At 68.8% G+C, this 53,842-nt stretch carries 55 protein-coding genes and 2 riboswitches; of the genes, 27 read left to right on the forward strand and 28 right to left on the reverse strand.

Translation table 11 applies throughout. The features are described 5' to 3' along the window. A partial coding sequence (locus Q0P60_RS18345) for a hypothetical protein (protein ID WP_294996892.1) occupies positions 1–521 on the forward strand: 521 nt, incomplete at its 5' end. Between the two features lie 97 nt (positions 522–618). Here the strand turns inward: Q0P60_RS18345 and Q0P60_RS18350 are convergent. Then, a complete protein-coding gene (locus tag Q0P60_RS18350) occupies positions 619–1,395 on the reverse strand; it encodes an SDR family oxidoreductase (RefSeq protein WP_294996894.1) in 777 nt (258 codons plus the stop codon). Positions 1,396–1,506: 111 nt separating this feature from the next. Between Q0P60_RS18350 and Q0P60_RS18355 the strand changes: the two genes are divergently transcribed. Beyond that, positions 1,507–1,719: a hypothetical protein gene (locus Q0P60_RS18355; RefSeq protein ID WP_294996896.1), complete on the forward strand. Its 213-nt coding sequence runs from the start codon at positions 1,507–1,509 to the stop codon at positions 1,717–1,719. A 123-nt stretch (positions 1,720–1,842) separates the two neighbouring features. On the opposite strand, the gene sppA is transcribed toward Q0P60_RS18355, so the two are convergent. The 4 genes from sppA to Q0P60_RS18375 all read right to left on the reverse strand — a co-directional run bounded on the left by sppA (position 1,843) and on the right by Q0P60_RS18375 (position 7,021). Then, a complete protein-coding gene (gene sppA, locus Q0P60_RS18360) occupies positions 1,843–3,765 on the reverse strand; it encodes a signal peptide peptidase SppA (protein ID WP_294996897.1) in 1,923 nt (640 codons plus the stop codon). A gap of 115 nt (positions 3,766–3,880) precedes the next feature. Then, positions 3,881–5,245, reverse strand: a complete 1,365-nt coding sequence (locus Q0P60_RS18365) for an MATE family efflux transporter (RefSeq protein ID WP_294996899.1) — start codon at positions 5,243–5,245, stop codon at positions 3,881–3,883. Positions 5,246–5,442: 197 nt separating this feature from the next. Then, complete coding sequence (locus tag Q0P60_RS18370; RefSeq protein ID WP_294996901.1) at positions 5,443–6,024, reverse strand: DUF3106 domain-containing protein; 582 nt, start codon at positions 6,022–6,024, stop codon at positions 5,443–5,445. Continuing rightward, positions 6,017–7,021: a hypothetical protein gene (locus Q0P60_RS18375; RefSeq protein ID WP_294996902.1), complete on the reverse strand. Its 1,005-nt coding sequence runs from the start codon at positions 7,019–7,021 to the stop codon at positions 6,017–6,019. Before Q0P60_RS18375 ends, Q0P60_RS18370 begins: the two co-directional genes overlap by 8 nt. 413 nt (positions 7,022–7,434) lie before the next feature. Here Q0P60_RS18375 and Q0P60_RS18380 point away from each other — a divergent pair, with 413 nt between their 5' ends. Continuing rightward, on the forward strand, positions 7,435–9,612 hold the full coding sequence (locus Q0P60_RS18380) for a primosomal protein N' (protein ID WP_294996969.1): 2,178 nt from the start codon (positions 7,435–7,437) through the stop codon (positions 9,610–9,612). Between the two features lie 103 nt (positions 9,613–9,715). Here the strand turns inward: Q0P60_RS18380 and Q0P60_RS18385 are convergent, their stop codons facing one another. Both Q0P60_RS18385 and Q0P60_RS18390 read right to left on the reverse strand, forming a co-directional pair. Next, positions 9,716–10,336, reverse strand: coding sequence for a glutathione S-transferase (locus Q0P60_RS18385; RefSeq protein WP_294996904.1), 621 nt, complete (start codon positions 10,334–10,336; stop codon positions 9,716–9,718). 175 nt (positions 10,337–10,511) lie between these two features. Next, positions 10,512–11,291, reverse strand: coding sequence for an NYN domain-containing protein (locus tag Q0P60_RS18390; RefSeq protein ID WP_294996906.1), 780 nt, complete (start codon positions 11,289–11,291; stop codon positions 10,512–10,514). A gap of 123 nt (positions 11,292–11,414) precedes the next feature. Between Q0P60_RS18390 and Q0P60_RS18395 the strand changes: the two genes are divergently transcribed. Beyond that, entirely contained in the window at positions 11,415–12,695 is a 1,281-nt protein-coding gene (locus tag Q0P60_RS18395; protein WP_294996907.1) for an NAD(P)/FAD-dependent oxidoreductase, read from the forward strand. A gap of 88 nt (positions 12,696–12,783) precedes the next feature. On the opposite strand, the gene Q0P60_RS18400 is transcribed toward Q0P60_RS18395, so the two are convergent. Together Q0P60_RS18400 and Q0P60_RS18405 are read right to left on the reverse strand one after the other, a co-directional pair. After that, positions 12,784–13,215 (reverse strand): nuclear transport factor 2 family protein, encoded by a 432-nt coding sequence (locus tag Q0P60_RS18400; RefSeq protein ID WP_294996909.1) that lies wholly within the window; start codon positions 13,213–13,215, stop codon positions 12,784–12,786. Positions 13,216–13,311: 96 nt separating this feature from the next. Beyond that, the gene (locus tag Q0P60_RS18405; protein WP_294996911.1) at positions 13,312–13,575 is read right to left on the reverse strand and encodes a GIY-YIG nuclease family protein; all 264 of its coding nucleotides are present in this window, start codon (positions 13,573–13,575) and stop codon (positions 13,312–13,314) included. Positions 13,576–13,615: 40 nt separating this feature from the next. Further along, a riboswitch (glycine riboswitch) is annotated at positions 13,616–13,705 on the forward strand. A 13-nt stretch (positions 13,706–13,718) separates the two neighbouring features. Next, a riboswitch (glycine riboswitch) is annotated at positions 13,719–13,822 on the forward strand. Positions 13,823–13,905: 83 nt separating this feature from the next. Between Q0P60_RS18405 and Q0P60_RS18410 the strand changes: the two genes are divergently transcribed. Together Q0P60_RS18410 and Q0P60_RS18415 are read left to right on the forward strand one after the other, a co-directional pair. After that, positions 13,906–14,523, forward strand: coding sequence for a trimeric intracellular cation channel family protein (locus Q0P60_RS18410; protein ID WP_099554504.1), 618 nt, complete (start codon positions 13,906–13,908; stop codon positions 14,521–14,523). A gap of 96 nt (positions 14,524–14,619) precedes the next feature. Continuing rightward, complete coding sequence (locus Q0P60_RS18415) at positions 14,620–14,763, forward strand: hypothetical protein (protein ID WP_294996913.1); 144 nt, start codon at positions 14,620–14,622, stop codon at positions 14,761–14,763. A 93-nt stretch (positions 14,764–14,856) separates the two neighbouring features. On the opposite strand, the gene Q0P60_RS18420 is transcribed toward Q0P60_RS18415, so the two are convergent. The 5 genes from Q0P60_RS18420 to Q0P60_RS18440 form a co-directional block, all read right to left on the reverse strand. Further along, positions 14,857–15,930, reverse strand: coding sequence for a 3-deoxy-7-phosphoheptulonate synthase (locus Q0P60_RS18420; RefSeq protein WP_294996915.1), 1,074 nt, complete (start codon positions 15,928–15,930; stop codon positions 14,857–14,859). Positions 15,931–16,225: 295 nt separating this feature from the next. Then, positions 16,226–16,483, reverse strand: coding sequence for a hypothetical protein (locus Q0P60_RS18425; RefSeq protein WP_294996917.1), 258 nt, complete (start codon positions 16,481–16,483; stop codon positions 16,226–16,228). 112 nt (positions 16,484–16,595) lie between these two features. Next, positions 16,596–16,934 carry a DUF6616 family protein gene (locus Q0P60_RS18430; protein ID WP_294996919.1) on the reverse strand — a complete coding sequence of 113 codons (339 nt, stop codon included), beginning with the start codon at positions 16,932–16,934 and terminating at the stop codon, positions 16,596–16,598. A gap of 47 nt (positions 16,935–16,981) precedes the next feature. Then, positions 16,982–17,722: a DNA alkylation repair protein gene (locus Q0P60_RS18435; RefSeq protein WP_294996921.1), complete on the reverse strand. Its 741-nt coding sequence runs from the start codon at positions 17,720–17,722 to the stop codon at positions 16,982–16,984. Next, entirely contained in the window at positions 17,719–18,219 is a 501-nt protein-coding gene (locus Q0P60_RS18440; protein WP_294996922.1) for a MarR family transcriptional regulator, read from the reverse strand. The genes Q0P60_RS18435 and Q0P60_RS18440 overlap by 4 nt, the downstream gene beginning before the upstream one ends. 130 nt (positions 18,220–18,349) lie before the next feature. Between Q0P60_RS18440 and Q0P60_RS18445 the strand changes: the two genes are divergently transcribed. Further along, positions 18,350–19,513, forward strand: a complete 1,164-nt coding sequence (locus tag Q0P60_RS18445) for a serine hydrolase domain-containing protein (RefSeq protein WP_294996924.1) — start codon at positions 18,350–18,352, stop codon at positions 19,511–19,513. 55 nt (positions 19,514–19,568) lie between these two features. Here the strand turns inward: Q0P60_RS18445 and Q0P60_RS18450 are convergent, their stop codons facing one another. From Q0P60_RS18450 to Q0P60_RS18460, 3 genes are all read right to left on the reverse strand, one after another. Then, positions 19,569–20,180, reverse strand: a complete 612-nt coding sequence (locus tag Q0P60_RS18450; protein ID WP_294996926.1) for a DUF6445 family protein — start codon at positions 20,178–20,180, stop codon at positions 19,569–19,571. 127 nt (positions 20,181–20,307) lie between these two features. After that, positions 20,308–21,957 carry a chaperonin GroEL gene (gene groL, locus Q0P60_RS18455; RefSeq protein WP_294996928.1) on the reverse strand — a complete coding sequence of 550 codons (1,650 nt, stop codon included), beginning with the start codon at positions 21,955–21,957 and terminating at the stop codon, positions 20,308–20,310. Between the two features lie 81 nt (positions 21,958–22,038). After that, positions 22,039–22,326, reverse strand: a complete 288-nt coding sequence (locus Q0P60_RS18460) for a co-chaperone GroES (RefSeq protein WP_049427125.1) — start codon at positions 22,324–22,326, stop codon at positions 22,039–22,041. A gap of 359 nt (positions 22,327–22,685) precedes the next feature. Here Q0P60_RS18460 and Q0P60_RS18465 point away from each other — a divergent pair, with 359 nt between their 5' ends. The 5 genes from Q0P60_RS18465 (at position 22,686) to Q0P60_RS18485 (ending at position 30,540) form a co-directional block, all read left to right on the forward strand. Continuing rightward, positions 22,686–24,476 (forward strand): endonuclease, encoded by a 1,791-nt coding sequence (locus Q0P60_RS18465; RefSeq protein WP_294996931.1) that lies wholly within the window; start codon positions 22,686–22,688, stop codon positions 24,474–24,476. A gap of 68 nt (positions 24,477–24,544) precedes the next feature. Next, positions 24,545–24,883, forward strand: a complete 339-nt coding sequence (gene cutA, locus Q0P60_RS18470) for a divalent-cation tolerance protein CutA (RefSeq protein ID WP_294996933.1) — start codon at positions 24,545–24,547, stop codon at positions 24,881–24,883. Next, complete coding sequence (locus Q0P60_RS18475; RefSeq protein ID WP_294996935.1) at positions 24,880–27,264, forward strand: protein-disulfide reductase DsbD; 2,385 nt, start codon at positions 24,880–24,882, stop codon at positions 27,262–27,264. Before cutA ends, Q0P60_RS18475 begins: the two co-directional genes overlap by 4 nt. Further along, entirely contained in the window at positions 27,261–27,824 is a 564-nt protein-coding gene (locus Q0P60_RS18480) for a TlpA disulfide reductase family protein (protein WP_294996936.1), read from the forward strand. The genes Q0P60_RS18475 and Q0P60_RS18480 overlap by 4 nt, the downstream gene beginning before the upstream one ends. Positions 27,825–28,020: 196 nt before the next feature. Then, positions 28,021–30,540 carry a sulfite reductase flavoprotein subunit alpha gene (locus Q0P60_RS18485; RefSeq protein WP_294996938.1) on the forward strand — a complete coding sequence of 840 codons (2,520 nt, stop codon included), beginning with the start codon at positions 28,021–28,023 and terminating at the stop codon, positions 30,538–30,540. A 46-nt stretch (positions 30,541–30,586) separates the two neighbouring features. Here the strand turns inward: Q0P60_RS18485 and Q0P60_RS18490 are convergent, their stop codons facing one another. Continuing rightward, on the reverse strand, positions 30,587–33,127 hold the full coding sequence (locus tag Q0P60_RS18490; RefSeq protein WP_294996940.1) for a methyl-accepting chemotaxis protein: 2,541 nt from the start codon (positions 33,125–33,127) through the stop codon (positions 30,587–30,589). Between the two features lie 201 nt (positions 33,128–33,328). Between Q0P60_RS18490 and Q0P60_RS18495 the strand changes: the two genes are divergently transcribed. Then, on the forward strand, positions 33,329–34,168 hold the full coding sequence (locus Q0P60_RS18495; RefSeq protein WP_294996941.1) for an arylamine N-acetyltransferase: 840 nt from the start codon (positions 33,329–33,331) through the stop codon (positions 34,166–34,168). A gap of 73 nt (positions 34,169–34,241) precedes the next feature. On the opposite strand, the gene Q0P60_RS18500 is transcribed toward Q0P60_RS18495, so the two are convergent. From Q0P60_RS18500 to Q0P60_RS18510, 3 genes are read right to left on the reverse strand one after another with little or no spacing between them, the layout of a single operon-like run. After that, positions 34,242–34,613, reverse strand: coding sequence for a VOC family protein (locus Q0P60_RS18500; RefSeq protein WP_294996942.1), 372 nt, complete (start codon positions 34,611–34,613; stop codon positions 34,242–34,244). Between the two features lie 22 nt (positions 34,614–34,635). After that, complete coding sequence (locus Q0P60_RS18505) at positions 34,636–35,274, reverse strand: response regulator transcription factor (RefSeq protein ID WP_294996943.1); 639 nt, start codon at positions 35,272–35,274, stop codon at positions 34,636–34,638. Beyond that, entirely contained in the window at positions 35,271–36,371 is a 1,101-nt protein-coding gene (locus tag Q0P60_RS18510; protein ID WP_294996945.1) for a histidine kinase, read from the reverse strand. Before Q0P60_RS18510 ends, Q0P60_RS18505 begins: the two co-directional genes overlap by 4 nt. 174 nt (positions 36,372–36,545) lie before the next feature. Between Q0P60_RS18510 and Q0P60_RS18515 the strand changes: the two genes are divergently transcribed. The 3 genes from Q0P60_RS18515 (at position 36,546) to Q0P60_RS18525 (ending at position 39,297) form a co-directional block, all read left to right on the forward strand. Further along, entirely contained in the window at positions 36,546–36,968 is a 423-nt protein-coding gene (locus Q0P60_RS18515) for a DUF2141 domain-containing protein (RefSeq protein WP_294996946.1), read from the forward strand. Positions 36,969–36,994: 26 nt separating this feature from the next. Next, positions 36,995–38,518 carry a carotenoid oxygenase family protein gene (locus Q0P60_RS18520; RefSeq protein WP_294996947.1) on the forward strand — a complete coding sequence of 508 codons (1,524 nt, stop codon included), beginning with the start codon at positions 36,995–36,997 and terminating at the stop codon, positions 38,516–38,518. Between the two features lie 62 nt (positions 38,519–38,580). Next, on the forward strand, positions 38,581–39,297 hold the full coding sequence (locus tag Q0P60_RS18525) for a transporter substrate-binding domain-containing protein (RefSeq protein ID WP_294996948.1): 717 nt from the start codon (positions 38,581–38,583) through the stop codon (positions 39,295–39,297). Positions 39,298–39,359: 62 nt separating this feature from the next. On the opposite strand, the gene Q0P60_RS18530 is transcribed toward Q0P60_RS18525, so the two are convergent. Further along, positions 39,360–40,271, reverse strand: a complete 912-nt coding sequence (locus Q0P60_RS18530; protein ID WP_294996949.1) for a LysR substrate-binding domain-containing protein — start codon at positions 40,269–40,271, stop codon at positions 39,360–39,362. A gap of 98 nt (positions 40,272–40,369) precedes the next feature. Here Q0P60_RS18530 and Q0P60_RS18535 point away from each other — a divergent pair, with 98 nt between their 5' ends. Then, the gene (locus Q0P60_RS18535) at positions 40,370–40,534 is read left to right on the forward strand and encodes a hypothetical protein (protein ID WP_294996950.1); all 165 of its coding nucleotides are present in this window, start codon (positions 40,370–40,372) and stop codon (positions 40,532–40,534) included. 22 nt (positions 40,535–40,556) lie between these two features. Here the strand turns inward: Q0P60_RS18535 and Q0P60_RS18540 are convergent, their stop codons facing one another. Further along, complete coding sequence (locus Q0P60_RS18540) at positions 40,557–42,104, reverse strand: alkaline phosphatase (protein ID WP_294996951.1); 1,548 nt, start codon at positions 42,102–42,104, stop codon at positions 40,557–40,559. A gap of 121 nt (positions 42,105–42,225) precedes the next feature. Here Q0P60_RS18540 and Q0P60_RS18545 point away from each other — a divergent pair, with 121 nt between their 5' ends. Continuing rightward, a complete protein-coding gene (locus Q0P60_RS18545; RefSeq protein WP_294996953.1) occupies positions 42,226–43,020 on the forward strand; it encodes a D-alanyl-D-alanine carboxypeptidase family protein in 795 nt (264 codons plus the stop codon). A 13-nt stretch (positions 43,021–43,033) separates the two neighbouring features. Here Q0P60_RS18545 and Q0P60_RS18550 read toward each other — a convergent pair whose 3' ends face one another. After that, positions 43,034–43,627: a TetR/AcrR family transcriptional regulator gene (locus Q0P60_RS18550; protein WP_294996955.1), complete on the reverse strand. Its 594-nt coding sequence runs from the start codon at positions 43,625–43,627 to the stop codon at positions 43,034–43,036. A 16-nt stretch (positions 43,628–43,643) separates the two neighbouring features. Continuing rightward, positions 43,644–44,240 (reverse strand): NAD(P)H-dependent oxidoreductase, encoded by a 597-nt coding sequence (locus Q0P60_RS18555; RefSeq protein WP_294996956.1) that lies wholly within the window; start codon positions 44,238–44,240, stop codon positions 43,644–43,646. A 126-nt stretch (positions 44,241–44,366) separates the two neighbouring features. Between Q0P60_RS18555 and Q0P60_RS18560 the strand changes: the two genes are divergently transcribed. Beyond that, positions 44,367–44,900, forward strand: coding sequence for a hypothetical protein (locus Q0P60_RS18560; RefSeq protein WP_294996957.1), 534 nt, complete (start codon positions 44,367–44,369; stop codon positions 44,898–44,900). Between the two features lie 73 nt (positions 44,901–44,973). Here the strand turns inward: Q0P60_RS18560 and Q0P60_RS18565 are convergent, their stop codons facing one another. Then, positions 44,974–45,801: an isocitrate lyase/phosphoenolpyruvate mutase family protein gene (locus Q0P60_RS18565; protein WP_294996958.1), complete on the reverse strand. Its 828-nt coding sequence runs from the start codon at positions 45,799–45,801 to the stop codon at positions 44,974–44,976. Between the two features lie 181 nt (positions 45,802–45,982). Here Q0P60_RS18565 and Q0P60_RS18570 point away from each other — a divergent pair, with 181 nt between their 5' ends. The 5 genes from Q0P60_RS18570 to accC all read left to right on the forward strand — a co-directional run bounded on the left by Q0P60_RS18570 (position 45,983) and on the right by accC (position 49,753). Continuing rightward, a complete protein-coding gene (locus tag Q0P60_RS18570) occupies positions 45,983–46,717 on the forward strand; it encodes a DOPA 4,5-dioxygenase family protein (RefSeq protein WP_294996959.1) in 735 nt (244 codons plus the stop codon). A 252-nt stretch (positions 46,718–46,969) separates the two neighbouring features. Next, positions 46,970–47,419, forward strand: coding sequence for a type II 3-dehydroquinate dehydratase (aroQ, locus tag Q0P60_RS18575; RefSeq protein ID WP_294996960.1), 450 nt, complete (start codon positions 46,970–46,972; stop codon positions 47,417–47,419). After that, complete coding sequence (locus Q0P60_RS18580) at positions 47,416–47,841, forward strand: lysozyme inhibitor LprI family protein (protein ID WP_294996961.1); 426 nt, start codon at positions 47,416–47,418, stop codon at positions 47,839–47,841. Before aroQ ends, Q0P60_RS18580 begins: the two co-directional genes overlap by 4 nt. A 54-nt stretch (positions 47,842–47,895) precedes the next feature. Beyond that, positions 47,896–48,375: an acetyl-CoA carboxylase biotin carboxyl carrier protein gene (accB, locus tag Q0P60_RS18585; protein WP_032129560.1), complete on the forward strand. Its 480-nt coding sequence runs from the start codon at positions 47,896–47,898 to the stop codon at positions 48,373–48,375. 10 nt (positions 48,376–48,385) lie between these two features. Beyond that, positions 48,386–49,753 (forward strand): acetyl-CoA carboxylase biotin carboxylase subunit, encoded by a 1,368-nt coding sequence (gene accC, locus Q0P60_RS18590; protein ID WP_294996963.1) that lies wholly within the window; start codon positions 48,386–48,388, stop codon positions 49,751–49,753. Between the two features lie 129 nt (positions 49,754–49,882). Here the strand turns inward: accC and Q0P60_RS18595 are convergent, their stop codons facing one another. Both Q0P60_RS18595 and Q0P60_RS18600 read right to left on the reverse strand, forming a co-directional pair. After that, positions 49,883–50,257 (reverse strand): hypothetical protein, encoded by a 375-nt coding sequence (locus Q0P60_RS18595; RefSeq protein WP_294996965.1) that lies wholly within the window; start codon positions 50,255–50,257, stop codon positions 49,883–49,885. After that, the gene (locus Q0P60_RS18600; RefSeq protein WP_294996971.1) at positions 50,254–51,222 is read right to left on the reverse strand and encodes a hypothetical protein; all 969 of its coding nucleotides are present in this window, start codon (positions 51,220–51,222) and stop codon (positions 50,254–50,256) included. The genes Q0P60_RS18595 and Q0P60_RS18600 overlap by 4 nt, the downstream gene beginning before the upstream one ends. A gap of 164 nt (positions 51,223–51,386) precedes the next feature. On the opposite strand from Q0P60_RS18600, the gene prmA reads away from it, so the two are divergent. The 3 genes from prmA to fis all read left to right on the forward strand — a co-directional run bounded on the left by prmA (position 51,387) and on the right by fis (position 53,511). Continuing rightward, positions 51,387–52,307 carry a 50S ribosomal protein L11 methyltransferase gene (gene prmA / locus Q0P60_RS18605; protein ID WP_294996973.1) on the forward strand — a complete coding sequence of 307 codons (921 nt, stop codon included), beginning with the start codon at positions 51,387–51,389 and terminating at the stop codon, positions 52,305–52,307. Positions 52,308–52,349: 42 nt separating this feature from the next. Next, positions 52,350–53,120, forward strand: a complete 771-nt coding sequence (locus tag Q0P60_RS18610) for a DUF3426 domain-containing protein (protein ID WP_294996967.1) — start codon at positions 52,350–52,352, stop codon at positions 53,118–53,120. A gap of 115 nt (positions 53,121–53,235) precedes the next feature. Then, complete coding sequence (fis, locus tag Q0P60_RS18615) at positions 53,236–53,511, forward strand: DNA-binding transcriptional regulator Fis (protein ID WP_005419706.1); 276 nt, start codon at positions 53,236–53,238, stop codon at positions 53,509–53,511. Positions 53,512–53,842: the final 331 nt, after the last annotated feature.

Raw genomic sequence — 53,842 nt, forward strand, 5'->3', positions numbered from 1 at the left:
CTTCCACGCCGGCTCCCGCGGCAACCGCGCCGGCCGCCGGCGCCGCGCCTGCGGCGCCGCGGCGCGTGGACGAAGGACGCACGATCATGCAAGCCGGCATGGTTGAACGCGAAGGCGGCGACCAGATACTCGACAGCGCCACGCTGCGCCACGAAGCCGACACCGGCAGCGCAGCCGGCGACGCAGCGACGAAGCCCCCGCTTCCTCCGATCTTCCAGTGCACCGACAGCCAGGGGGGCAGCTACCTGCACGAGTACGAGGCCGCGCCCGGCCGCTGCGAACTGATGACGGTACAGGGCCTGGGCGGCGCCACGCCGGTCAATGCGGCCGGCTGCGAAGTGATCCGCGACCGTTGCGAGGAACTGCCCGAAGCGCAGCGCTGCGGCAGCTGGCAGCAGCGCCTGCGCGATGCACGCGGGCGGGAGCGCTTCGCCACGCCCGGCAACCGCGACAGCGCGCGCGGCGAACGCGAACGCCTGCAGGGCGTGCTCGAAGCCAGCAGCTGCCCGGTACCGGGCTGACAGTGGGGTTGCCGGCCAGCGGCCGGCACTACCCGCGGTCCGCTACAGGGCTGACACCTACCGGTAGTGCCGGCCGCTGGCCGGCACCAGCGAAAGATCAGAACCCGTAGCGCAGGAAGCCGCCGTCGACGGCGATGCACTCGCCGGTGACATAGCTGGCCGCCGGCAGGCACAGGAAGCCCACCGCCGCAGCCACTTCCTCCGGCTCACCAATGCGCCGCATCGGCGTGCGGTTGATCACTTCCTCGTAGTAATCCGGGTCCGACAACGGACCGGAGGTACGCCGCGTGCGGATGTACCACGGCGCCACCGCGTTGACCCGGATGCCATCCTCGGCCCACTCGACGGCCAGGTTGCGGGTCATCTGGTGCATTGCCGCCTTGCTCATGCCGTACACCACGCCACTGCGCACATGGGTCAGGCCGGACACGCTGCCAACGTTGACGATGGACGACGACGCGTGCCGCGCCAGCAGCGGGTGCGCATAGCGCGACAGCTCGAAGGCCGAGAACAGGTTGGTCTCGAAGATCTTGCGCCACTCGTCCTCGGCGTACTCGGTGGCCGCCTTGGTGACGTTGCCACCGGCGTTGTTGACCAGGATGTGCAGGCCATCGCTGTGGTCTTCCACCCAGTCCAGGATCTGCCGGCGGTCTTCATCGTCGGAGACATCGGCCGCCAGCGCGTGCACCTGGTGCTGCGGATACACGTCCAGCAGTTCGTCGCGCGCGGTTTCCAGCATGTCGATATCGCGGCCGACGATCATCAGGTCGGCACCGAGGCCCGCCAGTTCATGCGCGATGGCCAGGCCGATGCCGGCGCTGGCGCCGGTGATCAGGGCGGTCTGGCCGTCCAGGCGCCACCGTTGCTGGGTCATGTGTCCTCCGGGGCCGCGCCCGCTGCATTTCGATGCCGCAAGGATACGCGCTCACGGCAGCCCCCTGCTGGGGATGCGACACTGCACGCACGCCCACCGCGGAGAGCCGCCATGCGCATCCTGATCCTGTCCACGCCGCTGCTGGCGGCCGTGCTGCTGGCGGCCTGCCAACGGCCACCGACGCCGAACCCGGAGAAGCCGCCGGTACCGCGCGCCGCGTCGCGTGCGATGCATGAGCCGCTGGAACGTGCCAAGGCCGTGCAGAAGACCGTCGATGACGCTACCGCGCGCGAGCGCCAGGCCGAGGCCGACGCGACGCAGTGATTGATGGGCCGCCGCCCATGAACGGAAACGCCCGGCCAGGGCCGGGCGTTCCGCTGCCTGACAGGTCCACGCCCTGCGTGGACCCGCTCAGTAGATCCACGCCATGCGTGGATGGGCTTCGGCTCAGAATCCGCAGAAGCAGTACGCCAGCGCCTTCACCGGCGCGCCGTTGCCCTTCTCGCGTGCCGCATTCTCGACGAAGCGCAGCTGCGTATCCACTTCCGGCATCGTGCGCGCCAGCATCATCCGCGCCATGCCCGAATCGGACAGCATCCAGGCGCCCGCGCGGCTGCCGGCGAAACCGCTGACGAACTGCGCGAACGGCGTCGCCGCCTTCTCGATGTAGCGCACGCGGTAGGCGTCGGCCTTGCCCAGCTTGGCGCGGTTGGCGGCATCGGCCACCGCATCCTTCAGGCCACCGAACGCATCGACCAGGCCGCGTTCCTTGGCCTGTGCACCGCTCCACACGCGACCACGCGCCACCTCGTCAACCGCTTCGACCGGCTTCTTGCGGGCGTCGGCGACGCGACCGGTGAAGTCGGCGTAGCCCTTGTTGATCACGGTCTGGATGACCTGGCCGACGGCCGGGTCCATCGGGCGGGTCACGTCGAAGGCACCGGCGAAGCGGGTGGTGCCGACACCATCGGTATGCACGCCGATCTTGTCCAGCGCGCGGCTGAAGTTCGGGACCATGCCGAAGATGCCGATCGAACCGGTGATGGTCGACGGATCGGCGTAGATGCGATCGGCATTCATGCTGATCCAGTATCCGCCCGAGGCCGCCAGGTCGCCCATCGACACCACCACCGGCTTGCCGGCGGCCTGCAGGGCCACCACTTCGCGGCGGATCTGTTCGGAGGCGAACACTTCACCGCCCGGCGAATCCACGCGCAGGACGACCGCCTTCACGTTCTCGTCGTCGCGCGCGGCGCGCAGCAGCGCCGAGGTCGACTCGCCACCGATGCGACCGGCCGGCAGGTCACCACCGCTGATCTCGCCTTCCGCCACCACCACCGCGACCTGCGGACGCGAGTCCACCGGATTGCGGCGGGCGTCGAGCAGCGCCAGGTAGCGGCCGAAGTCGACGTTGCGGAACCCGCCATCGGCGTCGTCGTCGGCCACGCCGCGCTCGATCATCAGATCCTCGAATTCCTCGCGGGTCTTCAGCGCCGTCACCAGCTTCTGCTGCAGGGCGAACTTGGCCAGGTCGCCACCGGCGGCAGCGATGCCCTCCGGCAGCGTGTCGATGCCGGCGGCCAGCTGTGCCGGATCCAGGCGGCGCGCCTTGGCGATGTCGGCCAGGTAGCGCTGCCACACATCGCTCATCCAGAACAGGTCGGCCTCCTTGGAGGCCGGCGAGGCGGCGTCGAGCACGTACGGCTCGGCGGCGGACTTGTACTCACCTACCTTGAACAGGTGCACGTCCACGCCCAGCTTGTCCTGCAGGCCGGTGCGGAAGTACTGGCGGTAGCGGCCCAGGCCCTCGAGCACCACCGACCCCATCGGGTCCAGGTAGACCTCGTCGGCCTGTGCGGCCAGCAGGTACTGCGACTGGCCCATGCTTTCGCTGTAGGCCACCAGCTGCTTGCCGGAAGCGCGCAGGTCCTGCAGCGCGGCGGCGACTTCGCGCAGCGAAGCGAAGCCCGACGGCTGCAGCTTGTCCAGCTCCAGCACCACGCGCTCGATCTTCTTGTCTTCCTTGGCCGACTCGATCACCCGCAGCAGGTCGCGCAGCTGGATCTCTTCGGCACCGTTGTCACCCACCGCCTTGGCCAGCGCGCGGCTGACCGGATCGGCGCTGAACTGCTCGACCAGGCGGCCTTCCGGCGCGATCACCAGGGTGGTGCGGTCCTGCAGCGCCTTGCTGGCGCCGGCGCCCATGCCGGCGGCGATGACGAACATCACCAGCAGCAGGAACAGCAGGCCGAAGAACACCAGGTTGAGGATCAACCGGCGGGTGAAATTCATGACGTCCCACAGCCCGATGAAGAAACTGGCGACGGGGTTGCGACGCGCCGGGGGCAGCGGGGGCACGGGTTGATTCATGGAACGCTCCGGATGGCTTCTTGCCGTGGTGCCAGCATAGCCGGTGCCGCGTGATGCAGCATCGGACACAAGTCAGGGGACCGGCCGCCACAGGGTGCCGTGGCGGCCGGGGGGATCAGGACAGCGCCGACTGGCCGATGCGCAGGCTACTGCGGCGCAGGCGCCAGCCCATCAGGATGGCGGCGGCGGTCAGGCCGACGATCAGGCCGATCCACATGCCTTGCGGCCCCATGCCCATGCCCAGGCCGAGCCCGGCGCCGAGCGGCATGCCCAGGCCCCAGTAGGCGAACATGGCGATGAACATCGGCACGCGGGTGTCCTTCAGGCCGCGCAGCGCGCCCGCCGACAGCACCTGGATACCGTCCGGGAACTGGAAGGTGGCCGCGTACAGCAGCAGGGTCGAGGCCAGCCCCGCCACTGCCAGGTCGTTGGTGTAGACCCCGACGATGGCGTCGTGGCCGAACAGCAGCACGGCCGCCGACAGCGTCTGCGTACCCATGATGATCGCGTAGCCGGCCCAGGCCGCGCGGCGGACGCCGAAGCCATCGCCGCGACCGACCGCATGGCCGACGCGCACGGTGGTGGCCTCGGCCACGCCCATCGGGATCATGAAGCACAGCTGCGCGACATTGATCGCGATCTGGTGCGCCGCCGCTTCATTGGCGCCGAGGCGACCGATCAGCAGCGCGGTGACGATGAACAGCCCGCCCTCCATCAGCACGGTGATGCCGATCGGCAGGCCGGTGCGCAGCAGCTCCCAGATCGCCTTCCAGCGTGGGCCTTCGAAATGCGAGAACAGCTGCAGGTGGGCGAAGCGCTTGGTGAACCACAGGTAGGTGGCGAAAGCGATCGCCTGCAGCCACATCATCACCGCCGAGGCGATGCCCAGGCCTTCGGCGCCCATTTCCGGGAAGCCGAGCTTGCCGTTGGCCAGCACATAGCCCATCGGCGCCAGCACCAGCAGGCCACCGAAGCCGAGCAGCATGGTCGGCAGCGTCCAGTGCATGCCCTCGCTGAGATAGCGCATGCAGAAGTACAGGGTCAGCGCCGGGCCACCCCAGCGCACCGCATGCAGGAACGCGGTCGCGCCGGGCACGATGTCCGGCGCGATGCCGAACGCCGGCAGCAGCGGCGGCACCACGGTGAGGAAGGTGAACATGATCAGGCCAAGGCCCAGCGCCAGCCACAGCGCCTGGCGGAACAGCGGGCCGATCTCACGCTCGCGGCCCGCGCCGTGCAGCTGCGACACCGAGGCGGTGAGCGAGATCAGGGTGCCGATCGGAATCAGCATCGGCAGCCACAGCAGCGCGGTGCCGATGGTCACTGCGGCCAGGGTCGCAGTGGCGTGGTGGCCGGCAATCACGTTGTCGACGAAGGAGATCAGGCCGGTGGAGACATGCCCGAGCACAAGCGGCAGGGCAAGCAGACCGGTAGCGCCGACTTCCTTGCTGAAGCGCGGCGTGGAGGTTGCGTTGGACATGGGTGCAGGACGCGAACTGCGGTTGCGCGCGAAGGGCACAGGCACCGGGTTGCGGGCGCTCATCTTACGCGCGCAACGCGCGCATTCCCATGACATCGCGTGAACGCCAGCGTTCCCCCCCAAAAAGGGGACGGAGGGGATTAAGTCGTTTCAGGCCCACTGTGCCGAATACGACTTAATCCCCTCCGTCCCCTTTTTTACTGGCCGGCCTGGCGCTTGAGCCAGGTGTCGCGCTCGGCGGGGGGTACGGCGAGGAAGGCGCTGCGCACCGTGTCGCGCTGCTGCGGTGGTGTGCGCTGGGCGACCAGGGTCAACTGCGCCAGCTGCGCCGGACTGAGCTGGCGCAGCACGGCCAGCGCCGCCTCGCGCTGCTCCGGCGGCACGAAGCCGAACAGGCCGTGCAGCTTGGGGAACTCCAGGCCCAGCTGCGGGCCCAGCCGCCAGCCTTCGCGGAATGCCTGGTCCTGTGCCTGGAACTGCTGTCGCAGGCGCTGCTGCTGGTCGGCGGGCAGTGCGTTGAATCGCGCCGCCGCCTGGCGGATGCGTTCGCGCTCGCCTTCCGGCAAAGCGCGCCAGGCCGCGTAATCGGCGCGGCGCTGGCGTTGCTGCTGGGCATCGAGCTGGCTGAACGTTGCGGGGGCGGGGGTCGCCGCCGGAGCCGGTACTGCCGACGGCGAGGCCGGCATCGGCGGCGGCAGCGGGACATTCAAGGTCTGCGGCGCGGCCGACAGCGACAGCGGCAAGGCCAGCAGCAGGCTGGCGAGTACGGTCTTATTCATCGGCAGCGGTGGTTTCCAGCGTGGCGCTGGCCGGCTCGGGCCGGCTCGGCCTGGATTGCGATTCGTCCACTGGCAGCGGACCACCGGCAGCCGTCCACGCATACAGATCGGCGTCGGCGACGAGCGGATAGTCGCGGTCGGCCAGCATGGTCGCGTCGTCCGTAGCCTGGGCCGGGGTCGCATCCGGCGTGGCGTTGACCTTGCTCGGCGGCAACGCTTCGACCGTGACCGGACCCGCCTCGCCGACCACGCCTTCCGGCAGCGGTGCATCAGCGCCCGGCGAATGCCCCTGCCAGTAGCGCCAGCCCAGCGCCGCAGCCAGCAGGACCACCACCGTCACCAGCAGGATCAGCGGGCCGCGCCAGCGCGGCTTGGCGCTGGAGCGGCGGCGCTTGCCGTTGGCGGCGGCACGCTCATCACGCTGCGGCGCACGCCAGCTGGACGCCGGGGCCTCGTTGCTGGCAGCCGGTGCGGCCGGTTGTTGCAGCTGCTGCAGGCGCTTGGCCGGCAGGTCGCGGATGCGTAGCTGCACCTGTTCGGCCAGCTGGCGCCAGGCCGATGCGTCGGGCTGGCCGTGTGCATCCCGGGGACAGGCGTCGGCCAACAGGTGCTGGTAGCCCGCCTCGTCCTGGTCGAGCACGCGCGTGGCAATGCCTTCGTCCAGGCTACCGCCCACCCGCAGCAGCAACGCCAGGCGCGGCAGTGGCGCCATCCCGCCCAGCGCGGCCAACGGCGGCGCCCACTGGCCCCCTACCGGCTCGCGCAGGGCCTGGCGCTGGCCGAGCAGGGTCCAGAAGCGGGTCGGCCATTGCGCCATCGGCAGGTCGCTGGCGACCGCGGCAAAGGCGCGCATCACTGCCACCAGCGTCTGCTCGGCGCGGGCGGCATCGCCGCACTGCAGTTCAGCCACCACCAGGGCACGGCGTTCGACGCCACGCAGGAACGCCGACAGCGCGCCGGCCGCGGTCGAGGAAACAGGGGCGGGCACAGCCGTCATCGGTCACTCCAAAGGTCTGCCGGCATGATAGCGGCAGGCCATCGGCGCCCGGCAGGACTTGCGCCCGCAGGCACTTCGTGCTGCAGGTTGTGCACAGCACCACGCCCCCCTCGGGGAAAACTGGGGCATCCAGCTGAATTCACTCTGTTTCAGCATTGTTTCACACTTAAGCTATTGATTTTAATGTCTTTTAGTATGTGGCGATTTTTTGACCAACCCAAGCGTGAGGCCGTCGCCATCGGCCTCCTGGGTTCCCGTCGACCGGTAACGCACAACGTTATCCACAGAACATGTGGATAAGACTGAATCTCCAATGGACACCGATATTTAGGTGACATTTATGATTCAACGGGCGTGCCGAGGCCGCCCTGCGCCGCGCCATTCGCGCGCGCATGGCCCGTTACACTGGCCCGATGCTTTCACCGATTCCGACCCTGCAGGTCGCCCTGCCCGTCCCCCTGCCCCGCCTGTTCGACTACCTGTCGCCGGAAGGTGCGGCCCCTGCGGTGGCGGTCGGCTGCCGCCTGAAGGTGCCGTTCGGCAACCGCGAACTGATCGGCGTGGTGGTCGGCCACGGCCAGACCGCGGACGGCCAGGGGCTGCGCCAGGCCTTGGCCTGGTGCGACCCGCAGCCCCTGCTGCAGGGTGAGCTGTGGCAGAGCCTGCAATGGCTGTCGCGCTACACCCACGCGCCACTGGGCGAGGTCCTGAGCACTGCCCTGCCCGGTCCGCTGCGCCACGGCGAAGCGCTGCCGGACACCCATCACTGGGGCTGGCAACTGACCGCCGAGGGTCGGCAGCAGCGTGGCAAGCTGCGCGCGGGCAGCCGCCCCCGGCAACTGGCCGAGCTGCTGGCCGAGGCCATCGTCGATGAAGACGTGCTGGGCGAACGCATGGAGGATTGGCGCAGCGCCGCGCGCAGCCTGGCCAAGCGCGATCTGGCCGAGCGCGTCGCACTGAGTGTGGCGCCACAGCACGCGCAGCCGCTGCCCGGCCCCACGCTCAACCCGGACCAGGCCGACGCGGTGGCGGCGATCAACGCCGCCGAGGGCTTCCAGCCCTTCCTGCTGGATGGCGTGACCGGCAGCGGCAAGACCGAGGTCTACCTGCAGGCGATCATCCACTGCCTGGCGCAGGGCCGGCAGGCCCTGGTGCTGGTACCGGAAATCGGCCTGACCCCGCAGACGCTGGCACGCTTCCGCGGCCGCCTCGGCATTGCCGTGCATGCGCTGCATTCCGGCTTGAACGACAACGAACGGGCGCGCGTCTGGGCCGCCGCCTCGCGGGGCGAAGCGCGGGTCATCGTCGGTACCCGCTCGGCCGTGTTCACGCCGTTGCCGCAGGCCGGCCTGCTGATCGTCGACGAAGAACACGACGGCAGTTACAAGCAGCAGGACGGCATCCGTTACCACGCGCGCGATTTCGCCCTGGTGCGGGCCAAGGCGCTGGGCATTCCGGTGCTGCTGGGCAGCGCCACGCCCTCGCTGGAGACGCTGCACAACGCCTATGCCGGGCGCTACACCCACCTGCGCCTGAAACAGCGTGCCGGTGATGCGCGGCCCCCGCGCGTGCGCATCCTCGACGTGCGCAAGCGGCCGCTGCACGACGGTCTTTCGGCCGATGTACTGGCCGGCATCGGCGAGCATCTGCAGCGCGGCCAGCAGGTGCTGGTATTCAAGAACCGCCGGGGCTATGCGCCGGTCCTGCTGTGCCACGACTGCGGCTGGACGGCGCCCTGCCAGCGCTGCGACGCGCCGATGACCGTGCACGGCGGCGGCCGCCGCCTGCAGTGCCACCACTGCGGTGCGCGGCAACCCGCACCGCTGGCCTGCCCGGCCTGCGGCAGCCTGGCACTGCAGCCGCAGGGCATCGGTACCGAACGCCTGGAAGAGCACCTCAGCGCAGCCTTCGCCGATTTCCCGGTGGTGCGCATCGACCGTGGCACCACCGCGCGCCGCGATGCGCTGGAGCAGCAGCTCGCACGGCTGGGTGACCAGCCGGGGATCCTGGTCGGCACGCAGATCCTGGCCAAGGGCCATGACCTGCCGAAGCTGACCCTGGTGGTGGTGGTCGGCATCGATGAGGGGTTGTTCTCGGCCGATTTCCGCGCCAGCGAGAAACTGGCGCAGCAGTTGATCCAGGTGGCTGGCCGCGCAGGCCGCGCGCGTGATCCCGGCGAGGTCTGGCTGCAGACCCACCACCCCGGGCATCCCTTGCTGGAAACCCTGGTGAATGGCGGCTACCACCCGTTCGCACAGGCCGAACTGAACCAGCGCCAGGCCGCTGGATTCCCGCCCTTCGCGCACCTGGCGCTGATGCGCGCCGAGGCACAGCAGGTGGAGCATGCCAATGCCTTCCTGCTGGCGGCACGGCAACTGCTGGGCGAACAGAACGTGGTCGAAGCCTATGGGCCGATGCCGGCGCCGATGCCGCGTCGTGCCGGCTACCAGCGCACGCAGTTGCTGCTGTCGGCGCTGCAGCGGCCACCCCTGCATGGCGTGCTGGCGCAGCTGGTGCCGCAGTTGTACGCCCTGCCGGAGGCACGCAAGGTGCGCTGGTCGCTGGATGTGGACCCGACCGACCTGTATTGATCCGGCAGAGCACTGCCGAGCATGGCTCGGCACTACTGTGGAGCCGAGCCAACGCCTGTGGAGCCGAGCCAACGCCCGGCTGCGTTTCAGCAACGGGCAGTGCTTACGTCAGCGGGGTCATCACGCCGCGCTGGTACGCCGGCCGCTCGCGCAGGCGGGCATACCAGTCGGCCAGGTGCGGCAGCTGCGGGCGCTGGATCGGCAGCTCGAACCAGGCGTAGATCAGTGAACCCAGCGGGATGTCGCCCATCGCGAAGGTCTCGCCGGACAGCCACGGCTGCTTGGCCAGGGTCGCATCGGCCATCGCCAGGTAGTCCCCGGCGCGCACGATGGCGGCGTTGATCCGTGCCTCGTCGCGGTCGGCCGGCGCGGTGCGCATGATGCCCCAGACCAGGTCGCTGTACAGCGGCGCCATCCGCGACGTGCTCCAGTCCATCCACTTCTCGGCCTGGGCGCGCTGCATCGGATCCTCGGCGTACAGCGTGCCCAGTGCATAGCGCGCGCTCAGGTAGCGCACGATGGCATTCGATTCCCACAGCGGCAGGCCGTGATCTTCAATGACCGGCACCAGGCTGTTGGGGTTCATCGCCTGGTACTCCGGCGTCTGCGTCCCGCCGTGGCTGCCACCGACTTCGATGGATTGGTAAGGCAGGCCGATCTCTTCGGCACACCACAGCACCTTGCGGACGTTGCTGGAATTGCGACGGCCCCAGATCTTCAACATGCGGGTTTTCCTGGCTGGCAATGCGAGCGGCAACGATACGCCTGATCGGAGTGGGTGTGTGGGTGGCAGATGCGGGATCTGGCACCTGGGCGTTGCCGGCCAGCGGCCGGCACTACCGGGTCCTCTCCGGCCAGCGGCCGGCACTACCGTTGTCCTTGCCGGCCAGCGGCCGGCACTACCTGTTCTTTTTTGGCAGCGCGCGCACGTAGGAGGACTTGCCGTCCTTCTTCAGCTCGAACAGACCGATCGCCGCCAGCAGGTCGCTGAGCTTGCCGTAACCGTAGTTGCGCGGATCGAACGACGCCTGGTTGCCGATCTGGCTGCCGACCGGCCCCAGGTGCGACCAGCCATCCTCGCCCTCGGCCGAGGACACCGCGCGGCGCAGCATCTTCACCAGCCGCGTGTCGCTGCGCATCTCCGCACCACTCTTGCGCGGGCGCGCGTCATCGCTGGCGACCGGCTCGTTCGCGGCCTGCTCGCTCGAGGCCTGGTCGGCATCCGGCACGCTGGCATGGGTCTGGCCCAGTGCCTCCAGGTAGGTGAACTTCGAGCACGCGTTGACGAACGGTTCCGGCGTCTTCTTTTCGCCGAAGCCATACACCTTCACGCCATCGGTCAGCAGACGCATCACCATCGGGGTGAAGTCCGCATCGCTGGAGACGATGGCGAATCCATCGAGGTTGCGCGCATACAGCAGGTCCATGGCATCGATCACCATCGCCATGTCCGAAGCGTTCTTGCCCTTGCTGTAGGCGAACTGCTGGATCGGGCGGATCGCATACTCGTGCAGCACTGCTTCCCAGCCCTTCAGCCGGGGGCTTTTCCAGTTGCCATAGGCGCGGCGCACGTTGGCCACGCCGTAGCGGGCGACTTCGGCCAGGACCTCGTCGATCTTCGACGCCGGCGCGTTGTCGGCGTCGATCAACAGGGCGATGCGCTTTTCCGGTTCGCTCATGGGCTCCTCACGGGCCGTTGCCTGAACCCGAGTATCGCCGATCCGCAGCGGCGCTGACGTGACAGGCTGCCGGCATGCGAAACTGCCAGGCGCTTCCCCCAATGCCCCCACTGGAGTGAGTCGATGAGTCGCGAGCGCGTTCCCCACCTGGTCGTTGTCGGCGGCGGTTTTGCCGGTCTCTGGGCCACCCGTGCCCTGGCCCGCGAGCGCATACGCATCACCCTGGTCGACCGTCGCAACCATCATCTGTTCCAGCCGCTGCTGTACCAGGTCGCCACCGCCGGCCTGTCGGCGCCGGACATCGCCGCACCGCTGCGCCACATCCTCGGCCACCAGCGCAACGTGGAAGTCCGCCTTGGCGAGGTGGTCGCCATCGACAAGCAGGGCCGGCAGATCCGCATGGCCGATGGCAGCACGCTGGACTACGACAGCTTGCTGCTGGCCACCGGCGCCACCCACGCCTACTTCGGCAACGACCACTGGGCCGATGATGCCCCCGGCCTGAAGACCCTGGACGATGCCATCGCGTTGCGCCGCAAGCTGCTGCTGGCCTTCGAACGTGCCGAGGCCGAACCGGACCCGGCGAAGAAGGCGGCATGGCTGAGTTTCGCCATCGTCGGCGGCGGCCCGACCGGCGTTGAACTGGCCGGCACCCTGGCCGAGATCGCGCGGCACACGCTGCGCAACGAGTTCCGCCATATCGATCCGGCCAGTGCCAAGGTGCGGCTGGTCGAGGCCGGCCCGCGCGTGCTGTCCTCGTTCCCGGAAGTGCTTTCGCTGAAGGCGCGCCGGCAGCTGGAAAAGCTCGGCGTGGAGGTGCTTACCGGCACCCCGGTGAGCAGCATCGACAGCCAGGGCTTCATGCTCGGCGAGCAGTTCGTGCCGGCGCGCACCGTGGTGTGGGCCGCTGGCGTGGCCGCGTCCCCCCTGGCGCGCACGCTGGAGGTACCGCTGGACCGTGCCGGACGCGTGCAGGTGCAGCCGGACCTGACCCTGCCTGATCACCCGGAACTGTTCGTGGCCGGCGATCTGGCCGCATTGAACCAGGCCAACGGCAAGCCGGTACCCGGCGTCGCACCCGCCGCCAAGCAGATGGGCAAGTACGTCGCCGACGTGATCCGCGCACGTCTGCATGGCAAGGCCACGCCCGGGCCATTCAAGTACGCCGACTACGGCAACCTGGCCACCATCGGCCGCATGGCCGCCATCGTGCACCTGGGCCGGCTGCAGTTGTCGGGCATCCTGGCCTGGTGGTTCTGGCTGGCCGCGCACGTGTTCTTCCTGATCGGCTTCCGCAACCGCATCGTGGTGCTGTTGAACTGGGCGGTGGCGTACTGGAGCTACCAGCGCAGCGCGCGCATCATCTTCGGTGATGACCAGGACGACCGCCGGCCGAAGCGCTAGGGTTTCCCGCAGTCTTTCCGGGGGGTCGGATCCTTGTCAGCAGGAAAGGGATCCGGCCGCGGCAACCTCATCCACGCTTGGCGTGGATCTACTGCGCCTTCGGCTTCGGGTACCAGAGCGCGTTGACGATGACCCAGCGCTGCTCGAAGCGGCCCATGTGGAAGTAGTCGACGAACCACGGGGTTTCCAGCCGCACCGAGGCGGCATTGCCGGTCACGTCCAGCACCGTGCAGCGCCGGTCCCATTGTTCCTTCGGGGTCTTCAGCGCGCCTTGCCTGGTCAGCGAGACCAGCTCTTCCTTCGACATCCGGCGCAGGCCCAGGCGTTCGTCGGGCGTATCACCCAGCACCGCGCGCTTGGCCAGGTCCGGGTGCAGCGAGCGGGCGACGCGCTGCGGATCGGCCTCCAGCTGGCCGTCGACGTAGTCATGGCAGGTGGCTTCGATCGCCGCGAGCGTGGCCGGGTCGGCAGTGGGGCTTGTGGATGCGGAAAGAGCGAACAGCAGGGCAATCGTGGACATCCGGGTCTCCAGCTCTGGGCGCGGGGCGATCATCGCATGGACATGGCCCCATCCACGCATGACGTGGACCTGCCGTCGGGTCGCGCGTTGCCCGGCCTACAACGGTGCCAGCAGCCAGGCCAGCTTGCGTTCGCGTGGCTGTTGCTTGAGCTGCCATTCGGCCCGTGAGGCGGCCGCGCGGTCCGGGTACTCGCGAACCGCCAGCACACGCAGCGGCGGCCGGGCCCGGGTGTAGCGCGCGCCCTTGCCGGCCTGGTGGGCGGCGAAGCGGGCCTCGACATCGACGCTGATGCCGGCGTAGTAGCTGCCATCGCGGCATTCGAGCAGGTACAGGAACCACGGGCGGAGGGACGGGGCCATGACCGGATTATGCCGTGCTGCACTGCAGCGGATATACTGGCGCCCGAATGCAGGAGAGAGGCGCCGCGCTGGCGCCCGCCGAAGGCGCAGGCTCCCATGATCGCTCAGGCCGGTGGGCTGGAATCCCACCAACCATGCATTCGACTCGCCGAGCTGGAGAGAGGTCACCGGGCACGCCCGGGACGATCCGCCGAAGGGGCACGCGGCCCACGCCGCTGAACTCTCAGGCAAAAGGACAGCGGGAGCGGCACCGGTCATCGTCATCCCGTCATTGCGCAGGCAGTGGCGGCAGTCGCGCATGGCCGGCCCCACCGCGCCCGGAGCCTGTCCATGCTGTTGTCCATCATCTACCTGATCGCCATTTCCGCCGAAGCCATGACCGGCGCACTGTCCGCCGGCCGACGCCGCATGGACCTGTTCGGCGTGGTCATGATCGCCTGCGTCACCGCCCTCGGCGGCGGATCGCTGCGCGACATCCTGCTCGGCCACTATCCGCTGGGCTGGGTGAAGCATCCCGAGTACCTCGGCTTCACCGTGTGCGCGGCGTTGATCGCCACCTGGGTGGCACGCTGGATGCACCACTTCCGGCGCACCTTCCTGGTGCTGGACGGGCTGGGCCTGATCGCGTTCACCCTGATCGGCTGTTCGATCGCGCGCGAGGCCGGCCATGCCACGCCCATCGTGCTGATCGCCGGCATGCTGACCGGCGCATTTGGGGGCGTGCTGCGCGACATCCTCTGCAACGAGGTGCCGCTGATCTTCCAGAAGGAGCTGTACGCGATCATCGCGCTGCTCACCGGTGCCGCATACCTGCTGTTGCTGCACTGGGGCGTGGCTGATGCCACCGCGATCCTGTGCTGCCTGGGCGGCGGCTTCGCGCTGCGGCTGCTGGCCATCCACTACCGCTGGGAAATGCCGAAGTTCGTCTATCACGACGAAGTGCATTGAGCCTGGCGTCCGCCGAGCATCGGGTTGCAGGGAATGGAGACCGCGCTTCGCACGGACCGGGCATCGCTCGACGCTACGCAAGAGCGCCCTACACGCATGGCGTGGATCTACTGTGGCAAGCGCATCGCGGGCGGACACATCCACACCACCCCGGCGATGTACCTGGCGCTGTCGCTCATGCGCAGCGCCAGGCGCATCGCCGGTGCGGACGAGCCGGTCTCCAACTCCGACCGGCCCTGATCGCGGCCGCACCCCCGCAGGCGCTGGCCGCCATCCACACACGTGCCGCACGCAGGCGGCTTCCATCACGCAACTTCAATCCAGCGGCCCCGATCAGGCCGCTTCGGACACCTTCACTTCGCGGCGGGCGCGCACGGCCGCAGCCAGCCGCTCCAGCACCGTCACGGTGGTTTCCCAGTCGATGCAGCCATCGGTGATGCTCTGCCCGTAGACCAGCGGCTGACCTTCCACCAGTTCCTGGCGACCACCGACCAGGTGGCTCTCGATCATCACGCCGACGATGCGCTGTTCGCCGTCTTCCAGCTGAACGGCGATGTCCTCGATCACCTTCGGCTGGTTGTCCGGGTTCTTCAGGCTGTTGGCGTGGCTGGCATCGATCATCAGGCGCGTCGGCAGCTTGGCCTTGGCCAGTGCCTGGCAGGCCTCGGCGACGCTGCCCGCATCGTAGTTCGGCTGCTTGCCGCCGCGCAGGATCACATGGCAATCCGGGTTGCCGGTGGTCGAGACGATGGCGGTGCCGCCCTGCTTGGTGACCGACAGGAAGTGGTGCGGGTTGGACGCCGCGCCCACCGCATCGGCAGCGATCTTCACGTTGCCGTCGGTGCCGTTCTTGAAACCGACCGGGCACGACAGCCCCGAGGCCAGCTCGCGATGCACCTGGCTCTCGGTGGTGCGTGCACCGATCGCGCCCCAGGCCACCAGGTCGGCGATGTACTGCGGCGAGATCACGTCGAGGAATTCGACGCCGGCCGGCAGGCCCAGCTTGTTGATGTCGCGCAGCAGGCCGCGGGCGATGCGCAGGCCCTTGTCGATCCTGAAACTGCCATCCAGGTCCGGGTCGTTGATCAGGCCCTTCCAGCCCACCGTGGTGCGCGGCTTCTCGAAGTAGACGCGCATGACGATCTCCAGTTCGCCGGCCAGTGCGTCGCGCAGCGGCTTCAGGCGCTGGGCGTACTCGATGGCGGCGACCGGGTCGTGGATCGAACACGGGCCCACCACCACCGCCAGGCGATCGTCACGGCCGTGCAGGATCTGGTGCAGGGCCGCGCGCGAGGCGCTGACGGTGTCGGAGGCTTCATCGTCACACGGCAGCATCGCCAGCAGCTGGGCGGGCGGTGTCAGCGGTTCGATGGTGCGGATACGCAGGTCGTCGGTGTGCGGGGGCATGGGGGGAGGTCTCCGGAACGTTGGGGGTCCCCAGCGTGGCGGCATGAAAAAAGCCGCCAGGTTCGCTGGCGGCTTTCGGGAATGCGTCTGAAGCTTTCTTCAGGGTGAGCGCAGTCCTTCCTCCGCCAGTGGCTTCGGAAAGTAATACCAGTAAAAGCTGGTGGGGGCTGCGTTCATGGGATCTATTGATAGCACAGCTTTTGCGCAGTGCAAAATGTTTCATCCGCAACTGGGGATCCGGTTCAGCGAGCTGCGCGTCGCCGCCGTGTTTGCGGCAGCCGCCACGCGACATCGCTCATCGGCCATGCACTTCCACATCCAGCAGCAGGCCTTCGTGGATGTCGGCCCAGCGCTCCAGCACGCGATCCAGCTCCTGCCTGGCTTCTTCCAGCTGCTCGGGGTTGAGCAGGGAACGCGCGGTGTAGAGGTCGGAGACCAGCCGCCGCAGGGTCGCTTCCGGAACGGCCACCGACGGCCCCTCCTGCCCGGGCAACTGCAACGCCGGGCTGTCGCCAAGGGGGCCGAACAGCGTGACCTGGAGCTTGCTCTGCATGATCAACTTCCCTGCGGACGGACATGGGCAATGCACTGTGTACCGCGTCCGGGTGACAAGTGCATGTGCCAGCACGGCCTGCGCCTGGCATCCGACGATCTGCCCCGCGCCGTCAAGCCGCGGCCAGGTCTGCCAGATGCTCGGGCAACCCATCTACCGCCCCCAGCGCATGGGTGGTGGTGAAGTAGTCATGCCAGCCGGTAGCCGCAATACCCGTCATCAACGCATCGGCGTCCTGGCGGCTGGCGCAGCGCCAGACCGCGTAGAACTGCTCGCCAATGCCCTGCGCGACGCCTTCCGCGACACGGCCCATCGCCACAGGCGCGATCCGGTCAGGATCGAACTGCTGCATGCCTGCGCCGATGCGCGCGAAGAAGGCACTGCGTTGCGCGGGCGGTAGCGCTACCCAGGCGGGGGTGGCGGTGTAGAGCTCGATCAGGGTGTGGAGCATGTGGTTTCTTCCTTGGGGATTGTGGGGTTGCCGGCCAACGGCCGGCACTACCGTAGCGAGCGCAGGGCCCGTTTGCGGATGCAGGCGTTGGCAGTGCTGTCGTGCTCACGCTGCCAGGCCGCGCAGAACGCACGCAGCCAGCGTGGCTGCGTCTTGCCGGCATCGTTGAGCCAGTTGCCGACCGAGTCCTGCACGTAGCGCTCGGGATCGTTGGCCAGCGCGGCCAGCAGCGGTACTGCCAGCTGTGGATGCTGCTTGAACAACGCGATATGCGTGGCCCACACACCGCGCGGGCGCAGTGCCTCGCAGGCGAAGCGGCGCAGGTACGGCGATGCTTCCTGTGTCCAGGCCTGCAGATGCCCGAGCGCCTGCATCGGTGTAGCGACGATGTCGGCACGCAGCGCCAGCCAGGCCCATTCGCGCACGCCGAAATGCGCGTCATCAGCCAAGGGCCGCATTGCCTGCAGCTTCGCCGCCAGCGTTGCTCCCGCTTCACTGCCGATCAGGTAGCAGGCCCAGCCACGCACGGTGTCGGACGCGTGATCCTGCCAGCACGCCGGATCACCCTGCCCTGCTTCGCGCAGCAGCGTGGCCGCCAGCGCCATGCGCTGGGTGATGCCCTTGCCGGCGGCGGTTCGCATGCGTTGCAGCGTGTCCGGCCCCAGCGCCGGGGCAACCGCCTGCAGCAGTGCGGCGAAATCCACGGCCAGACACTCGGCCAGATGGGTTGCAGCAACGCTGCCGTTGTTGAGCGCCTGCAGGCGGCTGGCGGCGATGGCGCCGCTCACGCGTGGGCCCCGCGGCCGGCGTCGGTGTGCTGCCACACCTTGTGCAGCAGCTGCGAAAGCTGCAGCTGTTCGCCCGCATCCAGTCCATCGAACAGGCCACCGATCCACTGCGTGTGCTGCTCAAACAGTGCTTCGGCCAGGCACGTGCCCTCGGCGGTCAGCATGATCTGCAGGCGGCGGCCATCACCGGCGTCACTGCGCCGCTGCAGCAGGCCCTCGCGCTGCAGGCCATCGAGCAGGCCGCTGATGGTGGCGCGGGTGACCCCGGCGCGCTCGGCCAGCACGTGGGGCGGCAGCGTGCCCCCGGCACCGTGCAACAGGAACAGCACGATGAAGCGCCCCTCGCTGAGCCCGTGCGGCGCCAGCCGGGTGGCGCAGTCGCGGTCGATCGACGAGGACAGCGACAGCAGCCGGAAGCACAGTTGCAGCTGCGCGAGGTTGGCGTGGCCGCGCCGCTGCGCTTCTTCCAGCAGGGCCTGGTGTTTGGCTTCAAACATCACTCGTACCAATATGGTTAGCCACCTAATCATATCAGCAGGATGGCGCCGATGGACGCTCGGCAGGGGGCCATGACGGCGGCGCCGGGCTGGCGTAGCATCGCGCCACGTCCCGCCAGGAGTTCCACGCATGTGCCGTGCCGCCCTGTTGTTGCTGACGCTGTTGCCATTGAGCGTGCTGGCCGCACCGCCGCCAGCACTGCCTGCGCCCGACCGTATCGATGCAGAGGCCCGGCGCCTGATGGCGGCGGCCAGCGCGCGCGGCATGGCCGTTGCGGTGATTGATGGCGGCAAGGTGATCCACGTCGCCGCCTACGGCGAGCGCAATGCGGCGGGTGAGCCTCTGCGCACCGACACCGTGATGTACGCCGCATCGCTGACCAAGATGGCGTTCGGCCATCTGGTCGCGCAGCTGGCCCAGGACAAGGTGATCGACCTGGATGCGAGCATTGCCGAGGCCCTGGACAGGCCGCTGCCCGACTATCCCGCCGAACCGAAGAAGTACGCCGACTACACGGTCCTGGCCGGCGACGACCGCTGGCGACGGCTGACGCCACGCGTGCTGCTGAACCACGCCAGCGGCTTCGCCAACTTCGCGTTCCTGGAACCCGACCATGTGTTGAAGTTCCATTTCGATCCCGGCAGTCGCTACGCCTACTCCGGCGAAGGGCTGATCCTGCTGCAGTTCGTACTGGAGCGCGGGCTGCGGCAGGATGTGGGAGCGCTGATGCAGCAGCGCGTGTTCGACCGCTTCGGCATGCCACGCACCAGCATGACCTGGCGTGCGGACTTCGCCGGCAACCTTGCCGATGGCTGGACCGCTGAGGGCAGCGCCGAGCCACACGACGAGCGCAGCCGCGTGCGCGCCGCCGGATCGATGGATACCAGCATTGCCGACATGGCCAGTTTCGCCGCCGCGTATGTCCGCGGCGAAGGCCTGACGCCGCAGATGCGGCGCGAGATCGTGCGCCCGCAGCGCCCGATCACCACCGCCAGCCAGTTCCCCACCCTGCAGCCGGAGCTGCCGCCAGCGCAGCAGCGCAGCGACCTGTCAGCCGGGCTGGGGGTGGTGACCTTCAGCGGCCCGCAGGGAGCGGGCTTCTACAAGGGCGGCCACGACGATGCGGTGGGCAACACCCTGGTCTGCCTCGAACAGGGCCAGCGCTGCGTGGTGATCCTGGGCAACGACGTGCGGGCCGAGGCCACCTTCCCGGCGCTGGTGGCCTTCGTACTGGGCGATACCGGCGTGCCCTGGCAATGGGAGTACGGCGCGGCCAAGCGGTTCGTCGAATAGCCGTCCTGCGCCCTGCGGCTCCGGCATCCGCGCCTGGCGCGGATGCTCTCTGCGCTCAGCGCGCCTGCTCGAAGAACATCAGGTAGACCAGGCGGCCGTTCTCCGGCCGGTCACCGAACGCCGGGCCGGCGGTGTGCCAGAACCAGGGACGCAGCAGCACCAGCCGATTGAAGCGCATCGGGATGCGCATCGTCATCTCCCACTGGCTGTCGTCGATGCTGTCACGCTCGATGATGTCGCGATGCATGTCGCCGCCATTGGCATAGCCCAGCGCAGCCAGTTCGCGGGCATCCAGGGCCATGCGTTCGGTGTTGGTGCGGCGATGGCGGAAGAACTCGGTACCACCTTCGCAGTGCTCCGGTGCACTCAGGTAGAGGATGCCGGACCAGTGCGAGTGATCGGTATGCACCTTGGCGCGGCCGACATCACCGGCCAGGGTCAGCCGGAACTTGCCATGCGACTGCAGCGGATTGACCGGCCGCAGCGGCTCGTTGACCAGCCGCGAGGCCGCCTCGGACAGGCCGTCCAGTTCCAGCCGCTCAAGCGAGTTGCGGCCCGGGAAAGCGCCCTCCTGTGCCGGATAGGTCAGGCCCAGTGCGGCCTGGCGCAAGCCGTGCGCATCGGCCGGGGAGAGGAAGTCGTCAACGACGATGAACGAGGTAGGCATGGTCGCCGAGCGTAGCGATGCGCTGCGGCGGCGGCAACCGGCAACGAAAAACCCCGCCTTGCGGCGGGGTTCTTCATTGCAGCGGGGAGCAGCGTGCCGGCCACGGCCGACCGCTGCCGGGCGGGACTTAGAAGTCCATGCCGCCCATGCCACCCATGCCGCCCATGCCACCGGCGCCACCCATGGCCGGCTCGTCCTTCTTCGGAGCTTCGGCAACCATGGCTTCGGTGGTGATCATCAGGCCAGCGATCGAGGCAGCGTTCTGCAGCGCCGAACGGGTCACCTTGGTCGGGTCCAGGATGCCGAACTGCAGCATGTCGCCGAACTCGCCGGTGGCGGCGTTGTAGCCGAAGCTGCCGGTGCCTTCCTTGACCTTGTTGATGATGACCGACGGTTCTTCACCGGCGTTGGCAACGATTTCGCGCAGCGGGGCTTCCATCGCGCGCAGGGCGATCTGGATGCCGTGGTTCTGGTCTTCGTTGGCACCCTTCAGGCCGGCCAGCGCGGTGACCGCACGGACCAGGGCAACGCCGCCGCCCGGGACCACGCCTTCTTCAACGGCTGCACGGGTAGCGTGCAGGGCGTCGTCGACGCGATCCTTCTTTTCCTTCATTTCGATTTCGGTCGAGGCGCCGACCTTGATCACGGCAACGCCGCCGGCCAGCTTGGCCACGCGTTCCTGCAGCTTCTCGCGGTCGTAGTCCGACGAGGTGTCCTGGATCTGGGTCTTGATCTGCGCCACGCGTGCATCAACGTTGGCCTTGTCGCCGACGCCGTCGATGATGGTGGTGTTCTCCTTCGAGACCTGCACCTTCTTGGCGCGGCCCAGGTCCTTGATGGTGGCCTTTTCCAGCGACAGGCCCACTTCTTCGGAGATCACGGTGCCGCCGGTCAGCACGGCCATGTCTTCCAGCATCGCCTTGCGACGGTCGCCGAAGCCCGGAGCCTTGACGGCCACGACCTTGACGATGCCACGGATGGTGTTGACCACCAGGGTCGCCAGCGCTTCGCCTTCAACTTCCTCGGCGACGATCAGCAGCGGCTTGCCGGCCTTGGCGACGCCTTCCAGCACCGGCAGCAGGTCACGGACGTTGGAGATCTTCTTGTCGTGCAGCAGGATGAACGGGTCATCCAGGTCAGCGGTCTGCGACTGCTGGTTGTTGATGAAGTACGGGGACAGGTAGCCGCGGTCGAACTGCATGCCCTTGACCACGTCCAGCTCGTTGTCCAGGCCCGAGCCTTCTTCAACGGTGATCACGCCTTCCTTGCCGACTTCCTTCATCGCATCGGCGATGATCTGGCCGATCGACTCGTCCGAGTTGGCCGAGATGGTACCGACCTGGGCGATCGCCTTGTCGTCGGCGGTCGGCTTGGAGATGTTCTTCAGCTCGGTGACGGCGGCCACGACGGCCTTGTCGATACCGCGCTTCAGGTCCATCGGGTTCATGCCGGCGGCAACGGCCTTGGCGCCTTCGCGGATCAGGGCCTGGGCCAGCACGGTGGCGGTGGTGGTGCCGTCGCCGGCGTCGTCGTTGGTGCGCGAAGCAACTTCCTTCACCATCTGCGCGCCCATGTTCTCGAACTTGTCAGCCAGTTCGATTTCCTTGGCGACGGAGACGCCGTCCTTGGTGATGGTCGGAGCGCCGAAGCTCTTTTCCAGCACGACGTTGCGGCCCTTCGGGCCCAGCGTGGCCTTGACGGCATTGGCGAGAACGTTGACGCCGCGCACCATGCGCGAACGGGCGTCTTCACCGAAACGAATATCCTTGGCAGCCATTGCGATTACCTCGATGTTTGCGCCGGGCCGGGCCCGGCGACGAAAAGGGATGTCTTACAGGAAAGCAGGTCGCGCCGAGGCTCAGCCGATGATGGCGAGCACGTCGTCTTCGCGCAGGACCTTGTACTCGACGCCTTCGCTCTTGTACGAGCTGCCGGCGTACTGGCCGTAGATGACCTTGTCGCCGACCTTCAGCGACGGAGCGCGCACGCTGCCGTTGTCCAGCGGCTTGCCCGGGCCGACGGCCACGACTTCACCCTTGGTGGACTTTTCCTTGGCCGAATCCGGGATCACGATGCCGCCGGCGGAGATTTCGTCGGCTTCGATCGGCTTGACCACAACGCGGTCGTGCAGCGGCTTGATGCTCATGAGAGACCTCTTAAGTTATTGATTGGTCTGAAAAAGTCTGGCGATGTTAGCACTCACCCCAGGTGACTGCCAGCATTGCTCGCGAAAAAGCCCGATGAATCGGGAGCAGGACAGAGATGGAGCTGCCCCGGAACCTTTCAAGGCCGATCGCGGAAAAAATTTCTGCCGGCCGGCACGCCGCGATCCGTGCCTCCACGTGAGTGCCTTCACGCCTTCGCCAGGCGATACCCCCGTGTCCGGAATACCGGAAATTTGGTGACTGGCGTCGCACTGTCAGATATCTGACGTTCATTTACGACAAAGTGTCACTTGATCGGCCTTAGGCTCGGCCGCGCATTCCCAATCACAAGGAGTAGTCGATGCGATTGCTGTCCCCGCTTGCCGCCGCCTGCCTGCTGGCGCTGGCCGCCGCGCCGGCCCAGGCCGAGGTCTTCATCAACGAACTGCACTACGACGACAGCACCGCCGCCGGTGACGTCGGCGAAGCCATCGAGGTCGTGGCCACCGCCGGTGAGGACCTGTCCGGCTACCGCCTGTACCTGTACAACGGCGCCAACGCGTCGGCGGCCCTGGTCTACGCCAACACGCCGGTTCCGGCCGGCAGCGCCGCTGGCTGCGGCAGCGCCACCATCGCCGTGGTCAACTACCCGACCAACGGCATCCAGAACGGCCCGAACGACGGCATCGCGCTGGTCGATGCCAGCGGCAAGGTGGTCCAGTTCCTCAGCTACGAGGGCACCATCACCGCATCCGGCGGCCCCGCCGCCGGCATGACCAGCCAGAACATTCCGGTGGCCGAGACCAACAGCACGGCCCCCGGCACCTCGCTGCAGCTGACCGGCAGCGGCAGCCAGTACGCCCACTTCACCTGGGCCGAGTCGGGCCGGCAGACCTTCGGCAGCTGCAACAACGGCCAGACCTTCAGCGGTGGCGGTACGCCGGGCCCGAATACGCCGCCGTCGGTGTCCACCACCACCCCGGCCCAGGGCAGCAGCACCTTCCCGGCTGCGGCCGACCTGGAAGTGGTGTTCAGCGAAACGGTGAACCTGGCCAGCGGCGCCTTCGCGCTGAGCTGTGGCAGCTCCGGCAGCGTGCCGCTGACCTTCCCGGCCAGCGGCCGCAGCGTCAAGCTGTCCACCAACACCGCCCTGGTCGCGGGTGAAGCCTGCCGCTTCGACATCCGCGCCGCGCGCATCACCGACCTGCAGGGTGCGCATCCGGCCGCCGACAGCCGCATCGCCTTCACCGTGGCCAGCACCGGCGGCAATCCGGACCCGGGCACCCCGGGGGTGCCGGCCGGCTACTACTCCAAGGTCAACACGTCCAGCCCCAGCCAGCTGCGCTGCTCGCTGCATGCCACCATCAAGGGCCACACCGCGTACCCGTACAGCGGTTCGGGCACCAGCACCTGGACCATCCTGGAAATCGCCGACGAAGATCCGAACAACCCCGGCAGGATCCTGGACGCTTACCGCAACCGCAGCTACGCCAAGGTGACCGACCGCGCCGGCAGCGGCAGTGGCCTGAAGTACAACCGCGAGCACACCTGGCCGAACTCGCTGGGCTTTGCCAGCACCACCGGTGACAAGGGCCTGCCGTATGCGCCGTACACCGATACCCACATGCTGTACCTGACCGACGCGCAGTGGAACGCCGACCGTGGCAACAAGCCGTTCGGCAAGTGCGACGCCAACTGCGGCGAGCGTGCCACCGAGGCCAACAACGGCCAGGGCGGCGGCAGCGGCGGCTACCCGGGCAATTCCAACTGGGTGCGCACGCCGGACGGCAACACCGGCACCTTCGAGGTGTGGGGCAAGCGCAAGGGCGACATGGCCCGCGCGGTGATGTACGTGGCGATCCGCTACGAGGGTGGCAAGGACGCGGCCACCGGCCAGTCCGAGCCGGACCTGGAGCTGACCGACGACCGCAGCAAGATCGTCAAGACCAGCAGTTCGCCGGCCTACATGGGCCTGCTGTCGACCCTCATCGACTGGCACCTGTCCGATCCGCCGGATGCGGCCGAGCGCGCCCGCAACGATGTGGTGTACAGCTTCCAGGGCAACCGCAATCCGTTCATCGACCACCCCGAGTGGGCAACCCCGGCCCTGTTCACCTCGGCCAAGCCGGCGAGCTGCCAGCTGGCCAACTGACCGCGCAACGCAGCGGTCCACTGCCGCCGCCGGCCCTTGGGTCGGCGGCGGCCCTATACTCGACGGTCATGTCGACCGTCGATCCCGTCCTGCTGCTGTTGACCACCTGCCCGGACCGGGCCAGTGCCGAGCGCATCGCGCACGCGCTGGTTGGCGAGCGCCTGGCGGCGTGCGTGACCCGCCTCGAGGGCGCACAGTCGACCTACCGCTGGCAGGGCGAGGTGACCACCGATGCCGAACTGCAGTTGCTGGTGAAGACCACCGCCAGCCGCATCGACAGCGCGATGGCCCGCATCGTCGAACTGCATCCGTATGAACTCCCGGAGTGCATCGCGGTCGAAACCCGGGCCGGCCTGCCGGCGTATCTGGACTGGATCCGGGCACAGACCCGGGAGGACACTGATTGAAGACTCTGTTTGCGCGTGGCGCCGCCTTGTGCGCCCTGTTGTGGCTCTCGCTGCCCGCCTTCGCACTGGATGAGAAGGACCTGTTGCCGGTGGACCAGGCGTTCGCGCTGACCGCGACCGCCCCCGAGCGCGGCCAGGTGCAACTGCAGTTCAAGATCGCACCGGGCTATTACCTTTACCGCCACCGCACCAGCGTCAAGGCCGACCCGGCGTTCAATGCCGGCGCGCTGCAGATGCCCAAGGGCGACAAGCACCACGACGACTTCTTCGGCGAAGTCGAAACCTATCGCGAGCGCCTGCAGGCCACCCTGCCCGGCGCACCGACCGATGCAGCCGGCACCATCAGCCTGGAAGTGCGTTACCAGGGCTGCGCCGATGCCGGTGTCTGCTACCCGCCGCAGAAGCGCGTGGTGCAGGTGACACTGCCCGGCGCTGCCGCCCAGAGCGCGCCGGCAGCGGCCCGTTCCGCTGCGGCCAGCCCGTTCAACACCCCGCTGACCGGTACCGGCAACAGCGGCGGCCTGCGCCTGCCGGGCGCGGCCAGCAACAGCCAGGCGCTGCCGCTGCCTTCGGAGCAGGCGTTCGGCTTCGATGCCATCGCCAGTGACGGCAACACCCTGCTGCTGCGCTTCAGCCCCGCACCGGGCTACTACCTGTACCGCGACCGCACTTCACTGAAACTGGAGGGCCGCGCCGGCGTACTGGCCGGCACGCCGCGCTGGCCGGCTGCACAGTCGCACCGCGATGAGCACTTCGGCGATGTCTCGGTGTACTTCAGCCAGGTGGAAGTGCCGCTGCCGCTGCGCCGCTCGGTTGCCGACGCGATCGACAGTACCCTGGTGGTGACCTTCCAGGGCTGCCAGACCGACGGCATCTGCTACCCGCCGATGACGCGCCGGGTGAAGCTGTCGATCCCGGCCGGCACGATCACCGCCAACGCCGCGCAGGTACCGCCGCGCAACGAAGTGACCGACCCGCTGCCCACCGCCAGCGGTGCACCGCGCGAAGCGGCCAACGGCGCCCCGCTGCGCCTGCTGCCGACCGTGCCCAACCCGGATGCCGCGGCCACGACCAGCGCCGGCAGCGAGGGTGCGGGCAATGAGTTCGCCGGCGACGCGCGGGGCGACAATGCACTGCGGACGCGTCCGCCGGTGACCACGCCGAATCCGGACCGTTCGTTTGTCTGGGTCCTGCTGCTGGCCCTGGCCGGTGGCCTGGTGCTGAACCTGATGCCCTGCGTGCTGCCGATCCTGTCGCTGAAGGTCCTGAGCCTGGCGCAGAGTGGCGAAAGCCCGCAGCGCGCGCGCAGCCATGCCCTCTGGTACACGCTGGGCGTGCTGGTCGCGTTCGCGGTGATCGGTGCGTTGATGGTCGGCCTGCGCGCGATCGGCAATGCGGTCGGCATCGGCTTCCAGCTGCAGCACCCGGGCGTGGTGGCAGCGCTGGCCTACATCATGTTCGCGGTGGGCCTGAGCCTGTCCGGGGTGTTCACCCTGGGCGGCGGCATCGGCAACCTTGGCCAGTCGCTGGCCAGCCGCAGTGGCCCGGCCGGTGATTTCTTCACCGGCGCGCTGGCCTGCGTGGTCGGCAGTGCCTGCGTCGGCCCGTTCATGGGCGGTGCGATTGCCTATGCCTTCATTGCCCCGCCGCTGAAGGCAATGACCGTGTTCCTGTTCCTCGGCCTCGGCCTGGCCCTGCCCTTCCTGCTGATCGGCTTCGTGCCGGCGCTGGCGCGCCGCCTGCCCAAGCCCGGCCCGTGGATGGAAACGCTCAAGCACGTGCTGGCCTTCCCGATGTATGCCACCGCGCTGTGGCTGCTGTGGGTGCTGGGCAAGCAGCGCGGCGTGGACGGCATGGCGCTGGTACTGGGTGGCCTGCTACTGTTCGCCTTCGGCCTGTGGCTGTTTGAACGCAACCGCTGGACCGGTTCGCGCGCGGTCACCCTGCTGGGTGTACTGCTGGCCATCGGCGCACTGGTTCCGGCCTGGGGCGTGACCCAGCTGGCGCCGCCGGCACGCGCGGCCCAGGTGGCCAGCGACAACGTGGTCGCGTACTCGCCGCAGCTGCTGGACCGCCTGCGCGCCGACAACCGCGTGGTGTTCGTCAACATGACCGCCGACTGGTGCGTGAGCTGCAAGGCCAACGAGCGCGCGGTGCTGTCGCGGCCGGAGTTCAAGGAACTGCTGAAGCGCACCAACGCGGTCTACATGCGGGGCGACTACACCAACGTGGACCCGCAGATCACCACCTTCCTGGAAGAGCACAAGGCCGTGGGCGTGCCGCTGTACGTGGTGTACGGCCCCGGCGCGCCGCCGACCGTGCTGCCGACGCTGCTGACCCAGGCGGTGGTCGAGGAAGCGCTGCTGCGCACCGCACGATGAAGTGGCAACGGCCAGCGCTGCTGTGGACAGCGGTGCTGGCCGCCGGCCTCGGCCTGTGGGCCGGGCATCGGCTGGCGCCGGCCCCGGCGGTTCCCGCGGCGCCGTTGGCCGCGCCCGCGGGCGTGGCCGCCAAGCCCGCCCTGCAGGCCGGCGACCCACTGCCGGCGCTGTCGCTGCCGGATCTCGATGGACGACTGCTGGACCTGCGCCAGCACTTCGGCGGTCGCCCGCTGCTGATCAATGTGTGGGCCAGCTGGTGCGCCCCTTGCGTGGAAGAAATGCCCGAACTGGCCCGCTTCGCCACGGACCAGGGCGAGACCGGCGTGCAGGTGCTGGGCCTGGCGCTGGATACCCCGGAGGACGTGCGCCGCTTCCTGCTGCGGGTGCCGGTCGACTACCCGATCGTGATCGACACCCCGGGCCCACGCGATGCCAGCGTGCAGCTGGGCAACCAGCAGGGCCTGCTGCCGTACAGCGTGCTGTTCGATGCACAGGGGCGCCTGTTGAAGGCGAAGCTGGGACCGTTTGCCCACGGTGAGATCGACGGCTGGGTGAAGTGAGGTCGCGGCAGGGTTGCACCCTGCACCCGCCGAGGCCACAGCAACAGCCAAGGCTGCTTTCCGGGGGATGGCGGGGCGGGTCCGGCCCGATCCGCCCTGCTTGACCGCGACCGGGGCGCCACGGAGAATTCCGCGACTAATTCTCATTTGCTGTTGCGCAGGATGCGGGCGGCAGCCTTCCAGGCCTCCTCCTTCGATGTTCAAGAACGTCCTGTTCCAACTGCACTGGCTGCTGGGCATCACCGCCGGTGCCGTCCTGGCCGTCATGGGCCTCAGCGGCGCCGTACTGTCCTTCGAAGACGAACTGCTGCGCGCGGCCAACCCCGGCTTCGCCGAGATCGCCGAACACCATGCCGACGGCCAGCTTCCACTTGCGCTCAGCGAGCTGGTGCCGCTGCTGCAGGCCGGCAGCGAACGCCCGCTGCAGCGCCTGCGCGTGGATGCCAGCGGGCAGCGGCCGTCGGTGGCGCGCTTTGCCGGTGGCAAGCAGAACTGGGTGTACTTCGACCCGTACAGCGGCGAACGCTTCAGTGCCCTGCGCGGGCAGGCGTTCTTCGATTTCGTCGAGGACCTGCATCGCCATCTCGCCGCCGGCGAGCGCGGCAAGTGGATCACCGGCAGCTGTGCGATCGCGCTGCTGTTCTTCGCCCTGTCCGGCCTCTACCTGCGCTGGCCGCGGCGCTGGTGGCACTGGCGCAGCTGGTGGGTGGTGGAGTGGAAGCGCAGCGGCCGCGGCTTCCTGTGGAGCCTGCATTCGGTGGTCGGCACCTGGGTATTGCTGATCTACCTGATGAGCGCGCTGACCGGCCTGTGGTGGTCGTTCGATGGCTACCGCAGCGTGGTCAGCACTCTGCTGGGTGTCGCGCCGGCCGCAAAGCACAAGGTCGCCAACGCCGCGCTGGACCTGGTCCGGGTGGAGACCACGCTGTATGCCCTGCCCGGCGTGCGCACCGGCTTCATCGACCTGCGCCTGCCGGAAAAACCGGGGCAGGCATTGAACGTGCGGGTGATGGCCGGTGATCCGTCGCAACGGGGCGGCCACCATGATCGTGCGCACGACCTGCTGCAGCTCGATCCGGCCAGCGGCGCGGTGCTCGATGCCCGCCCCTACGACCGCCAGGGTACGGGCGGACGGCTGGCCACCAGCGTGTTCGCACTGCACTCGGGCAGCTATTTCGGCGTGCCCGGACGCGTGGTGGTGATGCTCAGCAGCCTGGGCATGAGCCTGTTCTTCATCACCGGCTGGATGCTGTACCTGGACCGCCGCCGCAGCCAGCGTGCCGCGCGTGGCCTGCGCCAGTCGCTGCCAGCGGCAACCGTCGATGACCGTGGCTCGGCGTGGCTGGTGGTGCATGCCAGCCAGAGCGGGCTGGGCGAACAGCTGGCCTGGCGTGCCGCCGCGCAGCTGCAGGCCGCTGGCCATGCCGTACAGGTGCTGCCATTGGCCCGCATCGATGCGGCGAAGCTGCAGGCCACGGCACATGCCTTGCTGGTGCTGAGCACCTTCGGTGATGGCGAAGCGCCGGATGCGGCGCGACGTGCCGCGCGGCAGCTGCTCGCGCAACGCCTGGCGCTGTCGGGGCTGCAGTTCGGCCTGCTGGCACTGGGCGACCGCCAGTACCCGCACTACTGCGGCTTCGGCCGCCAGTTCGACGGCTGGCTGATCGGCAATGGCGCGCAGCCGCTGTTCGACCGCATCGATGTCGATGCCGCCTCGGTGCCGGCGCTGCGCCAGTGGCAGCAGCAGTTGGGGGCGCTGACCGGCATCGTTACCGACGACAGCGTGTTGCCGGAAGCCACGCAGATGCACGAGTGGCGGCTGCTTGGCCGCGAGCGCCTCAATCCAGGCAGCGTCGGCGGCGCGATCTGGCGCATCCGTCTTGCCGCGCCGACCGGGATCCAGTGGCAAGCGGGCGACATCCTGCATATCGCCCCACGCCACAGTGCGCGGCATGTTGGCGCAGTGCTGAAGGCACATGGCCTGGACCCGCTGCAGCCGCTGCTGGTCGATGGCGTCGCGCGCACGTTGCTGGCGCTGGCCAGCGAGCGCGAACTGCCCGACGCGGATGCCGCGTTGGCGGTACAGGACCCGTGCCTGTGGCTGGCAGGACTGCCGATGCTGCCCGGACGCGAGTACTCGATCGCGTCCTGTGCGGGCGACGGCACGGTGGACCTGGTGGTACGCCTGGTGCACGACGCCTGCGGCCGCACCGGGCTGGGTTCGGGCTGGCTGTCAGTGCATGCGCCGGTCGGTGCCAGCATTGCCGCCCGCGTGCACCGCAACCCTGGTTTCCATCGCACCGGCGGTGCGCCGATGGTGCTGATCGGCAACGGCACCGGCATCGCCGGACTGCGCGGCCTGCTGCGCGAAGCCGCGCAGGTGGGCGAGCACGGGCACTGGCTGTTGTTTGGCGAGCGCCAGCGCGCCCACGATTTCCTGTTCGCCGACGAGATCGAAGCGTGGCAGGCCGAAGGCCATCTTGCACGGGTGGACCTGGCGTTCTCGCGCGATGGCGACGGCGGCTATGTGCAGGATCGACTGCGTGCGGCCGCCGATGCCCTGCGCGGCTGGATGCAGCGCGGCGCGCTGATCCATGTCTGCGGCTCGCTGCAGGGCATGGCCGAAGGCGTGGACCAGGTACTGCGCGAGGTACTGGGCGATGACGCCGTGGAACTGCTGCTGGAGAACGGGCGCTACCGCCGCGACGTGTACTGAGCAGGGGGGCGATGCCGGCCAGCGGCCGGCACTACCTGGGGTGGTTTCAGGCTGCCGCCCGCTCCGCCCGCTGTCCCGGCTGCAGGCGGAACGCCCCCACCGCCTCGGCCAGCGCATGCACCTGCGCCTGCATCTGCGCCGTCGAAGCGCCGGCCTCTTCCACCAGGCTGGCATTGCGCTGGGTGCTGGCCTCCATCTGCACGATGGTCTGGTTCACCTGCGCGATGCCCGCGTGCTGGTCCTGCGAGGCGCTGCGGATGCCCGCCAGCAGCTCGGCCAGCTGCTGCACGCTGCCGACGATCTCCCCCATCGTGGTGCCGGCCTGCTCGGCCTGCTGGTTGCCCTGGCCGACACGCGCCACCGAATCCTCGATCAGCGCCTTGATCTGCTTGGCCGCTTCGGCACTGCGCTGGGCCAGCAGGCGCACTTCGGCGGCCACCACCGCGAAGCTGCGGCCCTGTTCGCCGGCACGCGCTGCTTCCACCGCCGCGTTGAGCGCAAGAATGTTGGTCTGGAAGGCGATGCCATCGATCAGCTGGGTGATGTCGCCAATGCGCCGCGACGCTTCGCTGATGCCATGCATGGTCGCCACCACCTGGCCGACGGCTGCGCCGCCGCGCTCGGCCACAGCCGCTGCCCCCTTGACCAGTACATCGGCGCGGCCGGCGGCATCGGCATTGCGGCCCACTGTGTCGGTGAGCTCGTGCATCGAGGCGGCGGTTTCCTCCAGGTTGGCCGCCTGCTGCTCGGTGCGCTGCGACAGGTCGTGGTGACCGGCAACGATCTCGCCAACGCCGGTATCGAGGCTGGACGTGGCCCGCTGGATGCGGGTGACGATCTGTCCCAGCTGCGCCACGGTGGCATTGGCGTCGTCGCGCATGCGTGCGAACACGCCCTGCAGGTCGCCTTCCATGCGCACGCTGAGGTCGCCGCCGGCGAGCCCCGCCAGCAGCGCCTGCAGGTCACCGAGGTTGGTTTCAAACGTGGCAAGAAGCCGGTTGATGCTGGTCGACAGCGTGCGCACGAAGCCCTGCTTGCCCTCCAGCTCGATGCGCCCATGCAGATCGCCATGCGCTGCGGCATCGACCAGCGCTGCCACTTCGGTCTCCAGCAGGGTTTCCAGCGCACGGCTGCGCCATTCCACCGCGACGCCGAGGAAGTGCCCCTCATCAGTAATGGGGTTGGCGATCAGTTGATAGCGCACCCCGGCGTGGCCGATCTCGCGTTCCTCGCGCTGGCGTACGCCGGCCAGGCTGGCCAACGCAGGATGCAGGCGCGCCGCGTCACTGCCCACCAGCTCATCGGCCGGGCATTCCAGCTGCTGCAGCAGTGCCGGGTTGGCATAGGCGACCCGGCCTTCGGCATCGACCACCATCAGGCCGGTCTGCGCACTGTCCAGCGCCTGGCGCACGCGGGTATTGCCGCGTGCCAGCGCACGTTCGGTCTCGATGCGCGCGCGCAGGCGCTGCTGCATGTCGACCAGGCGCTGCGCCAGCTGGCCGATCTCGTCGTTGCCGTTGTACACGCGCAGGGTGGTGTCCAGGCGATCATCGGCAATGTCGCTGGCGAAGCGCAGGGTGTCCTGGATCGGCTGGCGTACCGCACGCAGCACCAGCACCAGGCTGGTGATCAGCACCCCCGCGACCAGCAGCAGGGTCAGTGCGAACAGCACGCTCATGGTGCGCGCACCGGCCTGTTGGCGCGCCTGGGCCTTGGCCAACGCCGCCACCTGCGCCTGCTGAAAGGCGGCCAGCGCCGGTGCAACGGCAGCGGCGGTATCCAGCAGCGACTGCGCCTCCACATCCAGCCCGACGCGGGCGGCGGTGTAGCCCAGCAACGCGATCTGGTAGCCCTCCATCCCGCTACGCAGGGCGTCCTGCCCCGCCGTGGGCAAGCCCGCCAGCGCAAGGTCGAACGGCAACTTCTCCTCGCTGGCGCGGTCGGCGTGGGCCGAATCACCATCCAGCAGCAGCAGCGCTTCCTGGCGGCGCATCTTCTGCAGCGACAGCGCCAGCGCCGGCCGCTGCAGTGCATCCACCTGCGCCTGCAGCGCATCGGCGGCCTGCTGCAGCTGCGCGGCCAGACCGGCGTCACCGCGGCCCATTTCGTCGACCCTCTCGAACAATGCCGCCACGCCCTGCGAGAATGCATCGGCGGCTTCGGTCAGCGCCTGCAGCGCCTGGCGCCGGCCGGCATCCATCGGCATCGCGCGCAGGGCCTGCAGATCGGCCTGCAGCGCCTTCTGCGTGGCCAGCAGCTGGCTGCGATCGGCATCATCGAAGCTGCGTGCATACTGGGTCTGCAGGCGGCGGGCCTCGGCCACGCACGTCGCCAGGCGGGCGGCCAGGTCGCTGCCGCGCTGGTAGCTGGCCTGGCTGCGCACGGCCTGGGCGTTGGCATGGCCGGTCCAGGCGTAGACGCCGGCAATGGCCACCAGCCCCAGGCCACAGACCCAGAGGGTCGCCTTGAGCTTGTTGGCCACGCTGAGCCGGTGCGGTTGCAACCATCGCAACAGGCCGGGGGACGCCCGACGCAACGTGGCAAGACGCGTGCGCAGGAACCGGAGGTGGGGGACAACGGCCGACATGACAGACTCCAGGCGTAAGGACGCACCTGTATCGGCCGCATCCGCCCGACCTTTAGCTTTTTTGCATCCAGCCGCGGCGGCCGCTGGCGGACGCGGCCTTTGTACCGGGCACAGGCGACGGCGGCATGACACCCCTGCCGCGCTTGACCTCAACCCCGGTTGCGGGAGCACAGTGGACCTCCCTCCCCGCTCCGGTGCCCCATGACCACGCTTGATATCCCCCGCTATCTGCAGCGGCTGCAGCTGGATGCGCCGCCCGCACCGACGCTGGCCGGCCTGACCCAGCTGCAGCAGCGCCACAACGCACTGCTGCCGTTCGAGACGCTCAGCTGCCTGTTGCGCGATGCGGTCCCCATCGATCTGGACAGCGTGCAGCGCAAGCTGCTCGACGACCGTCGCGGCGGTTACTGCTTCGAGCTCAATGGCGGCCTGCTGGCCCTGCTGCAGGCGCTGGGGTTCGATGCACAGCCCCTGAGCGCGCGCGTGCTGCTGGCTGCGCAGGACGGCGAACTGACAGCGCGCACCCACCTGCTGCTGCGCGTGCACGTGGACGCCGAGGACTGGCTGGTGGACGCCGGCTTCGGCAGCCTGACCCCGACCGTCCCGCTGCGCCTGCACGACATCCGGCCACAGGCCACGCCACATGAACGCTATCTGCTGCAGCGGCTGGGCGAAGACGGTGATTTCGTGCTGTCGGCCGAATCCGGCGATGGCTGGCGGGCGATGTACCGGTTCGACCTGCAGGTGCCGGCGCCGATCGACAACGTGGTCGGCAACTGGTACGTGTGCACCCACCCCGATTCCAGCTTCCCCGGCCAGCTGCGCGCGTCACTGACCGGACCGGACTGGCGCCGCACCATCGGCAGCGGCAACTACACCGAGTACCGCCCCGGGCAGGCGCCGGACAAGCGCCCGCTGCATGATGTCGGCGATGTGCGGGAGGTATTGCAGCAGCGCTTCGGCATGCAGCTGCCGGACGACCCGCGGCTGGACCCGGCGATCAATGACTGGCTGCAGCGCGCGCGTTCGGCCACGGTGTAGCGCCAAGCCGGGGCTCCGCCACCGCAGCCGAGCAGGGCTCGGCTCTACCTGCCTGCCGACCATGGCGGCGCGGTTAGGGTGCTGCGGGCGCCTGCAGTGCGATGCGGTTGCCTTCGCTGTCGCGGATCTCGGCCACGCGCCAGTCACCGGCAATGGCCGGGCCAAAGCGCAGTTCGGCACCGGCCTGCAACGCGCGGCCGAGGCTGGCATCCAGGTCATCGACCCCGATGTAGATGCGCGCCCCCTGCTCGGAAGCAAGGTAGTCCGCTCCCTGCACCAGGGCCATGCTGGCGCCGGCGGCCTCATCGGCGAACGGCAGGTAGGCCATCCGGCAGTCGTGCAGCAGGATGGGTTCGTCCACCTGCACCTGCAGCCAGCGCTGGTAGAAGCGGATGGCGCGGGCCAGGTCGCTGGCCGGGATCTCGACATGCAGGATCGGGTTCACGGGCGCTCTTCTCCGGGTCCACTCAGATGATGCGCAGGGTAATCGCCTTGAGCACCGCGCGGGTGCGGTCGCGGGTGCCGAGCTTGTCGAGGATGGCGGAGACGTAGTTCTTCACCGTGCCCTCGGCCAGGAACAGGCTGCGCGCGATCTCCTTGTTGCTGTAGCCGCCGGCCAGCAGGCGCAGGATCGCCACTTCGCGATCGCCGAAGGTATCGGTCGGCGGGGCCTCGTCGTGGAAGCGGTAGCGGGCGCGCACCGGTTCGGTGCTGACCGGCAGCAGCAGGGTCTCGCCGGCGGCCACACGCTCGATCGCCTCGCGCAGGTCGGCCGGCGCAGCATCCTTGAGCAGGAAGCCCTGCGCGCCCGCCTCGCTGGCCCGCAGCAGCAGATCACTTTCATCGAAGGTGGTCAGCAGCAGCAGCGGCGTGGCATCGCCGCGCGCACGCAGCTGGCGCAGCGCTTCGATACCATCCAGCCCGGGCATGCGGATGTCGCTGAGCACTACGTCCACACGCTGTGCAGCCAACGCATCCAGCAGGGCCTGGCCGTCTTCGGCCTCCAGCACCACCTGCACCCCCAGGCCCTGCAGCAGCGCACGCAGACCCGCGCGCACCAGCGCCTGGTCATCGGCCAGCGCCACCCGGATCGGCGCGGCACTCATGCCGGCAACCGCGCGGTCAGGTGCATGCCGCCCTGCGCGGTACGGGCCAGCACCAGCTGCCCCTGCACTGCGGCGAGGCGTTCGCGCATGCCGGCGATGCCATTGCCTTCGCGGATGCGTTCGGCACGCTGGCCATCATCGCGGATATCGATATGCAACTGGGAGTCCTCTTCGCTGATCGTCAGCCATACGGTTTCTGCATTGCCGTGCCGTGCGGCATTGGTCAGGGCTTCCTGCACCAGCCGCAGCACGGTCTCGGCCATCAGGGGATCGCCCACGCGCACGCCTGCGTCGATCTGCAGCTGCAGTTTCGGCCGTGGGAACGGCGCCGCCAGCGCATGCAGCGCGGTGGCCAGGTCAAGACCGCGATCATCGCGCATCGACTGCACCACCTGGCGCAGATCGGCCAGCAGCTCGCCGGACAACTGCTCGGCCAGCAGCACCGCTTCGCGCCCGGCCAGCACCGGATCCGCGGCCAGCGCCCGCAGGTTCAGGCGCATCGCAGTGAGCTTGTGTCCGGCCACATCGTGCAGTTCGCGCGCCAGCCGCAGGCGCTCGGCATCACGGGCGCTGTCGGCCAGCAGGGCACGGGTGGCCAGGAGATCGGCATTGACCCGGGCAAGGTCGTCGCGGGCCTGCGCGGTGCGCCGTGCATAGTGCGCGGTCAACGCGGCGAAGGCCTGGAAGCCGGCATACAGCAGCACCACCAGCAGCGGCTCGGCGAAGCCACTGTGGCGCAGCACCGCATACACCGCCAGGTTGGCCAGCACCGCGACTGCAAGCACGAAGCGCGGCGGCCAGTGCTCGGCCAGCTGGGCCACCAGCACCACCAGCAGCACCGGAGCAGTCCCGGTACGTGGCTGCAAGGCAACCAGGGCCACCGCCAGTAGTGCCTGCACTGTGGCGGCGAGCGCACGCACGCGGACCGGCATCGAGGCCCATCCATGCACGACGAACAACAGCAGGAACGCGCCGAGCAGCAACTGGCTGAGCCCGGCGCCGGGGCGCGGCCCACCGAATGACAGGCCGACCACCAGCACGGTGGCCAGGCCGGCGAGGCTGAGCGGACGCAACAGGTGGCGAAGCAGGCTGGGCATGGCCAGATGCTGACCGCCCCGGCCGCAGCCGGCAATGGGCCGCACGCAGAAAGTGACTTCTGGCACGTCGAATCGATGACCACTGGCCCTGAACCCGCCGCGGCGGGCCGCGCAGACTGGCCCCACACCGCAACACCCCGTCCACGGCACCCCAACCACTCCGGAGCCACCGCCATGATCCGTACCGCCCTGCTCAGCACCGCCCTCGCTGCCCTGGCCCTGGCCGGCAGCGCCCACGCCGCCGACCTGGCGGTGACCGTGCACGACGTCCGCGTGCAGACCGGCACCCTGCGCGTTGCGCTGGTGGACAGCGCCAGCGCCTGGGATGGCAAGGCCGCCCCGGTGCAGGCACAGCAGGCCCGGCCCAGCGGTGACAGCGCACGCTTCGTGTTCACGAACGTGCCGGCCGGCACCTACGCCGTGCTGCTCACCCACGATGAGAACGACAACGGCAAGCTCGATACCAACCTGGTCGGCATGCCGGTGGAGGGCTACGGCTTCAGCAACAATCCGCAGGTGATGCGCAAGCCGACCTTCGATGAGGCACGCATCACCCTGCCCGATGCCGGCGCCGCCATCGACATCACCCTGCGCTGATCCCCGCTTCCAGACCCGAGGCCATCATGGACCGTCGCCGCTTCCTCCGTACCCTGCTCAGCAGCAGTGCCTGCCTGGCGCTTGGCGCCACCGCGCTGCGCAGCGCTCCGGCCTTCGCCGGTGACCCCGCGCGCTTCGCGCAGGGCCTGCAGCAGCACCCTTGGCTGCTCGGCTGGCGCAGCGTCGGCAGCGAAAGCCTCGGCCCGGCCACCGTGCAGCTGCAGGGCAAGCTTCCCGCCGGGCTGGCCGGCACGCTGTACCGCAACGGCCCGGCCTTGACCGAGCGCGACGGCTTCCGCTATGACCATTGGTTTGACGGCGACGGCATGGTGCAGGGCTGGCGCTTCAATGGTGACGGCAGCCTGACCCATCACGGGCGCATGGTGGCCACGCCGAAGTTCACCCGCGAACAGAAGGCCGGCCGCTTCCAGTATCCGGCCGCAGGTACCACGGTTCCCGGTGCGCTGGCGGTGCGCAACAACGACGATGCCAACGTCGCCAACACCTCGGTGACGATGATCAATGGCCGCCTGTTCGCCTTGTGCGAGTCCGGCTCGGCGTTCGAGGTCGACCCCGATTCCCTGCAGACCCTCGGTCCGGTGACCTGGCGCCCGGACCTGGCCGCGCTGCCCTTCTCGGCGCACCCGCTGCCTGATCGCGATGGCAGCCTCTGGAACTTCGGCTCGATCAGCCTGATGGGAGGCCACGGCCTGCTGGTCTGGCATATCGGCAAGGACGGCCAACTGCGCAGCGCCAACGTGATTGAAACGCCCGAGCACGGCTACCTGCATGCCTTCGCGATGACCGACCAGCACCTGGTGTTCGTGCTGATGCCCTTCGATTTCACTGGCACCGGCGGCAGTTTCTTCGAGCGCATGCAGTTCGCGCCACAGCGCCCTTCCCGCATCGCGGTGGTGGCCAAGGATGCGCCGGACAAGGCGCAGTGGTTCGAAGCCCCGTTCGCGGCGATCTACCACTTCGGCGATGCCTTCAGCCGCGACGGAGGCATCGTGCTGCGCGCGGTGCGCCACGATGACATCAACGAAGCGCGCTCACCGATGAAGGAGGCGATGGCCGGTGACGGCGCGCATGCCGCCAACAGCGGCGCCAGCCTGGTCGAGCTGCACCTCGACCTGCGCCGTGGCCAGGCCCGCTGGCAGCCGGTGGGCATCAGCGCGGTGGAGTTCCCGTTGTTCGACCCGCGCTCGGCCAGCACCCGTGGCGCACGGCTGTATGCACCCACCATCGATGGAGCGGCCACCGCGCCGTACTTCAATGCGGTGGCCGCGTTCGACATCGAGCGCGGGCGCCGCCAGCTGTGGCGCTACGGGGCGGACATCATGGCCGAGGAGCATGTGTTCGTGCCGCGCCCGGGCAGCCGCAGCGCCGATGACGGCTGGTTGATCGGCACCCTGCTCGACCCGGTGAACCAGCGCAGCGGCCTGGCCGTACTCGATGCACGGCACCTGGATGAGGGTCCGCTGGCACAGGCGTGGCTGCCGTACGCAGTGCCGCTGGGCTTCCATGGCACGTTCGCGGCACGCGCTTGAGTCCACGCCGCGCGGACAGCCGCTCGGGCATGCTGGGCTGCCCTCGTCGCGTGGAGTCCCGCATGTCCCTGGCCGACCATCGAAGTGCGCTGGCACCGCAGGGATTCCTGCGCGTGGCCATCAACCTCGGCAACCCGGTTCTGGCACAGGGCGACGCACGCTCCCCGCGCGGGCCCTCGCTGGAACTGGCGACGGCATTGGCACAGCGGATGGGCGTGCAGGCGCGCTTCACCTGCCACGACGCAGCGGCTTCCGTGGTCGCCGCTGCGGACCAGGACGATTGGGATCTGGCGTTCCTGGCCATTGACGCGGCCCGCGCTGGCCGCATCGCCTTCAGCGCGCCCTACGTGGAGATCGAAGGCACCTACCTGGTGCGCGAGGACAGCCCGGCGCAGCAGGTGGCCGAGCTGGACCGCGACGGCCTGCGCATCGCGGTCGGCCGTGGCGCGGCCTATGACCTGTTCCTCAGCCGTGAGCTTTGCCATGCGTCGATCGAACGCGCAGACACCTCCGCAGCAGCCATCGCCCTGTTCGACCAGCAGCAGCTGGATGCCGCCGCCGGCGTGCGCCAGCCGCTGACGGCGTGGGCCATGACACATCCCGGCCATCGGGTGCTGCCCGACCGTTTCACGGCGATCCAGCAGGCGGTGGCGGCACCGGCGTCGCGGCCGGCAGATGCGCTGCAGGCACTGTTCGCGGAAGTGGACGCGATCAGGTCCGGCCCACTGCTGGGTGAAGCCTTCGCGCGTGCCGGGCAGGCGGTCACCCTGCTGCGGTGACCGCTTGATGATCGAGCGTGCGCGAGGTGCGCCAGGCGGACGCCATCAAGCAGGGTTCGACGCTACAGATCTGCGTCCGATGAGGTGGCCGCCATGTGCCGTACGTGCTCGGCCGCCTGCGCATGCAACCAGTCGCGGAAGGCGAGGAAGCCGCGATGGCGGGCCGACCGCTGCGGGTACACCAGCCAGTGTGGCCAGGCGGTCTTCAGGCGCTGGCTGGACAACGCGACCAGCTGCCCGGAATCGAGCAGCAGGCGTGCCCGGGTCACCCGCCCCAGCGCCACACCGACGCCGTCCAGGGCGGCGCGATGATGCGCCTCCGAATCATCCAGCACCGCCACGAAGCGCTGCGGGGGACTCTGCCCGCTCAATGCGAACCAGGCCCCCCATGCGCCATCGGGATCACCGAGTAGCGGCCACTGGTTCAGTGGCACATCGCCGATTCCGCCCATGCGTTCGATCAGTGCCGGGCTGGCCATCGGCAGCAGCCATTCATCGAACAGCGGCTCCACCACCAGCCCCGGCCAATGCCCGCTGCCCAGCCGCAGCGCGGCGTCGAACTGCCGCTGCCGTTCGAAATCGACCAGGCGCTCACTCGACTGCAGGTTGATCTCGATCTGCGGGTGCGCGGCCACGAAATGCCCGAGGCGCGGTACCAGCCAGGCCGAGGCCATCGACGGCACCGCACTGATCGTCAGCACGTGCTCGGCACGCGCGGCATAGGGTTGGAACGCCTCGTTGATCGCATCCAGGTGCGGACCGACCTGTTCGAGCAGGCGCTGCCCTTCCAGGGTGAGGCTGACGCCGCGCGCCTGGCGGATCAGCAGCGGCTGGCCAAGCCGCTCTTCCAGCTGGCGCATCTGATGGCTGAGCGCACTGACGGTCAGGTTCATCGACGCCGCCGCCCGCGACAGGTTGCCCAGCCGGGCGGCCGTCACGAAGCCCTGCAGCGCATGGAGCGGAGGACGGGACATCAGGCTTGAATTCCTCTCAAGTCCAGCTTGCGGAAATGTCGCTTTTTGCGCCCCCATGCTGCCCGTATCGTGCATTCCACTCAAGTGGAGGCCCCCTCATGAACATCTTCGGCAGCCTGTTGTTCCTGCATGGCCACGTCGCCAGCGCCGAGCTGGCGCGGCAGCTGGCCGGCCCGTCCACGCCGCCGCCATGCCGCATCGTGCCCGTGCTGCCAGGGGCCCCGTCCGCCGACCGGCCGCCGCAGGATGCCCGGCGCCGTTGACGACGCCGCCCAACGCCCCCCCCTAGCGTTGCAGCGCTTCCTGCACCGCTGCGGCCACATCGGTGTTGTCGATGTAGCTGCCGTCATTCCAGCGCACATGCTGGCGGTACCCGGCATCGATGCCGCGCACGCGCTGGCCCAGCAGCTCCGACCCCGCCCCCTTGGCCCACAGCGGCACCAGCGCGTTGGAATGGTTGCCGGTGGGGCGGAAGCTCATCCCCGGCATGCGCCCCCGGCCATTGTTGCGCACCGGCTCGAAGGCGACGTTCTGTGCATCGGGCCCCATCGGCATGCTGTTGTCGTGGTCGGTGGTGACGATCAGCAGGTTGCGTTCCCAGCCGCCGTTGCGCTCGATCCACTCGACTACCGCCGCCACCGCGTCGTTGAATTCCGCCGTTTCCTCGATCAGCCGGCCGTACTGCGGCTGGTCGCTGCACTCGCCGTAATGCCATTCGGTGCCGCAGGCGCTGGTATGCGCGGCCCAGTCGGTGGCACCGCCCTCCACCATCAGGAACAGCCCCTTCGTTGAGCGTTGCTGCAGGAACCGCAGCGCTCCGCGGGTCATGGTGGCAAGATCGGGCACGCTGTCGATCCTGCGCACGCCGGACGGCATGGCCGCATCCTGGCCCAGCACCTGCAACTGGCGCGCCTGCTGCAGCGTATTGGCGACGCGCGGCACGCCGATCAGCGGCCGGTCGGCCGGCAACCGGCCATCGGCCAGCGCGGCGAACTCGTCGCTGCTGCGGATCAATCGCCATGGTCCAGCGGGATTGCCGCCGATCGCGGTGCCCGCTTCCAGCTGCCGCCAGTCCTGCTGCGAAACCCACTGCCACGGATTCGCGCAGCCCTCTGCCGGCGCCGCACCTGCGGCGTCGTCGCAGGCGCGGCCATCAACGCTGTAGCCCGGGCCACCGGTGCCCATCACCAGGTCCATGTGGCCCTGCGCCAGCATCTGATGGGCAATGGCGTGGTAGTTGTTGCGCGATTCGTTCTGCGCAGCGAATGCTGCCGGTGTTGCGTGTGCGAACGGCACCGAGGTCACCACGCCGGTGGCCATGCCGAGGCGCTTGGCGCGCAGCGTGTTGTACTCGACCGGGTTGCCATCGTTGTTGTAGTTGATGGCGTTGTTGTAGGTCTTGATGCCCGAGGACAGCGCCGTGCCCGCCGCCGCACTGTCGGTCGCCACCGCCGCCAGGTACTGGTAGCCGGCGAACGGCAGGTCCGCCGCCGGCACCGGTGCGCTGTCCCACGCCTTGTCCGCGTCATAGCCGAGGGTCTGCGCAGCGTCGCGGGTCGGTTGGCTGCTGGCATTCAGCGGAAAGGTGGTCACCGCCAGGCGCTGCGGAAAGCCTGCATACGGCGCCCCTTCGCGGCTGCCGTACTGCCAGTAAGCCGCCGCGTCCCAGCTGCCCCAGCCGGCACCGTCGTTGATCATCACGATCACGTTGTGCGGCCGCCCGGCAGTAGCGGCGACAGTCTCCGCACGCGGAGTGGTCTGGCAGCCGCCCAGTGCGGCCAGCGCCAGCAGCAGCGGGAAAAGCAGCGAACGGCGTGCAAGGCATACAGTCATCGGAGGTCCCGTCGGGCCAGCGGGCGGCCCGCAATGGCCGTACGTTATATCGTTTCAATATTGCAGCTTCGTGCAGCTGCCGCGCTTTATGCTGCAGGCTCGTCATCGCCATCGCCTCCCCATGTCGTCTCCAGCCCCTGCGCGCATGCCGCTGTCCTCCATCACGCTCGACGCCGCGACCTTCGCGGTGATCCACCAGCACAATGCGGACATCGCGCGGCCACCGGCGTCGCTGACCAAGCTGATGACCGCCTACGCGGCCCATGCCTGCATCGAGGCAAGCGGACGCTCGTGGCAGGAAGCGGTCCACATCGTGGCCGGCGATGTGGACGCCGTGGCCGATGATGAAACCCGGATGGGCCTGCAGCCCGGTGAATCCGTCAGCCTGGCGCGCCTGCTGGAAGGGCTGATGATCGTTTCCGGCAATGATGCGGCGCTGGCCATCGCGCGCCATCTGGATGGATCGCAGGCGGCGTTCCTGGACCGCATGAACCGGCATGCGCGGCAACTGGGCCTGCGCAGCACCTGGTTCGCCAGCGTCTCCGGCATCACCACGCCACAGCATGCGTCCAGCGCGCGCGACATGGCGGTGCTGGCCGCCTGCCTGCTGAATGACTACCCACAGATCCTGGCGATCACCGCGCAACGCGCGTTCGCGCATGGCGGCTTCAGCCGCAACAACCAGAACGCCCTGCTTGGCGATGACGGCGTGGATGGACTGAAGACCGGCTACACCCGGGCTGCAGGCTTCTGCCTGGCCGCCACCGCCTGCCGGACGCTGGCGGGCCACGCGCAACCGGTGCGGCTGATCACCGTGGTACTGGGATGCGACAGCCGCGACGCACGCGATGCGCTGGTGCGCGAACGCCTGGACGCCGGATTCGCGGCGCTGGCCGGCAGTACCCTACCCGCCTGAAGCGAAATGCGGCTCAGCGGCGCTTGACCGTTGCCACGATCAGCCGCTGCAGTTCGGCTTCAGCGCCGGCCTTGTCCAGCGCGCCGGCGGCCACGCCTTCGGACAGCGTTTCGGCCGCACCGAGAATGGCCCAGCGTCCCGCCAACGGCACCGTGCCTGCGGCCGCGAACGGGGCCAGCCAGGCCTCGCAGTTGTCGATGAAATCCTGCTGGTAGCGCCGCCGCACCTCGTGCAGCTCGGGCGCACCGACCAGCGCGGCAAGGATGCCCTGCACTTCGCTGCCCTGGCTGAGGATGCAGTCGATGTAGCCGGAGGCGATGGCCGCCGCACGATCGGCCAGTTGCGCCCTGGCACGGCCGATGCGCTCGTTGAAGACCAAGGTCTGGCGGCCGTCGTAGTCGTCATAGAGCGCGGCCAGCAGGCCATTGCGGGTCACGAAGTGATCGTAGGCCACCGGCTTGGTCACCCCGGCCGCTTCGGCCAGCCGGCCCAGCGTCAACGCATCGGTGCCCTCTTCGCCGACCAGCGTCCACGCCACGTCCAGCAACTGGCGGGCGCGTTGCTCCCGGGTCAGGCGGCGGCGCGTGGGGGTGGCGTTGGCGGGCATTGGCAGGGCACGGCGATCACTGTGTCGGAGTGCCGATTTTACGACCGATCTCCGTGGCCGATCGCAGATGCGCGTCGGCCATGCCGGAATCGGCATCCAGCAGCAGGTCCGACGACAGCACCGGCGCACCGCAGTAGTCGAAGATGCCCATGTCGATCTGCGTCTTCATCGCCGCGCCATAACCGCGACGCTCGATCATGTCCGCGCCGGCCCCACCGATACCGACCAGGTGCACGCGCAGCCACTGCAGCTTCTTACGCACCTTGCCGTCGGCTCCGTCCTGATAGGCCCAGCCCTGGGTGAACACGCGGTCGATCCACCCCTTCAACAGCGCGGGAAAGGACCACCAGTACAACGGGTAGACCAGTACCAGCGTGTTGGCGGACTCCAGCCGTGCCTGCTCGGCGGCGACATCGGCCGGGGCCGCACCGCCGCCACGGAACAGGGCCTGGTCCTGCGTGTTGAAGCGCGGATCGAAGCCTTCGGCCATCAGGTCGGCATGGGTCACGCGGTTGGCGGCGTCCGAGGCGGTGATGGCTTCGCCGATGCGCCTGGCGATGGCATGGGTCAACGCGCCGGATTCAGGATGGGCGGTAACGATGAGGGTGTGCATGGGGGATGTCCGGAATTCACTATCTACCAATAGTAGATAGCGACACGCGGAATACCAGCACCCTGCGTGGGACGCTGTTTCCGCATCCACCGTATAGTGCGGCGGTTCCCGCTGAGAGACCCGACGATGCACCGATATCTGCTTGCCCTTCTGCTGGCCCTGCCGATGGCAATGGCCGTTGCGCCAGCGCTGGCCGGTGAACTCAGTCCGGAAGACTCGGCCGCATTGCGCAAGGAGGTGCAGGCGATGATGGACGCCTTCGCCCGCGGCGATACCGAGCTGATCATCGCGCGCACCCATCCCAGCCTGAAGCAGCTGGCCGGCGGCGACGAGGCCTATGCGCGGGCAACCCGCGACACGGTGAAGGCGCTGCGCAAGGCCGGCGTCACCATCATCAGCGACGAAGCGGGCGTGCCGGGCCGCACCTATGCGGCCGGCGACGAGGAAGTCTGCTTCGTACCGCGCCAGTCACTGCTGCGCGTACGCGAAGCGCCGATGCGCAGCACGTCATTCATGGTCGCTGTGCGGCGCGTCGGTACCACGCAATGGCGCTATCTGGATGGCGCCGCGCTGCCGGACAACCCCGGCCTGTTGCAGTTGCTGCTGCCCGACCTGGAAGCGGACGTGGTGCTGCCGGAGAGTGAGACGGAAGCGCTGTAGCCGCAGGCACATGCATCCCGCATGGCGTGGATCTCCCGCCCTCTGCTGACCTGGGCCTGCGCCGGGGTTTCCCTCAACCGAACAGCGCGTTCAACGCGGCCCCGGACGCCGCCTGCTGCAGGCCATCGAAGCGGCCGTCCTGCACGATCGGCTGGGTCGCCTGCATCAGCCCACCCCATGCCGCACGCGCCAGCGCACCGCCCAGGCTGACCCGGCGCACGCCGAGGGCGGCGATGTCCTGCAGGCTCAGCGGTGTCGGTCCACCGACCAGCAGGTTCACCGGCTTCGGCCCCGCAGCGGCGACCACCGCGCTGATCTGTTGGCGCGTGCTGATGCCCGGTGCATACAGCACATCGGCGCCGGCCTCGGCATAGGCGCGCAGACGCTGCAGGGCGTCCTGCAGATCCGGTACACCAACGAAGAAGTTCTCGGCACGGCCGACCAGCAGCACCTCGCCACCGGCGCGGTCGATGGCGGCACGCGCCGCGCGCAGGCGCTCGACCGCCTGCTCGATCGGGCGCAGCGGCGCATCGGCGACGCCGCTGGCATCCTCGATCGACAGTGCCGCGATGCCGGTGTCGATCGCCGCGGCCACCGCTGCTTCCACCGCCTGCGGCGTCGCCCCGAAGCCGTCGCTGAAGTCGGCGTTCAATGGCAATGGCGTCGCCTCCACCATTACCCGCAGGTGCTCGAGCGTGGCCTGCAGCGAGACCGCGCCATCGGGCCTGCCCTCGCTCCAGGCGCAGCCGGCGCTGGTCGTGGCCAGCGCCCGGAAGCCCTGCCGCTGCAGGTAACGGGCGCTGCCCACGTCCCACGGATTGGGCAGCACGAAGCAGCCGTGCGCATGCAGTTGGCGGAAGCTGGCGCGCTTGCGCCGGGTGTCGGCATCGGATGCGGTCATGGCAGGTTCCAGAGCGGTACGGCGCACCCTAGCCTGCCCATCGGCCCCGCTCAATGCCACTCCGTGCGGCGGGCAGCAGCGGGCTGCAGCATGAGGTGATGCCACCTGCTTATTGGACACCACCGCGTTCGCTGCCCGAGCGTGCTTGCCTGTCCCGCTTCCTCCCGCCACGGAGCCCTTCATGCAGCCGGAACCGCATTCCACCGCCGACAGCCTCAGCGACACAGGCGACGATGATGCACAGTGGGCCGACCTGCTCTCGCCCGCGCGGCGGCGCCTGATCGCCTCGGCCGGGCTGGCCGCAGGCGGCCTGGCCAGCACATCGACGGCAACCGCGCGCGACGGTACAGCGGTGAACACCACCGAACCCGGGCGGCCTGGTTTCCGCGCCATCGTTCCACCGCCAGCGACGGGACGCAGCCCCTGGGGCCAGGCCACGGCCAGCGAGCCGACCCCACGTCCGGCCAGTGTCCGCCCGGGTGAGGCCACGCTGCCGACCACGCCGCGCGCCTATACCGACATCAAGAGCTATCACGCGCACATCTACTTCGATGAGGACAGCTTCGCCAAGGCGGCACTGCTGCGGCGCTGGGCCGCCGAGCGCTTCCCGGTGGAGCTGGGCAACTGGAACCTGGAGCCACGCGGCCCGCACGTCACGCCCTCGTTCTACTTCGGCTTCACCAACGACCTGCTGCCGGTGCTGGTGCCCTGGCTGCAGCTCAACAGCCTGGGCCTGACCATCCTGATCCACCCCAATACCGGCGATGGCCGCGCCGACCACCTCCACTACGCGCTGTGGGTCAACCGCGCGCAGCCAGTAAACGCCTACAACTGGCCGGCACCGAAGCCGGGCGAACGGGAGCTGCTGGAGCAGGTGTTCCCGAACGTGGTGCCGACGGTGCCGCTGGAGACCTGAGCGGGCCGCCCCCCCCATCCACGCATGGCGTGGATCTACCCTTGGCGACATGGGGCTGCCGCTAACGTCGGCCTACGTGCATGCATCCCCGGTCCGCACGGCATTCAGCGTGCCTTGATCCAGCGTCCGCCATACGGCCACAAGCGCTCCGGCAGATTTCAAACATTCGATTGAAACGCCGCAAACTTCGCCGAACTGGACAGCATCCACCGGTTCCGCCAGACTGCCGCCCTTTCCCGTCTTCCGGATCCCATGGCGAAGCTGCTGGTCCTGCATGGCCCCAACCTCAACCTGCTCGGCACCCGCGAGCCGGAGGTCTATGGTCACACCACGCTGGCCGACATCGACCAGGCCCTGGCCGCCCAGGCGGCTGCGGCCGGTCACGCGGTGGAAAGCCTGCAGTCCAACGCCGAGCACGTGCTGGTGGACCGTGTGCAGGCTGCGCGCAACGACGGAACCGCTTTCATCCTGATCAACCCCGCCGCCTTCACCCACACCTCGGTCGCCCTGCGCGATGCGCTGGCGGCGGTGGCGGTGCCGTTCATCGAGATCCACCTGTCCAACCCGCATACCCGCGAACCGTTCCGCCAGCACAGCTACTTCAGTGACAAGGCGGTGGGCGTGGTATGCGGCTTCGGTGCCGACAGCTACCGCTACGCGATGGACGCGGCGCTGCTGCGCGTACAGGCGGCCAGCGCGTGAAGACGCTGCCGCGCCTGCTCGCCGGCGCTGTGGCGTGGGTCGGCATCTGCGGTGCCGCCGCCGCGTTCGACCGCAAGGACGAAGACATCGACTGCGCCCATCCGGGTACCACGATGGAGAGCGACCTGTGCGCCTCGGACGTGGCCGCCGCCGCTGATGCCGAACTCAATACCGTCTATGCACAGGCGCGTCGCCAGCTGCGCTCCCCGGCCCGCGGCGGCAACTGCAGCTATTGCGGCGATGCCGAGCAGGAGCTGGTACTGGCCCAGCGCGCCTGGGTCCAGCTGCGCGATCACGACTGCAACGCGGTCTATGCCCTCAATTCCGATGGCACGGCGCGCAACGGCGCACAGATGCGCTGCCTGACCACCCTCGCGCGCGACCGTACGCGGCAGCTGCGCGAGTTCTACGAACTGCTTTGACCCGAGTGCAACCGCACTCCCCACCACACTGACATCACGAGCAAAGAGGCCACCATGGATCTCCGCAAAATCAAGAAGCTGATCGACCTGCTGGAAGAGTCGAACCTGGCTGAAATCGAAATCAAGGAAGGCGAAGAGTCGGTGCGCCTGTCGCGCGCCCCGGTGGCCGGCTACGCCGCTCCGGTCGCAGCCCCGGTGTACGCCGCTCCGGCCGCTCCGGCGCCGCAGGCGATGCCGATGCAGTCGCCGACCGAAGCCTCCACCGGCGGCACCGCCAAGCCGGGCCCGGCACTGCCGGAAGGCCACGTGCTGCGCTCGCCGATGGTCGGCACCTTCTACGCTTCGTCCGCTCCGGACAAGCCGGCCTTCGTCAGCGTTGGCCAGCAGGTCAAGGAAGGCGAGACCCTGGCCATCATCGAAGCCATGAAGATGTTCAACCCGATCGAAGCCGACAAGTCCGGCACCATCGTCGCCATCCTCGGCGAGAACGGCCAGCCGGTGGAGTTCGACCAGCCGCTGTTCGTGATCGGCTGAGGGGCGCGCCATGCTCGACAAAGTCGTCATTGCCAACCGAGGGGAGATCGCGCTGCGCATCCTGCGCGCGTGCCACACCCTCGGCATCCGCACGGTGGCCGTGCACTCCACGGTTGACCGCAATCTCAAGCACGTGGCCATGGCCGACGAGTCGGTCTGCATCGGCCCGGCGCCGTCGCCGCAGAGCTACCTCAACATCCCGGCGCTGATCGCCGCAGCGGAAGTCACCGACGCCCAGGCCATCCACCCGGGCTACGGCTTCCTGTCGGAGAACGCCGACTTCGCCGAGCGTGTCGAGGAATCCGGCTTCATCTTCATCGGCCCCAAGGCCGACACCATCCGCATGATGGGTGACAAGGTCGAAGCGATCCGCGCGATGAAGGCCGCCGGCGTGCCGTGCGTGCCCGGCTCGGGCGGCCCGCTGGGCGAGGACATCGTCGCCAACACCAAGATCGCCCGTGAGATCGGCTACCCGGTCATCATCAAGGCGGCCGGTGGCGGTGGTGGCCGCGGCATGCGCGTGGTGCACGCCGAAGCCTCGCTGAAGACCTCGATCGAAACCACCAAGAGCGAGGCCAAGGCCGCGTTCGGCAATGGCGAGGTCTACATGGAGAAATTCCTGGAGAATCCGCGCCACGTGGAGATCCAGGTGCTGGCCGACGGCCAGGGCAACGCCATCCACCTCGGCGAGCGCGACTGCTCGATGCAGCGCCGCCACCAGAAGGTGGTGGAAGAAGCGCCGGCACCGGGCATCACCGACGAGCAACGCGAGCAGATCGGCAAGGTGTGCGTGGAAGCCTGCATCCGCATCGGCTACCGCGGCGCCGGCACGTTCGAGTTCCTCTACGAGGACGGCCGCTTCTACTTCATCGAAATGAACACCCGCATCCAGGTGGAGCACCCGGTGACCGAGATGGTCACCGGCATCGACCTGGTGGCCGAGCAGCTGAAGATCGCCGCCGGCCAGAAGCTGTCGATCAAGCAGAGCGACGTGGTGCTCACCGGCCATGCGATCGAGTGCCGCATCAACGCCGAAGATGCCGAAACGTTCGTGCCGAGCCCCGGCACCATCACCGGCTTCCATCCGCCGGGCGGTCCCGGCGTGCGCGTGGACACCCACATCTACAGTGGCTACCGCGTGCCGTCGAACTACGATTCGATGATCGGCAAGCTGATCGTGCACGGCCCGGACCGCGAAACCGCCATCGCCCGCATGCGGGTGGCGCTGAGCGAAATGGTGGTCGATGGCATCAAGACCAACATCGCGCTGCAGCAGCGGATCATGCGCGACAAGGGCTTCCAGGCCGGTGGGCAGAACATCCACTACCTGGAAAAGCGCCTTGCCGAACGCAAGAACAAGCCGATCGCGCTGACCTGACCGGTCGCCGGATGCTGGACACGAAAAGGGCGGGGATATCCCCGCCCTTTTTCATTGTCTGTTGCGCCGGGCCGATGCTCGGCCGCTCTTTCCGGCACGCCGAGCATGGCTCGGCCCTGCAGAGGTGATTCAGCGCTTGTCGGCCACTTCCGCCGGAATCTGCGAATTCGGCAGCGGGCGAACGCCATTGGGCGAACTCGGGTCGACGATCACCATGGTCTCGGTGGACCCATCGGGCCACACCACCTGGAAAGTACTGCCCGCCGGCAACGAAGCGAACGGCATGCCACTCTGCGCGCGATACACCGCAGCGACCTGGCTGGCACCCACGCGGCGTACTTCTTCCTGCGCCTTCACCGTGGTCAGTTCCACCTTCGACAGATGCCGGTAGCGATCTTCATAGGTGTCGATCATCAACAGCCCGACCGCACCGGCCGAGTACGCCACGAACAGCGCCACCCAGAACCAGAACTTGGCCCCATGCAGGAATCGACGGTAATTCATTGCCCGCCCCTCTTTCCAACCAATCGCTTGATCCACTGCTTCATTTTCCCCGCACCTTGCCGCGATACCGCAGCGTCATACACGAAATCCCGGAAATCCTGCGTCCCATCCTGCGAACAGATCCCTCCATTCGCGCAAAAACTGTTGACCAGCACGCTGTCGGCCCCACACGGTAGACCGAGCTCGCAGGCGGCAAGCCGCCATGCCAGTTCACTGAGCTGTTCACCCGCCACCAGCCCGTTGAGCGCGCGATCGCCTGCCGCGCGCACGCCCATGCCCGGCGCGATCGCCATGAAGGCCTCCGGATCACGCGAAGTGCGCACCCGCTCGACCAGGTCGCGGCGGTACTCGGGGGTGTCATGCAGCGGCTCGCCCTCGGCGAACAGCGATGCTTCCGCAGCCAGGTTGCCCTGCGCCGCGGCCTTGCGGCGCTCGGCCAGCACCAGCGCGGCGCCCAGCTTGTCGCCGGGCACGAAGCCGCCGCAGCGCTGCGCCACGCGCTCGCGCGCCTGCACCATGGCCGGTGCGGCCGTCAGGCCCAGCCCGGCCAGCACGTTGTTGTCCAGGCGATAGCCGCCCGGATCGATGGCGTACTGCGCGCAGTAGTCATAGACCCGGCTGAGCATCCAGCGCGCCTCGTGGTTGCCTTCGTCGGCCTGCACGCGCAGGCGCTGCGCATAGGCATACAGATCGGTGGCGTCCTCGATATCGGCGCGCAGATCCAGCGGCAGGCCGGAAGGCAGCGCATTGCCGCGCTCGAAGGCGGCCAGACGGCGCGCCAGCGCCTCCGGCACCACCGGCAGCGCCACCGCGTCATCGGCGCTGGCGACGGTTGCCACCGGCAGCTCGCCCGTCGTCTCCGCGGCCGACCCGACATGCCCGCTGGCCCGGTACCCGGCCACGCCCAGCACGGCCACCGCGGGCAGCACCAGCAACCAGGTTTTCAGGGTCGGAGCGAAGGCCATTGGCAGCAGTGAGCGTTCACGGCGCACAGGAATTGCGCAAGTTTAGCAAGGCCCGACGGACCTGTCTGAACCGGCTTCGTTCATCCCACGACGGCATCTCAGGCAATACGGAGACGCCCCGATGGTCTAGCATGGCCCCCTTTCCCGCGATTGCTCCCACCGCCATGCCGTTCCTGGAACTGACCCTGCGTTGCACCGAAGCCACCCAGCCCCGCTATGAAAATGCGCTGGAGGACGTTGGCGCACTGGCCGTCACGCTGCTCGATGCCGAAGCCGATACCAGCAACGAACAGGCCATCCTCGAACCGGGCGTGGGCGAGACCCCGCTGTGGGACACCCTGGTGCTGAGCGCACTGTTCCCCGCCGACAGCAACGCGTTGCTGCTGCTGGCTGCACTGGAAGCCTTCGATCCGGAACTGGACTGGAGCGGTGGCAGCTTCCGCGCGGTCGAGGACGAAGACTGGGAGCGCGCGTGGCTGGACCAGTTCCAGCCGATGGATTTCGGCAGCCGTACCTGGATCGTGCCGTGGAACCATGAGCTGCCGGACGCCGCACAGGCGGCCGATGCCGCCGTGGTGCGGCTGGATCCGGGCCTAGCGTTCGGTTCCGGCACCCACCCGACCACGGCCCTGTGCCTGCGCTGGCTGGACCAGCTGGCCGCGGATGGCCTGCTGCAGGGCCAGCGCGTGCTCGATTTCGGTTGCGGCTCCGGCATCCTCGCGCTGGCCGCGCTGAAGCTGGGCGCCGCAGAAGCGATCGGCGTGGACAACGATCCGCAGGCCCTGGTCGCCACTGCCGACAATGCCGAACGCAATGGCGAGCAGGCGCGCATGCAGGTCTACCTGCCGCAGGACGAACCGGTCGCGACCTATCCGATCGTGGTCGCCAACATCCTCGCTTCGGCACTGGACGCACTGGCGGAACTGCTCGCCGCCCGCGTCGCCGCCGGCGGCCGCATCGCCCTGTCCGGCATCCTGCATGGCCAGGAAGGCGAACTGCTGCAGCGCTACGCCGCGTGGTTCGACGACCTGCAGGCCACCCAGGATGGCGACTGGATGCGCATCACCGGCGTGCGCCGCGCCTGATCGTGGTTGAATGACCGCTGGATCCGAGCCCGCGCCCTGAGCATGTCCGAGCCGAACCCACCGCGCCGTCCCCTGGCCACCTTCCTGCGTTCGGCGCCGGAAGGTGAGCCCGCGCCTGCGCGCGATGCACACACCCAGGACCCGGCCGAAGCCGCGCCCACTGCGCTGCAGGTTCCCGCCGGACCCCTTGCCACGGTAGCCGCGCCGGTGGCGGAAATGCGACACGACGATGACACGGCCGGCGTCGATGACAGCCTGGCCATCGAACCGGCGGCGGTCGCAGTAGCGGCCACTGCGGTCACCGTTGAAGCGCCCAGCTTCCTCGGTACTCCTCGCCCGCGCAGCCTGCCAGCGCCGCGCTGGCACTGGATGCTGGTCGCAGCGCTGGCGCTGGTACTGCTGCTGCAGAGCGTGCTTGCCGATCGCGCGCGGCTGGCCGCCGACGCCGGCAACCGCGCCTGGCTGACGACACTGTGCGGCGTCCTGCGCTGCAGCCTGCCGGCCTGGCACGAGCCGACCGCGTTCACCATGACCAGCCGCGAGATCCGGCCGCTGCCCGGACACGCCGGTGTGCTGCAGGTGCAGGCCAGCATCCGCAACGATGCACGTTGGGCGCAAGCCTGGCCGGACCTGCGCCTGTCGCTGTCCGATGCCGATGGCCGGGTGATCGGCAGCGGCGTGTTCACCCCCGCGCAGTACCTGGGCGAGCCCCCCGGCTCTGCCCTGCTGGAACCGGGGCAGAGCGCGCGCGTTGCGTTCCGTGTACAGGAGCCCGCGGCCTCCACGGTCGCATTCACCTTCGACTTCCTCTGACCGGGCAAGAGGCGTCCGGTCGTGGCAGGCCGGGCACGCTCGCGCTAGACTGGCCGCCACCACCTCGTCCGGCCGCGCGCTCCGCGCGCACGGGCCAACCGAATCGGGAACCCCCTTGAACGCTGTCCTTTCTCGTCCTGACAACAGTCGTGGCGCTCCCCGGCCACCGCTGCGTGAACATGTCGCCCAGTCCGTGCGCCGTTACCTGCGTGACCTCGATGGCTGCGACGCGGACGATGTCTACGAGATCGTGCTGCGCGAGATGGAGATCCCGCTGTTCGTGGAGGTGCTCAACCACTGCGAAGGCAACCAGAGCCGCGCCGCCGCGATGCTGGGCATCCACCGCGCCACCCTGCGCAAGAAGCTGAAGGAATACGGCATCAGCGCGTAAGCGCGGCTGCGGGTAGTGCCGGCCGCTGGCCGGCAACCCCATGATCGATGGCAGGGTATTGCCGTTGCCATTGCCATTGCCATTGCCATTGCCATTGCCATTGCCGGCCAGCGGCCGGCACTACCGGTGAATCCCCGCCACGCGTGGATGGGAAAACCCGTTGGTCTCAACCGCCGCCAGCCCGGTAGATCCACGCCATGCGTGGATGGGAAACCCCGTCGGCATCAACCGCCGCCGGCCCGGTAGATCCACGCCACGCGTGGATGGGAAACCCCCTCGGTATCAACCGCCGCCGGCCCGGTAGATCCACGCCACGCGTGGATGGGAAACC

The sequence above is a fragment of the uncultured Stenotrophomonas sp. genome, assembly GCF_945952405.1.
Lineage (GTDB): Bacteria > Pseudomonadota > Gammaproteobacteria > Xanthomonadales > Xanthomonadaceae > Stenotrophomonas.

Bases quoted from the DNA above. Each gene is read 5' to 3' on its own strand.
- Q0P60_RS18350 (WP_294996894.1), bottom strand. From the start codon at position 1,395: ATGACCCAGCAACGGTGGCGCCTGGACGGCCAGACCGCCCTGATCACC.
- Q0P60_RS18355 (WP_294996896.1), top strand. From the start codon at position 1,507: ATGCGCATCCTGATCCTGTCCACGCCGCTGCTGGCGGCCGTGCTGCTG.
- sppA (WP_294996897.1), bottom strand. From the start codon at position 3,765: ATGAATCAACCCGTGCCCCCGCTGCCCCCGGCGCGTCGCAACCCCGTC.
- Q0P60_RS18365 (WP_294996899.1), bottom strand. From the start codon at position 5,245: ATGTCCAACGCAACCTCCACGCCGCGCTTCAGCAAGGAAGTCGGCGCT.
- Q0P60_RS18370 (WP_294996901.1), bottom strand. From the start codon at position 6,024: ATGAATAAGACCGTACTCGCCAGCCTGCTGCTGGCCTTGCCGCTGTCG.
- Q0P60_RS18375 (WP_294996902.1), bottom strand. From the start codon at position 7,021: ATGACGGCTGTGCCCGCCCCTGTTTCCTCGACCGCGGCCGGCGCGCTG.
- Q0P60_RS18380 (WP_294996969.1), top strand. From the start codon at position 7,435: ATGCTTTCACCGATTCCGACCCTGCAGGTCGCCCTGCCCGTCCCCCTG.
- Q0P60_RS18385 (WP_294996904.1), bottom strand. From the start codon at position 10,336: ATGTTGAAGATCTGGGGCCGTCGCAATTCCAGCAACGTCCGCAAGGTG.
- Q0P60_RS18390 (WP_294996906.1), bottom strand. From the start codon at position 11,291: ATGAGCGAACCGGAAAAGCGCATCGCCCTGTTGATCGACGCCGACAAC.
- Q0P60_RS18395 (WP_294996907.1), top strand. From the start codon at position 11,415: ATGAGTCGCGAGCGCGTTCCCCACCTGGTCGTTGTCGGCGGCGGTTTT.
- Q0P60_RS18400 (WP_294996909.1), bottom strand. From the start codon at position 13,215: ATGTCCACGATTGCCCTGCTGTTCGCTCTTTCCGCATCCACAAGCCCC.
- Q0P60_RS18405 (WP_294996911.1), bottom strand. From the start codon at position 13,575: ATGGCCCCGTCCCTCCGCCCGTGGTTCCTGTACCTGCTCGAATGCCGC.
- Q0P60_RS18410 (WP_099554504.1), top strand. From the start codon at position 13,906: ATGCTGTTGTCCATCATCTACCTGATCGCCATTTCCGCCGAAGCCATG.
- Q0P60_RS18415 (WP_294996913.1), top strand. From the start codon at position 14,620: ATGGCGTGGATCTACTGTGGCAAGCGCATCGCGGGCGGACACATCCAC.
- Q0P60_RS18420 (WP_294996915.1), bottom strand. From the start codon at position 15,930: ATGCCCCCGCACACCGACGACCTGCGTATCCGCACCATCGAACCGCTG.
- Q0P60_RS18425 (WP_294996917.1), bottom strand. From the start codon at position 16,483: ATGCAGAGCAAGCTCCAGGTCACGCTGTTCGGCCCCCTTGGCGACAGC.
- Q0P60_RS18430 (WP_294996919.1), bottom strand. From the start codon at position 16,934: ATGCTCCACACCCTGATCGAGCTCTACACCGCCACCCCCGCCTGGGTA.
- Q0P60_RS18440 (WP_294996922.1), bottom strand. From the start codon at position 18,219: ATGTTTGAAGCCAAACACCAGGCCCTGCTGGAAGAAGCGCAGCGGCGC.
- Q0P60_RS18445 (WP_294996924.1), top strand. From the start codon at position 18,350: ATGTGCCGTGCCGCCCTGTTGTTGCTGACGCTGTTGCCATTGAGCGTG.
- Q0P60_RS18450 (WP_294996926.1), bottom strand. From the start codon at position 20,180: ATGCCTACCTCGTTCATCGTCGTTGACGACTTCCTCTCCCCGGCCGAT.
- groL (WP_294996928.1), bottom strand. From the start codon at position 21,957: ATGGCTGCCAAGGATATTCGTTTCGGTGAAGACGCCCGTTCGCGCATG.
- Q0P60_RS18460 (WP_049427125.1), bottom strand. From the start codon at position 22,326: ATGAGCATCAAGCCGCTGCACGACCGCGTTGTGGTCAAGCCGATCGAA.
- Q0P60_RS18465 (WP_294996931.1), top strand. From the start codon at position 22,686: ATGCGATTGCTGTCCCCGCTTGCCGCCGCCTGCCTGCTGGCGCTGGCC.
- cutA (WP_294996933.1), top strand. From the start codon at position 24,545: ATGTCGACCGTCGATCCCGTCCTGCTGCTGTTGACCACCTGCCCGGAC.
- Q0P60_RS18480 (WP_294996936.1), top strand. From the start codon at position 27,261: ATGAAGTGGCAACGGCCAGCGCTGCTGTGGACAGCGGTGCTGGCCGCC.
- Q0P60_RS18485 (WP_294996938.1), top strand. From the start codon at position 28,021: ATGTTCAAGAACGTCCTGTTCCAACTGCACTGGCTGCTGGGCATCACC.
- Q0P60_RS18490 (WP_294996940.1), bottom strand. From the start codon at position 33,127: ATGTCGGCCGTTGTCCCCCACCTCCGGTTCCTGCGCACGCGTCTTGCC.
- Q0P60_RS18495 (WP_294996941.1), top strand. From the start codon at position 33,329: ATGACCACGCTTGATATCCCCCGCTATCTGCAGCGGCTGCAGCTGGAT.
- Q0P60_RS18505 (WP_294996943.1), bottom strand. From the start codon at position 35,274: ATGAGTGCCGCGCCGATCCGGGTGGCGCTGGCCGATGACCAGGCGCTG.
- Q0P60_RS18510 (WP_294996945.1), bottom strand. From the start codon at position 36,371: ATGCCCAGCCTGCTTCGCCACCTGTTGCGTCCGCTCAGCCTCGCCGGC.
- Q0P60_RS18515 (WP_294996946.1), top strand. From the start codon at position 36,546: ATGATCCGTACCGCCCTGCTCAGCACCGCCCTCGCTGCCCTGGCCCTG.
- Q0P60_RS18520 (WP_294996947.1), top strand. From the start codon at position 36,995: ATGGACCGTCGCCGCTTCCTCCGTACCCTGCTCAGCAGCAGTGCCTGC.
- Q0P60_RS18525 (WP_294996948.1), top strand. From the start codon at position 38,581: ATGTCCCTGGCCGACCATCGAAGTGCGCTGGCACCGCAGGGATTCCTG.
- Q0P60_RS18530 (WP_294996949.1), bottom strand. From the start codon at position 40,271: ATGTCCCGTCCTCCGCTCCATGCGCTGCAGGGCTTCGTGACGGCCGCC.
- Q0P60_RS18535 (WP_294996950.1), top strand. From the start codon at position 40,370: ATGAACATCTTCGGCAGCCTGTTGTTCCTGCATGGCCACGTCGCCAGC.
- Q0P60_RS18540 (WP_294996951.1), bottom strand. From the start codon at position 42,104: ATGACTGTATGCCTTGCACGCCGTTCGCTGCTTTTCCCGCTGCTGCTG.
- Q0P60_RS18545 (WP_294996953.1), top strand. From the start codon at position 42,226: ATGTCGTCTCCAGCCCCTGCGCGCATGCCGCTGTCCTCCATCACGCTC.
- Q0P60_RS18550 (WP_294996955.1), bottom strand. From the start codon at position 43,627: ATGCCCGCCAACGCCACCCCCACGCGCCGCCGCCTGACCCGGGAGCAA.
- Q0P60_RS18555 (WP_294996956.1), bottom strand. From the start codon at position 44,240: ATGCACACCCTCATCGTTACCGCCCATCCTGAATCCGGCGCGTTGACC.
- Q0P60_RS18560 (WP_294996957.1), top strand. From the start codon at position 44,367: ATGCACCGATATCTGCTTGCCCTTCTGCTGGCCCTGCCGATGGCAATG.
- Q0P60_RS18565 (WP_294996958.1), bottom strand. From the start codon at position 45,801: ATGACCGCATCCGATGCCGACACCCGGCGCAAGCGCGCCAGCTTCCGC.
- Q0P60_RS18570 (WP_294996959.1), top strand. From the start codon at position 45,983: ATGCAGCCGGAACCGCATTCCACCGCCGACAGCCTCAGCGACACAGGC.
- aroQ (WP_294996960.1), top strand. From the start codon at position 46,970: ATGGCGAAGCTGCTGGTCCTGCATGGCCCCAACCTCAACCTGCTCGGC.
- accB (WP_032129560.1), top strand. From the start codon at position 47,896: ATGGATCTCCGCAAAATCAAGAAGCTGATCGACCTGCTGGAAGAGTCG.
- accC (WP_294996963.1), top strand. From the start codon at position 48,386: ATGCTCGACAAAGTCGTCATTGCCAACCGAGGGGAGATCGCGCTGCGC.
- Q0P60_RS18595 (WP_294996965.1), bottom strand. From the start codon at position 50,257: ATGAATTACCGTCGATTCCTGCATGGGGCCAAGTTCTGGTTCTGGGTG.
- Q0P60_RS18600 (WP_294996971.1), bottom strand. From the start codon at position 51,222: ATGGCCTTCGCTCCGACCCTGAAAACCTGGTTGCTGGTGCTGCCCGCG.
- prmA (WP_294996973.1), top strand. From the start codon at position 51,387: ATGCCGTTCCTGGAACTGACCCTGCGTTGCACCGAAGCCACCCAGCCC.
- Q0P60_RS18610 (WP_294996967.1), top strand. From the start codon at position 52,350: ATGTCCGAGCCGAACCCACCGCGCCGTCCCCTGGCCACCTTCCTGCGT.